The sequence below is a fragment of the Paramagnetospirillum sp. genome, from assembly GCF_058402745.1.
Genome location: NZ_JBZVFI010000003.1, coordinates 56793 through 112453, shown reverse-complemented (window position 1 = coordinate 112453; position 55661 = coordinate 56793). Strand labels below are relative to the sequence as shown.

Annotated in this window: 54 protein-coding genes (2 of these 54 cut by a window edge); 24 read left to right on the top strand and 30 right to left on the bottom strand. The window is 67.0% G+C overall.

The window, feature by feature from the left end; translation table 11 throughout:
• Positions 1-65, bottom strand: the start of a protein-coding gene (locus ACV4UZ_RS01430; RefSeq protein WP_491599174.1) for a DUF6898 family protein. The gene continues 136 nt to the left of window position 1, outside the view; the window shows 65 of its 201 coding nt (coding positions 1-65); the start codon lies at positions 63-65; its stop codon lies off the left edge, out of view.
• Positions 66-79: 14 nt separating this feature from the next.
• Positions 80-1138 carry an enoyl-CoA hydratase/isomerase family protein gene (locus ACV4UZ_RS01425; RefSeq protein WP_491599173.1) on the bottom strand — a complete coding sequence of 353 codons (1059 nt, stop codon included), beginning with the start codon at positions 1136-1138 and terminating at the stop codon, positions 80-82.
• 167 nt (positions 1139-1305) lie between these two features.
• Here ACV4UZ_RS01425 and ACV4UZ_RS01420 point away from each other — a divergent pair, with 167 nt between their 5' ends.
• The 3 genes from ACV4UZ_RS01420 to ACV4UZ_RS01410 all read left to right on the top strand — a co-directional run bounded on the left by ACV4UZ_RS01420 (position 1306) and on the right by ACV4UZ_RS01410 (position 5074).
• Positions 1306-2598 (top strand): O-acetylhomoserine aminocarboxypropyltransferase/cysteine synthase family protein, encoded by a 1293-nt coding sequence (locus ACV4UZ_RS01420; protein WP_491599172.1) that lies wholly within the window; start codon positions 1306-1308, stop codon positions 2596-2598.
• A 10-nt stretch (positions 2599-2608) separates the two neighbouring features.
• Positions 2609-3670 (top strand): porphobilinogen synthase, encoded by a 1062-nt coding sequence (gene hemB / locus ACV4UZ_RS01415; RefSeq protein WP_491599171.1) that lies wholly within the window; start codon positions 2609-2611, stop codon positions 3668-3670.
• A 612-nt stretch (positions 3671-4282) separates the two neighbouring features.
• Positions 4283-5074 carry a formylglycine-generating enzyme family protein gene (locus ACV4UZ_RS01410; protein WP_491599170.1) on the top strand — a complete coding sequence of 264 codons (792 nt, stop codon included), beginning with the start codon at positions 4283-4285 and terminating at the stop codon, positions 5072-5074.
• Positions 5075-5198: 124 nt separating this feature from the next.
• On the opposite strand, the gene ACV4UZ_RS01405 is transcribed toward ACV4UZ_RS01410, so the two are convergent.
• From ACV4UZ_RS01405 to mce, 12 genes are all read right to left on the bottom strand, one after another.
• On the bottom strand, positions 5199-6008 hold the full coding sequence (locus ACV4UZ_RS01405) for an FkbM family methyltransferase (protein ID WP_491599169.1): 810 nt from the start codon (positions 6006-6008) through the stop codon (positions 5199-5201).
• A 4-nt stretch (positions 6009-6012) separates the two neighbouring features.
• Positions 6013-7695 carry a glycoside hydrolase family 17 protein gene (locus ACV4UZ_RS01400; protein ID WP_491599168.1) on the bottom strand — a complete coding sequence of 561 codons (1683 nt, stop codon included), beginning with the start codon at positions 7693-7695 and terminating at the stop codon, positions 6013-6015.
• Between the two features lie 95 nt (positions 7696-7790).
• Positions 7791-8261: an LEA/WHy family protein gene (locus ACV4UZ_RS01395; protein ID WP_491599167.1), complete on the bottom strand. Its 471-nt coding sequence runs from the start codon at positions 8259-8261 to the stop codon at positions 7791-7793.
• Entirely contained in the window at positions 8261-11725 is a 3465-nt protein-coding gene (dnaE, locus tag ACV4UZ_RS01390; RefSeq protein WP_491599166.1) for a DNA polymerase III subunit alpha, read from the bottom strand. The genes ACV4UZ_RS01395 and dnaE overlap by 1 nt, the downstream gene beginning before the upstream one ends.
• Positions 11726-11757: 32 nt before the next feature.
• A complete protein-coding gene (locus ACV4UZ_RS01385) occupies positions 11758-12969 on the bottom strand; it encodes an HD-GYP domain-containing protein (RefSeq protein WP_491599165.1) in 1212 nt (403 codons plus the stop codon).
• Positions 12970-13284: 315 nt separating this feature from the next.
• Positions 13285-13803: an REP-associated tyrosine transposase gene (locus tag ACV4UZ_RS01380; RefSeq protein ID WP_491599164.1), complete on the bottom strand. Its 519-nt coding sequence runs from the start codon at positions 13801-13803 to the stop codon at positions 13285-13287.
• A 79-nt stretch (positions 13804-13882) separates the two neighbouring features.
• Complete coding sequence (locus ACV4UZ_RS01375) at positions 13883-14563, bottom strand: ABC transporter ATP-binding protein (RefSeq protein WP_491599163.1); 681 nt, start codon at positions 14561-14563, stop codon at positions 13883-13885.
• Positions 14556-15800 carry a lipoprotein-releasing ABC transporter permease subunit gene (locus tag ACV4UZ_RS01370; RefSeq protein ID WP_491599162.1) on the bottom strand — a complete coding sequence of 415 codons (1245 nt, stop codon included), beginning with the start codon at positions 15798-15800 and terminating at the stop codon, positions 14556-14558. The genes ACV4UZ_RS01375 and ACV4UZ_RS01370 overlap by 8 nt, the downstream gene beginning before the upstream one ends.
• A 67-nt stretch (positions 15801-15867) precedes the next feature.
• Entirely contained in the window at positions 15868-16731 is an 864-nt protein-coding gene (locus ACV4UZ_RS01365; protein ID WP_491599161.1) for a hypothetical protein, read from the bottom strand.
• Positions 16732-17031: 300 nt separating this feature from the next.
• Positions 17032-17835, bottom strand: coding sequence for a hypothetical protein (locus ACV4UZ_RS01360; protein ID WP_491599160.1), 804 nt, complete (start codon positions 17833-17835; stop codon positions 17032-17034).
• A 205-nt stretch (positions 17836-18040) separates the two neighbouring features.
• Positions 18041-18598 carry a DNA-3-methyladenine glycosylase I gene (locus ACV4UZ_RS01355; protein WP_491599159.1) on the bottom strand — a complete coding sequence of 186 codons (558 nt, stop codon included), beginning with the start codon at positions 18596-18598 and terminating at the stop codon, positions 18041-18043.
• A gap of 70 nt (positions 18599-18668) precedes the next feature.
• Positions 18669-19073 (bottom strand): methylmalonyl-CoA epimerase, encoded by a 405-nt coding sequence (gene mce / locus ACV4UZ_RS01350; protein WP_085372801.1) that lies wholly within the window; start codon positions 19071-19073, stop codon positions 18669-18671.
• Positions 19074-19304: 231 nt separating this feature from the next.
• Between mce and ACV4UZ_RS01345 the strand changes: the two genes are divergently transcribed.
• Entirely contained in the window at positions 19305-21629 is a 2325-nt protein-coding gene (locus ACV4UZ_RS01345; RefSeq protein ID WP_491599158.1) for a penicillin acylase family protein, read from the top strand.
• Between the two features lie 71 nt (positions 21630-21700).
• Here ACV4UZ_RS01345 and ACV4UZ_RS01340 read toward each other — a convergent pair whose 3' ends face one another.
• Positions 21701-22204 carry a flavin reductase family protein gene (locus ACV4UZ_RS01340; protein WP_491599157.1) on the bottom strand — a complete coding sequence of 168 codons (504 nt, stop codon included), beginning with the start codon at positions 22202-22204 and terminating at the stop codon, positions 21701-21703.
• Positions 22205-22414: 210 nt separating this feature from the next.
• Between ACV4UZ_RS01340 and motA the strand changes: the two genes are divergently transcribed.
• The 6 genes from motA to ACV4UZ_RS01310 all read left to right on the top strand — a co-directional run bounded on the left by motA (position 22415) and on the right by ACV4UZ_RS01310 (position 27852).
• Positions 22415-23275 carry a flagellar motor stator protein MotA gene (motA, locus tag ACV4UZ_RS01335; protein ID WP_491599156.1) on the top strand — a complete coding sequence of 287 codons (861 nt, stop codon included), beginning with the start codon at positions 22415-22417 and terminating at the stop codon, positions 23273-23275.
• Positions 23276-23294: 19 nt separating this feature from the next.
• The gene (locus ACV4UZ_RS01330; protein ID WP_491599155.1) at positions 23295-24329 is read left to right on the top strand and encodes a flagellar motor protein MotB; all 1035 of its coding nucleotides are present in this window, start codon (positions 23295-23297) and stop codon (positions 24327-24329) included.
• Between the two features lie 10 nt (positions 24330-24339).
• Positions 24340-24861, top strand: a complete 522-nt coding sequence (locus ACV4UZ_RS01325; protein WP_491599154.1) for an RDD family protein — start codon at positions 24340-24342, stop codon at positions 24859-24861.
• 86 nt (positions 24862-24947) lie between these two features.
• Complete coding sequence (locus tag ACV4UZ_RS01320; RefSeq protein ID WP_491599153.1) at positions 24948-25670, top strand: arginyltransferase; 723 nt, start codon at positions 24948-24950, stop codon at positions 25668-25670.
• Positions 25671-25825: 155 nt separating this feature from the next.
• Entirely contained in the window at positions 25826-26389 is a 564-nt protein-coding gene (locus tag ACV4UZ_RS01315) for a TRAP transporter small permease subunit (RefSeq protein ID WP_491599152.1), read from the top strand.
• On the top strand, positions 26386-27852 hold the full coding sequence (locus tag ACV4UZ_RS01310) for a TRAP transporter large permease (protein ID WP_491599151.1): 1467 nt from the start codon (positions 26386-26388) through the stop codon (positions 27850-27852). Before ACV4UZ_RS01315 ends, ACV4UZ_RS01310 begins: the two co-directional genes overlap by 4 nt.
• A 125-nt stretch (positions 27853-27977) precedes the next feature.
• On the opposite strand, the gene ACV4UZ_RS01305 is transcribed toward ACV4UZ_RS01310, so the two are convergent.
• From ACV4UZ_RS01305 to ACV4UZ_RS01250, 12 genes are all read right to left on the bottom strand, one after another.
• The gene (locus ACV4UZ_RS01305; protein ID WP_491599150.1) at positions 27978-29072 is read right to left on the bottom strand and encodes a TRAP transporter substrate-binding protein; all 1095 of its coding nucleotides are present in this window, start codon (positions 29070-29072) and stop codon (positions 27978-27980) included.
• 116 nt (positions 29073-29188) lie between these two features.
• The gene (parC, locus tag ACV4UZ_RS01300) at positions 29189-31411 is read right to left on the bottom strand and encodes a DNA topoisomerase IV subunit A (protein ID WP_491599149.1); all 2223 of its coding nucleotides are present in this window, start codon (positions 31409-31411) and stop codon (positions 29189-29191) included.
• Between the two features lie 52 nt (positions 31412-31463).
• Complete coding sequence (locus tag ACV4UZ_RS01295) at positions 31464-32141, bottom strand: TetR/AcrR family transcriptional regulator (RefSeq protein ID WP_491599148.1); 678 nt, start codon at positions 32139-32141, stop codon at positions 31464-31466.
• A 190-nt stretch (positions 32142-32331) separates the two neighbouring features.
• Positions 32332-33105, bottom strand: a complete 774-nt coding sequence (locus ACV4UZ_RS01290; protein ID WP_491599147.1) for an SDR family NAD(P)-dependent oxidoreductase — start codon at positions 33103-33105, stop codon at positions 32332-32334.
• Complete coding sequence (locus tag ACV4UZ_RS01285; protein ID WP_491599146.1) at positions 33102-34286, bottom strand: acyl-CoA dehydrogenase family protein; 1185 nt, start codon at positions 34284-34286, stop codon at positions 33102-33104. The genes ACV4UZ_RS01290 and ACV4UZ_RS01285 overlap by 4 nt, the downstream gene beginning before the upstream one ends.
• Positions 34287-34413: 127 nt before the next feature.
• Positions 34414-35232: an enoyl-CoA hydratase family protein gene (locus tag ACV4UZ_RS01280; protein WP_491599145.1), complete on the bottom strand. Its 819-nt coding sequence runs from the start codon at positions 35230-35232 to the stop codon at positions 34414-34416.
• A gap of 110 nt (positions 35233-35342) precedes the next feature.
• Positions 35343-36089 carry an SDR family NAD(P)-dependent oxidoreductase gene (locus ACV4UZ_RS01275; protein ID WP_491599144.1) on the bottom strand — a complete coding sequence of 249 codons (747 nt, stop codon included), beginning with the start codon at positions 36087-36089 and terminating at the stop codon, positions 35343-35345.
• A gap of 24 nt (positions 36090-36113) precedes the next feature.
• Entirely contained in the window at positions 36114-36881 is a 768-nt protein-coding gene (locus tag ACV4UZ_RS01270; protein ID WP_491599143.1) for an enoyl-CoA hydratase/isomerase family protein, read from the bottom strand.
• A 92-nt stretch (positions 36882-36973) separates the two neighbouring features.
• Positions 36974-37918 carry an alpha/beta hydrolase gene (locus ACV4UZ_RS01265; RefSeq protein ID WP_491599142.1) on the bottom strand — a complete coding sequence of 315 codons (945 nt, stop codon included), beginning with the start codon at positions 37916-37918 and terminating at the stop codon, positions 36974-36976.
• A gap of 2 nt (positions 37919-37920) precedes the next feature.
• The gene (locus ACV4UZ_RS01260; RefSeq protein ID WP_491599141.1) at positions 37921-39360 is read right to left on the bottom strand and encodes an aldehyde dehydrogenase family protein; all 1440 of its coding nucleotides are present in this window, start codon (positions 39358-39360) and stop codon (positions 37921-37923) included.
• A 71-nt stretch (positions 39361-39431) separates the two neighbouring features.
• A complete protein-coding gene (locus ACV4UZ_RS01255) occupies positions 39432-40949 on the bottom strand; it encodes a 3-hydroxyacyl-CoA dehydrogenase (RefSeq protein ID WP_491599140.1) in 1518 nt (505 codons plus the stop codon).
• 2 nt (positions 40950-40951) lie between these two features.
• On the bottom strand, positions 40952-41722 hold the full coding sequence (locus ACV4UZ_RS01250) for an enoyl-CoA hydratase (protein ID WP_491599139.1): 771 nt from the start codon (positions 41720-41722) through the stop codon (positions 40952-40954).
• 133 nt (positions 41723-41855) lie between these two features.
• Here ACV4UZ_RS01250 and ACV4UZ_RS01245 point away from each other — a divergent pair, with 133 nt between their 5' ends.
• From ACV4UZ_RS01245 to ACV4UZ_RS01180, 14 genes are all read left to right on the top strand, one after another.
• On the top strand, positions 41856-42656 hold the full coding sequence (locus tag ACV4UZ_RS01245; protein ID WP_491599138.1) for an IclR family transcriptional regulator: 801 nt from the start codon (positions 41856-41858) through the stop codon (positions 42654-42656).
• Positions 42657-42672: 16 nt separating this feature from the next.
• Positions 42673-43137: a PaaI family thioesterase gene (locus tag ACV4UZ_RS01240; RefSeq protein WP_491599137.1), complete on the top strand. Its 465-nt coding sequence runs from the start codon at positions 42673-42675 to the stop codon at positions 43135-43137.
• Positions 43134-45104 carry an O-linked N-acetylglucosamine transferase, SPINDLY family protein gene (locus tag ACV4UZ_RS01235; protein ID WP_491599136.1) on the top strand — a complete coding sequence of 657 codons (1971 nt, stop codon included), beginning with the start codon at positions 43134-43136 and terminating at the stop codon, positions 45102-45104. The genes ACV4UZ_RS01240 and ACV4UZ_RS01235 overlap by 4 nt, the downstream gene beginning before the upstream one ends.
• 242 nt (positions 45105-45346) lie before the next feature.
• The gene (locus ACV4UZ_RS01230) at positions 45347-45538 is read left to right on the top strand and encodes a hypothetical protein (protein ID WP_491599135.1); all 192 of its coding nucleotides are present in this window, start codon (positions 45347-45349) and stop codon (positions 45536-45538) included.
• 107 nt (positions 45539-45645) lie between these two features.
• Positions 45646-46644, top strand: a complete 999-nt coding sequence (locus tag ACV4UZ_RS01225) for an FAD:protein FMN transferase (RefSeq protein WP_491599134.1) — start codon at positions 45646-45648, stop codon at positions 46642-46644.
• A 7-nt stretch (positions 46645-46651) separates the two neighbouring features.
• Positions 46652-47173, top strand: a complete 522-nt coding sequence (locus ACV4UZ_RS01220; RefSeq protein ID WP_491599133.1) for a SoxR reducing system RseC family protein — start codon at positions 46652-46654, stop codon at positions 47171-47173.
• A 15-nt stretch (positions 47174-47188) separates the two neighbouring features.
• The gene (rsxA, locus tag ACV4UZ_RS01215) at positions 47189-47770 is read left to right on the top strand and encodes an electron transport complex subunit RsxA (protein WP_491599132.1); all 582 of its coding nucleotides are present in this window, start codon (positions 47189-47191) and stop codon (positions 47768-47770) included.
• 13 nt (positions 47771-47783) lie between these two features.
• Complete coding sequence (locus tag ACV4UZ_RS01210) at positions 47784-48320, top strand: RnfABCDGE type electron transport complex subunit B (RefSeq protein ID WP_491599131.1); 537 nt, start codon at positions 47784-47786, stop codon at positions 48318-48320.
• A 13-nt stretch (positions 48321-48333) separates the two neighbouring features.
• Positions 48334-49830 (top strand): electron transport complex subunit RsxC, encoded by a 1497-nt coding sequence (gene rsxC / locus ACV4UZ_RS01205; RefSeq protein WP_491599130.1) that lies wholly within the window; start codon positions 48334-48336, stop codon positions 49828-49830.
• The gene (locus ACV4UZ_RS01200) at positions 49827-50903 is read left to right on the top strand and encodes an RnfABCDGE type electron transport complex subunit D (RefSeq protein ID WP_491599129.1); all 1077 of its coding nucleotides are present in this window, start codon (positions 49827-49829) and stop codon (positions 50901-50903) included. The genes rsxC and ACV4UZ_RS01200 overlap by 4 nt, the downstream gene beginning before the upstream one ends.
• Entirely contained in the window at positions 50900-51532 is a 633-nt protein-coding gene (gene rsxG / locus ACV4UZ_RS01195) for an electron transport complex subunit RsxG (RefSeq protein ID WP_491599128.1), read from the top strand. Before ACV4UZ_RS01200 ends, rsxG begins: the two co-directional genes overlap by 4 nt.
• Positions 51532-52203 carry an electron transport complex subunit E gene (locus ACV4UZ_RS01190; protein WP_491599127.1) on the top strand — a complete coding sequence of 224 codons (672 nt, stop codon included), beginning with the start codon at positions 51532-51534 and terminating at the stop codon, positions 52201-52203. The genes rsxG and ACV4UZ_RS01190 overlap by 1 nt, the downstream gene beginning before the upstream one ends.
• Positions 52204-52220: 17 nt before the next feature.
• On the top strand, positions 52221-52514 hold the full coding sequence (locus ACV4UZ_RS01185; protein ID WP_491599126.1) for an RnfH family protein: 294 nt from the start codon (positions 52221-52223) through the stop codon (positions 52512-52514).
• Positions 52511-52924, top strand: coding sequence for a hypothetical protein (locus ACV4UZ_RS01180; RefSeq protein WP_491599125.1), 414 nt, complete (start codon positions 52511-52513; stop codon positions 52922-52924). The genes ACV4UZ_RS01185 and ACV4UZ_RS01180 overlap by 4 nt, the downstream gene beginning before the upstream one ends.
• A 362-nt stretch (positions 52925-53286) precedes the next feature.
• Here the strand turns inward: ACV4UZ_RS01180 and ACV4UZ_RS01175 are convergent, their stop codons facing one another.
• The 3 genes from ACV4UZ_RS01175 to ACV4UZ_RS01165 all read right to left on the bottom strand — a co-directional run.
• Positions 53287-54378 (bottom strand): cobalt-precorrin-5B (C(1))-methyltransferase, encoded by a 1092-nt coding sequence (locus ACV4UZ_RS01175; protein ID WP_491599530.1) that lies wholly within the window; start codon positions 54376-54378, stop codon positions 53287-53289.
• Between the two features lie 62 nt (positions 54379-54440).
• Entirely contained in the window at positions 54441-54899 is a 459-nt protein-coding gene (locus ACV4UZ_RS01170; protein WP_491599124.1) for a response regulator, read from the bottom strand.
• Between the two features lie 189 nt (positions 54900-55088).
• On the bottom strand, positions 55089-55661 hold the 3' end of the coding sequence (locus ACV4UZ_RS01165; protein ID WP_491599123.1) for a PAS domain S-box protein. It continues 2013 nt past the right edge of the window; only the last 573 of its 2586 coding nucleotides appear in the window; its start codon lies beyond the right edge, outside the window — the gene reads right to left on this strand; its stop codon occupies positions 55089-55091.

Genomic DNA, 55661 nt, shown 5'->3' with positions numbered 1-55661 from the left:
TTGACGGCGTTGCCAAGGCGGATGAACTCGAACAGCACCTCGCCCACGTGGATATCGCCCTGCATTCCCATCCCATTCCTCAGGGCAACGGCAACTCGTCGTCGCCCAGCGGCTGGAAATACGCCGCCACCGCCAGTTCATCCACCTCGGCCAGGCTGGAGGGAGTCCAGGCCGGCCGCCTGTCCTTATCTACGACCAGAGCGCGGATTCCCTCAAGGAAATCCTGCCCCATCAGGAAATGCCAGGCGAGGCGGAACTCCCGCCGGATGGCGTCGTCGAACGCCAGCCCCCTGCCGTCGCGCAATTGGCGGCTGGTCACCGCCAGGCTGAAGGGCGCGCGGCCCGACAGCTCCCAGATGGTGTCCCAGGCCCATTGGCCGCCATCTCTGCGCAGCGCCTCGACGACGTCGGCCAGCCGGCGCGGGGCGAAGCAGCGCTCCAGCACCTCCAGATGACGGAGCAGCGGCCCGTCGCCCGGCGAGCGGTGAAAGCGCCCCAGGGTGGCCGCCACCGCGTCGCCGGGATCGGCCGCATCCGCCGCCGCCGCCAGGGCGGCACGCAAGTCGTCCAGATTCTCCGCCGGCACGAAATGGGTGGCGACGCCAGCCCATAAGGAATCGGCCGGCCCCAGCGGCTTGCCGGTCAAGCCGAGATAGAGGCCCACATGGCCGGGACAGCGGTTTAGGAAATGGGTGGCCCCCACGTCGGGAAAGAAGCCGATGCCGGTCTCGGGCATGGCGAAGCGGGTACGCTCGGTGGCGACACGGAAACCGCCATTGACCGACAGCCCGGCCCCGCCGCCCATGCAGATGCCGTCCAGCAGCGAGACATAGGGCTTGGGGTAGCGCTGAATGCGGCGGTTCAGCCGGTATTCGGTGCGAAAGACGTCGCGGTTGAAGGCATGGTCGCCGCGCCTTGCCGCATCCCAGACCATGCGGATGTCGCCGCCGGCGCAAAAGGCCCGCTCGCCTTCGCCCTCGATCAGCACGACCGTTACCTCGGGATCGTCTTCCCAGTCGCTCAGGGTTCGCGTGATGTCGTGGTATTGCGCCGCCGCCAAGGCGTTCAGCACCTTGGGCCGGTTGAGCAGAATCCGCCCCAGCCGCCCGTCGCGGCCGATCACAGTCTCGTCCTTCATCGCCGCCCCTTTTAATCTATCAAATAAGTAGATTTATAATTGACAGCACGCAGAATCTGCGTGAAATTTTTTCCATTGCCAAACAGGCATTCGTTGCCGACCCTTGCGCGGTCGAATCTCATGCCACCTCCGCCCCGGCGGCCAACAACCACAGGAATGCGACGCCCATGACCGTCACCAGCAGCAATCCCGAGACGATCGTTCTCCATGCCGGCTATCGCGCCGATCCCGCCACCGGTGCCGTCGCGGTTCCCATCTATCAGACCACCTCGTACCAGTTCCGCGACACGGAGCACGCCGGCAACCTGTTCGCGCTGAAGGAACTGGGCAACATCTATACCCGCATCATGAACCCGACCACCGACGTGCTGGAACAGCGCCTGGCCGCCCTGGAAGGCGGCGTCGCGGCGCTGGCGCTGTCGTCGGGCCAGGCGGCCTCCACCTTCGCCATTCTGAACCTCGCCCAGGCCGGTGACAACTTCGTCACCTCCACCGACCTGTACGGCGGGACCTGGAACCTGTTCGCCAACACCTTCAAGCAGCTGGGCATCGAGGCCCGCTTCGTCGATCCCGCCGATCCGGAAGCCTTCGTGCGTGCCACCGACGACAAGACCCGGGCCTGGTACGCCGAGACCCTGCCCAACCCCAAGCTGCAGGTGTTCCCCATCGCCGAAGTGGCCAAACTGGCCAATCAGGTGGGGGTGCCGCTGATCGTCGACAACACCGCCGCGCCGGTGATCGCCAAGCCGCTGAGCCTGGGCGCCCACATCGTGGTCTATTCCACCACCAAGTATATCGGCGGCCACGGCACCTCCATCGGCGGCGCCATCGTCGATGGCGGCACCTTCGACTGGGAGAAGCACGCCAAGCGCTTCCCGCTGCTCAACGAGCCCGACCCCAGCTATCACGGCGCCGTGTGGACCCAGGCGGTGAAGCCGCTGGGCCCCATCGCCTACATCATCCGCGCCCGCGTCACCCTGCTGCGCGACATCGGCGCCGCCATCAGCCCCTTCAACGCCTTCCAGGCGCTGCAGGGCCTGGAAACCCTGCCGCTGCGCATGCGCGAGCATTGCCGCAACGCCAACGCGGTGGCCGAGTTCCTGGCCGGCCATCACAAGGTGGCCCATGTCATCCATCCGTCGCGGCAGGACGGCGAGTACCGCCGCCGTGCCGACACGGTCCTGAAGGGTGGCTATGGCGCCCTGCTGGGCTTCGAGCTGAAGGGCGGGGCCGAGGCCGGACGTCGCTTCATCGACGCCCTGAAGCTGCTCTACCACGTGGCCAATATCGGCGACGCCCGCTCCTTGGCCATTCATCCGGCCAGCACCACCCATTCCCAGCTGTCGGCCGACGACCAACTGGCGTCTGGCGTGACGCCGGGCTATGTGCGGCTGTCCATCGGCATCGAGCACATCGACGACATCCTGGCCGATCTGAAGCAGGCTCTGGACGCCGCCTGATCGGGGTGCCATGAATGGAGGGGCCGGCCCTTTGGGCCGGCCCCTTGCCGTTTGGAGACTTGCCGTGCCGTCCTTCCTGCCCCATGCCCAATTCCCGTTCACCCGCATGCGCCGCAACCGCCGTGACGACTGGTCCCGCCGGCTGGTGTCGGAGACCAGATTGTCGGTCGATGATCTGATCTGGCCGCTGTTCGTGGTGGAAGGGACCGGCGTGCGCCAGCAAGTGGCCTCCATGCCGGGGGTCGAGCGCCTGTCCATCGATCTTCTGGTCGAGGAAGCGCGCCGCGCCGCCGATCTCGGCATTCCCGCCATCGCCGTGTTCCCCTCGGTGGACGCCAGCCTGAAGACCCCCGACGCCGCGGAAGCCGTCAACCCCGACAATCTGGTCTGCCGGGCGGTGCGCGCCGTCAAGAAGGCGACGCCGAAGATGGGCGTCATCTGCGACGTGGCGCTGGACCCCTACAACAGCGACGGTCATGACGGTCTGGTGGTGGACGGCTACGTGCAGAACGATTCCACCGTCGAGGTGCTGTGCCGCCAGGCGGTGGTGCAGGCCGAGGCCGGCTGCGACGTCAACGCGCCGTCGGACATGATGGACGGCCGTATCGGGGCGATCCGCGAGGCACTGGACGATGCGGGCTGCGACCACGTGCGCCTGCTGTCCTACGCCGCCAAGTACGCCTCGGCCTTCTATGGCCCGTTCCGCGACGCGGTGGGCTCGAAATCGGCGCTGAAGGGCGGCGACAAGAAGACCTACCAGATGGACCCCGCCAATACCGACGAGGCGCTGCGCGAGGTGGCGCTGGACCTGTCGGAAGGCGCCGACATGGTGATGGTCAAGCCCGGCCTGCCCTATCTCGACATCGTCCGCCGCGTCAAGGACGCCTTCGCCGTCCCCACCCTCGCCTATCAGGTGTCGGGCGAATACGCCATGATGAAGGCCGCCGCCCAGAACGGCTGGCTGGACTGGGACAAGGTCATGCTGGAAAGCCTGATGGCCTTCCGCCGCGCCGGGGCCGACGCCATCCTCACCTACACCGCCCCCGAAGCCGCCCGCCTGCTGGCCAAGTAGACTTCCCTGTCATCCTGAGGCGCAGCCCACGGCTGCCCGGTTCAATTGCCTGGGTGCTGGCGGACGGGTTTTTTCACCACCAAGACACCAAGGACACCAAGAGGACATTCCAGGTGCGTCGTGCCCGGACTTGTTCCGGGCATCCACGCCCATCCGCCGGGACTATTGTTTCATGAGGCATTCCAGCGGATCCGCGTGGATGGCCGGGACGATGCCCGGCCATGACGGTGAGGTCGGGCGGGGCGATCCGCTCTGTCCTCTTGGTGTCCTTGGTGTCCTTGGTGTCTTGGTGGTTGAAGAGGCTTTTCCGTATCCCCATTCCGGTGGAGCCATCTCAAACCAAGCCTGGGCAAGGCAAGAGACCAGTGCTGGCCGAAGTAAACCCGGACACCCGTGGGCGCAGCCGAAGGATCTTTCACGAACCGGACATCTCGGCTGAAAGATCCTTCACTTCGTTCAGGATGACAATCTTCGACCGCAAACAACATAAAATTATAGTAGTTAACCAAAGTCAATAACCATACGCAGATTGATGTCGTATTATCAGAAAGCAACACCACATCAAGATGTGTTGAACATCTGAGTTTCCAGACAGCGGGAAGGATCGAGACGATGACCAAGCTCTCCACCACCGGCCTCGTCCTGCTGGCGCTGGCCGTGGCGGCGCCCACCGCCTCCGCCCAGTCGCCCGCGCCGGGCAAGAGCTTCAAGGATTGCGCCTTCTGCCCCGAGATGGTGGTGATTCCCTCCGGTTCGGTGACCGCCGGCAATCCCAAGGATTACGAGGACCCGGAACCCGACGCCCCCAAGCGTCCGACCATCACCATCGCCAAGCCCTACGCCATCGGCAAGTACGAGGTGACCCAGGCCGAATGGGAAGCGGTGATGGGCACCAATCCCAGCGCCAACAAGGGGCCCACCAATCCGGTCGAGCACGTGGACTGGAAGATCATCCAGGAGTTCATCGCCAAGCTGAACGCCAAGTCCGGCCACACCTACCGCCTGCCCACCGAACAGGAATGGGAATACGCCGCCCGCGCCGGTTCGTCGGCCACCTATTCCCATGGCGAGGATGTGAAGAGTCTGGGCGAATATGCCTGGTACACCGCCAATTCCGGCAACGTCACCCACCCGGTGGGCAAACTGAAGCCCAACGCCTTCGGCCTTTACGACATGCAGGGCAACGTCTGGGAATGGACGGCCGACTGCTACATGGAGAAGTTCATCGCCGGGCTGAAGGACCAGAAATTCTCCAAGGACTGGGAGACCGGCTGCTACCGCGTGACGCGCGGCGGCTCGGCGCTGAACCTGCCCATCGCGGTGACCAACTGGCACCGCGCCTCGCTGAAGCAGCCGCTGCACAACGCCAATCTCGGCTTCCGGCTGGCCAAGACCCTGCCGTAGCTCCCCCCTTTTGTCATCCCGAGGACCATCGGGACGAGGGATCTCGTTCTGACCCGACGTTTCAGGACCGGTGCCGCTACGCCAAGCGGAGATCCCTCGCATCCGCTCGGGATGACAATACGGGTCAGATGGGCGGCGGCGCGTCGGGCGACAGGATCTCGATGCCGCCGCTGAAGGCCAGCCCGCTTTCCCGCGGCAGGCAGGCCATGTTGAGCGAGGCGGTCTTGCCGAACAGGTTCTCGGCGTTGCCGCGCGGGTTGTGGGGCGAGTAGAGCGGCACCACGTGCCACCACAGCCGGTAGCCCAGATCGAGGATACGCCTGATCAGCGCCGGCGATCTGTCCCTGCGGTCGTTCTCCACGTAAAGGAGCGGGCGCAGGCGGAGGATGGTGTCGCGGGCGCCGTCGATCACCTCGGATTCGGCGCCTTCCACGTCGATCTTGAGCAGTTTCAGCGCGGTCAGCTCGTAGGAATCCAGGGTGCGGACCGGGCAGTCCTCGCCGTCACCGCCGCCCAGGGACACGCCGCCGAAATTCTCCACCCGGGCGATATCCAGTTCGGGAACCTTGATGGTCCCGGCCTGGGCGCCCAGCGCCACCCGCTCGGCCCAGACATGCCGCAATCCGTTGAGCAGCAGATTGGCGGTGAGGATGGCGTGAATGGAGCGCTGCGCCTCGAAGGCCAGCACCCTTCCCGCCGCTCCCACCAGACCGGCCAGGGGCAGGGTCAGGCCGCCGATATTGGCCCCGGCCTCCACCACGGTGTCGCCGGCCTGGACGAACTGGCGGAACAGGGCGGTCTCGCCCCCGGAATATTCTCCATAATGGGCGATGGAGCGCCCCACCCAGATGTCGCCCGCCGGAAACAGCATGGTACCGAAGGGCGTGGGCGCCACCCCCAGGTAAGGCGGCAGGGACAGGGCCGCGCCGCTCATGGCTTCAGCCCTTCTTCGAACGCAGCCGCCATTCCGCCCAGAACGGCAGGATCATCACCACCACCATGACGGCCCAGACGCACATCTCCCGGTTCTCCCACAGGGCGCGGACCAGCAGGGGGATGCGGTCGGACCAAAGGGGATGCGAGGTGATGAAATCCTCGCCGCGCGACAGGGCCCAGGCCTCGGACAGCGGCGCCGCCAGGGCGGACAGGGCCAGCCCGATGGTGAAGCGCTTGGCCATGCCGAATCCGTCGCCGCCGAACAGCCTTCCGGCGGCGAAGGCCTCTTCCCACGGCTTGCCCTGCACCGCCATGCGGCCCAGGCCGTAGAGGGTGAGGCCGAGGCAGGGCGCCAGGAACTCCACCGGCGGAATGTCGCGGTAGCGGCCGTGCAGCAGCAGGGTGGCTCCCACCACGATGGCGGCGAAGCCGTAAAGCGGCATCAGCTTCTCGGCCCACGGCCAGTACAGCGTCGCCGGCTCCCGCCGGAACTGCCGGGATGCGGCCCAGGCCAGGGTCACGGACAAGGCGGCGTGCAGCCCGATGCGGGCCCAGGCCCAGGCATCCTCCAGCCGGTCATAGGCCATGGCCAGGGCGTTAACCGCCTGCCAGGTGATGAACAGCCCGGCCAGTTGGGCCAGCACCAGCACGACCAGGCCGCCCTTCAGGTCGTAATCCCCCCAGCGCCGCCACAGCAGCGCCAGCGACAGGGCCGAGCCGATCAGCACCGCCGCCGCCGCGTGACGCGGCCAGTCGGGGCTGGGCTCGACGGGGCCGGACATGGCGTACTTGACCCGGCGGTTCTCGTCGATCACCCCCCACTTGGCGCCGACGGTGCCTTCGAGGAAGGCCTTCCACGGCTGGTCGAAGGCTTCCACCACGTTGTAGTCGAAGCCGTTTTCCTTGGAGACCAGGGCGAGCGTGCGCACGAAGCGCGCCGCGTTCTCCATGTCGGCCACCGCCGGCCCGCGCGAACGGCCCCGCGTCGGCCAGCCGGCCTCGCCGATCAGGATGGGCTTGCCGAACTGCTCGGCCATGCGCTTGTAGATGGCGACCAGATGATGGGCGGCCCCCTCGACCCCGACGGGCTCGTCCTCCCAATAGGGCAAGATGTGGATGGTGAGGAAGTCCACCTCCTTGGCCACTTCCGGGTATTTCAGCCAGAAGGCCCAGACGTCGGCATAGGACACCGGCTGCTTGACCGCCGCCTTGACCTTGCGGATGTAGGCGATCAACTGCTCGGGGGGCAGGTCCTGGCGCAGCAGCACCTCGTTGCCGACGATCACCCGCTTGATCACGTCGGGATAGGCATTGGCCGCCTTGATCAGCGCGTCGACCTCGGCATCGTTGATGGCGGTCTTCTTGCCCAGCCAGGCCGAGTGGGTGACCTCGATGCCGTACTTGCGGCCCAGCTCCGGCACCACGTCCAGACCCTCGCGTGAGGTGTAGGTGCGCACGCCCTTGGCGACGCCCACCAGACTCTTCACGTCCTGGGCGATCTGCTCCGAGGTGGGATAGACCTGGGTGATCGGCCCCTGGCCCCGCCGGAACGGCGCGAAGGACACCGAGGGGAACGGCTCGTTGAACGACAGCTCCACCGGCACCGGCCGGTTGAACCACCACCAGCCGGCGGCGTTGAGGGCGGCCAGGACGAGGACGGCGAGAAGGACGAGAAAGCGGTTCATGGGGAACTCACGGCACGTGTGAAGTCAGCGGGCGGGACGCCCGCGCTCCGAAAGCCTTGGAGCGCGGGCATCCTGCCCGCTCTCCCCGGATGGCGTCAATTCCTCCTGCCCGTGCCGCCCAGGGCCGAGGCGAAGTCGAAATCCCCCGATTGGTCGAAGGCGGCCCGGCCGCCATGGGCCAGGAACAGGGCGCCGGACAGCCGGTACTCCACGCCCTTGGCCTCCGACGCGCCCAGCACCTGGCGCATCAGGTCGGTGGTGGAGACATGGGCCACCCCCGCCACCTCGGCCTCGCCCAGGCGGGGCACGGTGACGGCCTTGTCGCTGGTGCCCTTGGCGAAGGTCTTGCCGTTGATGTCGATGGCGAAGCGCATGCCGTCGATGCTCATGGCGGCGTTGTTGGGGTTGCGCACCCGAAGCGTCACGGCGAGGCGCTGCTCCATCAGCGACACGTCCACCGGCACCATGGAGAGCAGCACCACCTCGGGCGGCTCGGCGAATTCGGAAGGGGTGCAGGCGGCGAGGCCCATTGCCACCACCAAGGCGGTCAGCCACTTGAGCGCCATCAGATCTCCTCCACCTCGGTGATACCGGGAATGCTGCGCAGCGTGCCCATGAATTTGGGCGAAAGCGTGATGGTGGATTTGAGGCCCAGTTCCACCTCGCGGTTGCCGGCCCGGGCCACGATGGCGACGCGGTTGCGCCCCCGGGCCTCGCCGTTGATCAGGTCCGAGAGCTGCTTCAGGGCGCTGTCGTCGGAGATGATGACCCGGATGCCGGCGGCGGCCTTGGCGGCTTCCTGATCCAGGGAGGCGATGCGCTGGCAGGTCATGCGCAGCTGGTCTTCCTCCAGCTTGGCGTCCACGTCGATGAGCAGCGGCCCGCCGGCGTCGAGCAATTCCCGCGAGGTGGCGAGGATTTCCGAAAAGCAGGTGACCTCGAACATGCCGGAAGCGTCGGAGAACTGCAAAAAGGCGTAGCGCGAGCCCTTGGCCGAGACGCGCTCCTGCTTGGACAAGAGCGAGCCGGCCAGGCGCACCCTGCCCTTGCCGCCGGCCTGGAGGTGGCGGGGCAATTCGGCGATCTTCAGCACGTTGAGGCGGCGCATGCTCTTGGCATAGGCGTCCAGCGGGTGGGCGGAGAGGTAGAAGCCCACCGCCTCGAATTCCTGGTTGAGCTTCTCGTGCGGCGACCAGTCGGGACCGTTTTCCAGCTTCAGGGTCGGCGCGTTGGAGCCGCCCAGCAGGCTCATCTGGCTGGACTGGCGGTCCTCGGCGGCTTGGGCGGCGTAGCGGCACAGCGTGTCGGCGTTCTTGAACAGCCGCCCCCGATTCTTATCCAGGCTGTCGAACACCCCGGCCTTGACCATGTTCTCCAGCTGGCGGCGGTTGAGCACCTTGGAATCCATGCGCGCGGCGAAATCCCCCATGTCCTTGAAGCGCCCGCCCCTCTCGCGCTCCTCCACCAGGGACTTCATGGCCGCCTCGCCCACGTTCTTCAAGGCCGCCAGGGCGTAGCGCACGGCGGAGCCGCCATCGGGCAGCACCTCCACCGAGAAGGTGGGCTGAGAGGCGTTGATGTCGGGGGGAAGCAGCTTGATGCCGAGGCGGTCCAGCTCCTGGCGGAACGAATTGAGCTTGTCGGTGTTGCTCATTTCGTAGGTCATGGTCGCCGCCATGAACTCGGCCGGGTGGTTGGCCTTCAGCCAGGCGGTCTGGTAGGCGATCAGGGCGTAGGCCGCCGCGTGGCTCTTGTTGAAGCCGTATTCGGCGAACTTGGCCACCTTGTCGAAGATCATCGAGGCCTGGGCACCGTCGACGCCCCTGGCGGTGGCGCCTTCGACGAAGGTCTTGCGCTGGGCCTCCATCTCCTCCTTGATCTTCTTGCCCATGGCGCGGCGCAAGAGGTCCGCGCCGCCGAGCGAATAGCCCGACAGCACCTGGGCGATCTGCATCACCTGCTCCTGGTAGACCATGATCCCGAAGGTCTCCTTCAGGATGGGCTCCAGCAGCGGATGCATGTAGTCCGGCTCTTCCTTGCCGTGCTTGCAGGCGATGTAGCGCGGAATCTGGTCCATGGGGCCGGGACGGTACAGCGCCACCACGGCGATCAGGTCTTCCAGCCGGTTGGGACCCATCTTGCGCAGCACGTCGCGCATGCCCGAACTTTCCAGCTGGAACACGCCGGCCGCGTCGCCCCGCGACAGCAATTCGTAGGATTTGGCATCGTCGAGCGGAATGGCCGACAGGTCGATGTCGATACCCTTGGTCTTCTTGACGTGCTTCACCGCCGTGACCATCACGGTCAGGGTCTTGAGGCCCAGGAAGTCGAACTTCACCAGACCGGCGGATTCCACCCACTTCATGTTGAACTGGGTGACCGGCATGTCGGAGCGCGGGTCTCGATACAGCGGCACCAGCTCGTCCAGGGAGCGGTCGCCGATCACCACGCCGGCGGCGTGGGTCGAGGCATGGCGGTACAGCCCTTCCAGCTTCATGGCCAGATCGATCAGGTGGGAGACGGTCTCGTCCCTCTCCTTCTGCTCGGCCAGCAGCGGCTCGCTCTCCAGCGCCTGTTCCAGCGTCATGGGATTGGCGGGATTGTTGGGCACCAGCTTGCAGATGCGGTCCACCTGGCCATAGGGCATCTGCAGCACGCGGCCCACGTCGCGCAGAACGGCGCGGGCCTGCAGCTTTCCGAAGGTGATGATCTGCGCCACCTGGGCATAGCCGTACTTGCCCTGGACGTAGCGGATGGTCTCTTCCCGGCGGTCCTGGCAGAAATCGATATCGAAGTCCGGCATGGAGACGCGCTCGGGATTGAGGAATCGCTCGAACAGCAGCCCCCAGCGCAGCGGGTCCAGATCGGTGATGGTGAGAGCCCAGGCCACCGCCGAACCGGCGCCCGAACCACGGCCCGGCCCGACGGGAATGTCATGGGCCTTGGACCACTGGATGAAGTCGGACACGATCAGGAAGTAGCCGGGAAAGCCCATCTGCTCGATGACGTTCAGTTCGAACTCGACGCGCTCGCGATAGGGCTTGGCGGCGTGCTCCTTCTCGTCGTCGGTCATGCCGGGCTGGAAGACATGCTTGTCCAGCCGCAGATCCAGACCCTCCAGGGTCTTCTTGCGCAGCACCTCGGCCTCGGTCAGACCGTCCATGCGGTAGGGCGGCAGGATGGGCTTGCGCTTGGCCACGCCGAAAGCGCAACGCCTGGCGATCACCAGGGTGTTGTCGCAAGCCTCGGGCAGGTCGGCGAACAATTCCCGCATCTCGGCGGGCGACTTGAAATAATGCTCGGGCGTGAGGCGGCGGCGCTCGTCCTGGGAGATGTAGGCGCCCTCGGCGATGCAGATCAGGGCGTCGTGGGCCTCGTACATGCCCCGGTCGGCGAAGAACGGCTCGTTGGTGGCGACCAGGGGCAAATCGTGCTTGTAGGCGAGCGAGACCAGCGTCGGCTCGATGCGGTCCTCGACCTCCAGGCCATGGCGCTGCAACTCCACGTAACAGCGCCCGGCGAAGGCGCGGGCGAGGCGCGCCAGCACGATCTCGGCCTTCTCCCCCTGCCCGTCGGCCAGCAGGCGGCCCACCGGCCCGGCGGGACCGCCGGTCAGCACGATCAGCCCGTCGGAACGGGTTTCCAGGTCGTGCAGGGTGACCTGCGGCGTCTCGCCCGCATCGGTCTCGAGGAAGGCCTTGGACACCAGCTTCAACAGGTTGAGGTAGCCCGCCTCGCTCTGGCACAGCAGCACCAGGGTATCGGGCTCGGGCTTGCGCCCGTCCTTGGACGGGCCGCCGTCTTCCCGCCTGATGGCGATCTGGGCGCCGACGATGGGCTGGATGCCCGCGTCCGAGCACGAGGTGGAGAATTCCAGCGCGCCGAACAGGTTGCCGGAATCCGCGATGCCCACGGCGGGCATGGCCATCTTCTCGCACAGCTTGATCAGCTGCTTGAGCTTGATGGCCCCTTCCGCCAGGGAATAGGCGGTGTGGACGCGCAGATGGACGAAGTCGGCATGGGACGGCATGGCGGCGAGATTACCCTAGTCGGGACGCCCCGTCATCCGCCCGTCGCCGCGATCCAGCATTCGTCCAGATGCTCCTTGCAGGCGGCCACCAGGTCGTGGTCCAGCTTGCCGGCGAACACCATGCCGTCCATCAGGGCGATGATTTCCTGAGGCGTCAGCGGGGCGCGGTAGGGCCGGTGCTGGGCCAGGGCCTGAAACACGTCGGCCACCGCCACGATGCGGGCCTCCAGGCACAGGTCGCCCTCCTTCAGGTGGAAGGGATAGCCGTTGCCCGACAGGCATTCATGGTGGAAGGCCGCCCAATCGGCGATGGCGCCGGGGCCGAAGGCGTGGGTGAGGATCACCCGCGTGTCGAAGGCGTGCCGGGCCATGCGCAGGCGGTCGGCGGCGTCGAGCGCCCCCTGGCGGTCCAGCAGTTCGTCGGGAATGCGCAGCTTGCCGATGTCGTGGAGATAGCCGGCGATTTCCAGGCCCCGCCGGGTGGCCTCGCCCAGGCCCATGGCCTTGCCCAGCAGCACCGCCACCTTGGCCACGCCGCCGCTGTGGCACTCGGTATAGGGGCTCTTGCGGTCGATGATGCCGCCCACCACCGCCGCCAGACGCACCACCGCGCCCACATCCAGCAATTCGGGCGGCCCCAGGGCGGTCAGGCGGGCCAGGGTTTCCGACAGGACCGGCTCGTCCAGGGCGAACCAGAAGGCCTCGCAGCGGGCCAGCCGGTCGAGCGCCGCCAGCCCCTGAGGGGCGAAATAGCCGCCATGGCCTTTCAGCGCCGCCACCAGATCGCGTCCGGCGGTGGCGCCGCCCTGCAGCAGGGCGTCGGTGCGGTCGGCGAGGCAGATCAGGTTGGCGGCCAGGGCCACCGGCTCGGCGACGCCCCGGTTGCACAGATTGGTCCAGGCGGTGTGGTGCTCGGCCACCAGGGGGGCCAGCGCCGCCAGCACGGGAATGGACGACAGGTACCCGGCGCCGCGCTGGCAATGCTCCACCGAATCCGCCCAGCGCAGCGCCCCCATCAGGTCGTGGTGCTCGCCGGTGGTGGAGACGCCGCAATCATGGAGCAGGGCGGCCCGCAGCAGGGCGCGGATTTCGCCGTTCTCCCAGCCCAGCTCCTCGGCGATTCGCGCCGCGATCAGCCCGACGCGCCGGGCATGCCCGGTCTTGTCCACCCCCACCAGATCGAAGGCGTCGGACAGGGCCAGAACCAGGCGGTCGAGATCGAAAACACTCGGAATCGCACCCATCGGCGCCCCCCCCCCTTCACCATCCGGGAGTATCCTACTCCCCAGTGGCTAGAGACTCCAGCCGCACCGCTGGCCTGCGGGCGGGACGCCCGCGCTCCGACAAGGGGCCTGCGGGCGGGACGCCCGCGCTCCATAGACACGCCCTCGACCTGGAGCGCGGGCGTCCCGCCCGCATCACCATCGGAAAGCGCCCCTGACGGAGCGCGGGCGTCCCGCCCGCATCACCATCGGAAAGCGCCCCTGACGGAGCGCGGGCGTCCCGCCCGCATCACCATCGGAAAGCGCCCCTGACGGAGCGCGGGCGTCCCGCCCGCATCACCCATCCCGCCAATAGGCGCTTCCCCATCGCCACTCCTCCGCCTTCGAACACAATCCCGCCTTCACCGGGTTGTTCTCCACATAGGCGATGGCCGCGGCCAGATGGGACTCGTCACGGACGAAACGGTCGTAATAATCCGGCTGCCAGACGGTCCCCCGCTCGCCGAGCAGACGGTTGACGGCCTTGCCGGTAAAGGACTTCCAGGTATGGAGAAGCTCGGCCAGCGGAACACCCGGCTGCACGACGACATGAACATGATTGGGCATCACGGCCCAAGCCAGGAGGCGATAGCGGTCGGCGTCGAAGTGAAGCAGAGCCCGCTCGACCAGATCGGCGATCTCGGGGCGTCGCAGCAGGCATCGCCCGTGTCCGGTATCGAGGACGGAATCCACCTCGGCATCCAGGATTCCGGCCGGCAGGCTGTCGGCAAGGCGGAAGGTGACGGACTGAACCACCTCGGGCGTGTCGAAATGAGGAAGGTAGCCGCGAGAGACCCAACCTTTGAAAGCGGTCATGACGGACGCTTCCTTCCTGCGGGCGGGACGCCCGCGCTCCGACACATTGATGGAGCGCGGGCATCTTGCCCGCATTCCCCTACCCCTCGACCAGCAGTCCCTCGCTCATCTTCACCACCCGATCCATGCGCGCGGCCAGTTCGGGGTTGTGGGTGGCGATCAGGGCGGCGACGCCCGAGCCCTTGACCAGGCGGATCAGTTCGTCGAACACGCCGTCGGCGGTGTGGGGATCGAGGTTGCCGGTGGGCTCGTCGGCCAGCAGGACCCTGGGAGCGTTGGCCAGCGCCCGGCAGATGGCGACGCGCTGCTGCTCGCCGCCCGACAGCTGGCCGGGGCGGTGCTCGGCCCGCTCGGCCAGCTTCATGCGGCCCAGCAGGTCCATGGCCCGTTCGCGGGCCTGGGCCTGGGAAACCCCGGCGATCATCTGGGGCAGGATGACGTTCTCGACGGCCGAGAATTCCGGCAGCAGGTGGTGGTACTGGTAGACGAAGCCCAGATGCAGGCGGCGCAGTTGGGTGCGCTCCCTCTCCCCCAGGGCGCCGGCGGGATTGCCGGCCAGATGGACCTCGCCGCCATCGGGGCGCTCCAGCAGGCCGGCGATGTGCAGCAGGGTCGACTTGCCCGCCCCCGAGGGGCCGACCAGGGCGACGATCTCGCCGGCCCGGATCTCCAGGTTGGCGCCTTTCAGCACCTCCAGGTCTTCCTTGCCCTGGTGGAAGACGCGGCGGATGTTTTCCAGCTTGAGGCCCAGGTCACTCATAACGCAGGGCCTCCACCGGATCGAGCTTGGCGGCGCGCCAGGCCGGGTAGATGGTGGCGGCGAAGGACAGGCCCAGCGCCATCAGCACCACGGTCACCACTTCGCGCGTTTCCACCCGGGCGGGCAGCTGGGTCAGGAAGTAGATCTCGGCGGCGAACAGCTCGCGGCCGATGATGGACTGGATGAACTGGCGGATGTTCTCGATGTTGGTGGCGAAGGCCACCCCCAGGACGGTGCCCGCCACCGTCCCCACCACGCCCACCGAGGCGCCGGCCAGGAAGAAGATGCGGAGAATCATGCCGCGCGTCGCCCCCATGGTGCGCAGGATGGCGATGTCGCGCCCCTTGTCCTTCACCAGCATGATCAGGCTGGAGATGATGTTGAACGCCGCCACCAGGATGATCAGGGTGAGGATCAGGAACATGACGTTCCGCTCCACCTGGATGGCGTTGAAGAAGTTGGCGTTGGCCTGCTGCCAGTCGTAGACGTTGGCGCTGCTGCCGGTGATGTCCCAGATGGCCTTGCGGGTCTCGGGCACCATGTCGGGATTGTCCAGGAACACCTCGATCTGGGTGACCGCGTCGGGCAGGCGGAAATAGGTCTGGGCGGCTTCCAGCGGCATGAAGATGAAGCCGGAATCGTATTCGAACATGCCCACGTCGAAGGTACCGACCACCTTGTAGCCGCGCACGCGCGGCACGGTGCCGAAGGCGGTGACGTTGCCCTTGGCCGAGATCAGCGAGACGGAATCGCCGATGCGCACCCCCAGCTTCTCGGCCAGGCGCTTGCCGATCACCACCGCGTCGTCGCCGGCGAAATCGGCCGGGTTGCCGCGGTACTTCTTCTGGAAGATGGGCCGGGTCAGCAGGTCGGAGGCCCGCACGCCGCGCACGATGGCCCCGGTCCCCGCTCCGGGAGAGGTGGCGAAGACCTGGCCCTCGGCGGTGGGGATCACCCGGGTGACGCCGGGCAGCTTGCGGATGGTTTCGGCCAGGGGGTCGAAACCGGCCAGCGGCGCCCCCGAACCGTAGACGCCGATATGGCCGTTGATGCCGAGAATACGGCCCAGCAATTCGTGGCGGAAGCCGTTCATCACCGCCATCACCACGATCAGGGTGGCGACGCCGAGGCCGATTCCGGCCAGCGAGAACCCGGCGATGACCGAGATGAAGCCTTCCTTGCGCCGGGCCCGCAGATAGCGGAACGCCACCATGCGCTCGAACGAGTTGAAGATCATGAAACCCCGCGGATCAATCCTGGACCGGGACAATAGGCAAAGGCGGCCGGCTTGGCAATCGGGCTGCCTAGCGGACGCCCCGCTTGGCGCAGGCCTCGGCCAGGGCGCGCTGGTCCTCGCTCATCAGGGGTTCGTCGTTGAAGGTGAAGATGTTGCGGGCGATGTCGTACTTCACGGTGCCCACCTTCATGGTGGTCGAATCCAGTCCCTTGGCCGACAGGTCGGCCAGCGTCCCCTCGGTGGCCATGTTGGTGTCGGTGTACTGGTTCCTGAGCGTCGTGTCGTTGGCCTGCAGGGTGGCGATGGTGGCGGTGTTGGTGGCGATGGAGGAATTCACCGAGGCGATCTGGGAATTGATGGTCGAGAGCTTGCTGTTGTAGGTGTTGTCGATGGCCTGCTGCCGGGCCGCCCGTACCGCCAGCAGGCCGGGATCGGTGGCCCCCGCGCCCCCCGTGATGGCGACGATCGCCGCCGTGTCGGAATTATAGGTGTTGGTCAGCGCCGTCTTCTGACTGTTGAGGGTGGTAAGCTGGCCGCTGAGCGTCGTTCCCTGGGCCTGGGCCGCCGTGATGGCGCTGGTGTTGGATGCCACGGCCGAAGCCGCCGCCGCCTTGTTCTTGTTGGCGGTCTTGGCCTTGTTGTAGGTGAGCGGGTTGATGGTGAGGGGAATCTCCAGCACCTCGGGCAGCACCTTCCGGGCGAACTCGGCCTGCTTGGGATCGGCGTCGGCCGAGACCACCGGCTTTCCACGCACATCGACACCGGGCTTGTAGGCCACGTCGGCGGAGGGCGTATGGCTGATCACCCGCGAGCAGTCGAGCTTGGAAATGGTGATGACCATGGGCCCCGCCGACCCCGATGCCCCCTGGGCCAGGGCGGCGGCGGGAACGGCGAGGCCGGCAACGGCGGACAGGATCAGGATGCGGCGCATGGCCAGACTCCGAAGGCGGCACGGCGATGCCTTCCACGATGCGCGCCTCGGCCTCGGACATCAACCCTTTCGCATGGCGCGCCATTTACGAAAGGTTCACAAAGAAATGGGGTGACGGCAGTCAGATTATTTCGTAAAGTGGGGCCAAGCTCGGAGAACGGGCAAGACATCCGATAACGGTTGCGCCAAAGCGGCTTGAGTGTCGGGAGGAACGTGTCCCAGGTCCGCCGAAAGGCCGAGGCCAGGAACGTAGGATGCGGCAGGATCGCCACGGCGGTCCTGCCGTTTCCTTTTTTGAAGTCACACCGCCAGACGGGCCCGCAAGCGCGCCAGCTCCAGCAAGAGCGGCCCGAACACCGCCTCCGGCGCCACCTGCCAGCGCGACAGGAAGTCCTTGCGGTCCGTCTCGGTCATGGCCTGGGGATCACAGGAGGCGAACAGGGCCTCGAACATCTTCAGGAACCTGACCTCGTCGAAATCGTCGGTGCAGCGCTTGCCCGCCTTGGCCGTCACGAAGGCGCCGCCGCCCAGCGAGCGGCCGCCCGGCGACGAGTTCATGACGATCAGCAGCCAGTCCTTGCGCGCCTCGAAGCGGCGGAAGGTCCGGGCGATGGAGACCAGGATCCGTTCGCGGATCAGCAAGGCCTCGGGATGGGCGTAGAAGGCTTCCCAGCGGGTGACGCCGCCGCTTCCCGCCGACACCTCGGCGGCGATGGTGGCGCAGCGCCCCTGAATCTCGTCGTGGGCCTCCTCGCCCAGGATCATGCGCAGCGCCGTGAAAAGACGGCCGAGATGGGCGCGGGTGAGCCCCGAGGCACGGTCGTCGAGCACATGGGCGAAGGTCTTGGTGACGATTCGGCCGATATAGTTGACGCGCTGGCCGTCCACTTGCCGCAGGGCGAACAAATCCTGGCAGGAGCGCTCGCTGCCGGCATAAAGGTCGTCCAGCATGTCGCCGGCTCCGCCGACCACCGAGCAGGTCCGCCGAATGGCTTCCACCGAGACCTGACCGCCGACCGCCTGCTCCTCCAGCAAGCCGGCAAAGGCCCTGACAACGATTCCGGCCGTGTTCCGGCATCGAGATCCCAAGTCGTTCTCAGACATCGTCCATTCCACCAGGAAAACGCCCTCTCCCCGGCGAAAAATATAAGACAAGGCAAGGGAACGCTCAATACTAATTCCAGACCGAGCGGTGATCCGGCCATGCAGCCGATTGACACCCACATTGCCATCTGTGCATACAAAGGGAGCGAATGCGTTTATTTACAATAACGCCAGCGACACACTTTGTTTACACACAGGCGAAATCCTATTCGGAATAAAACCCGTCCCCCACCCTTGCCCAGGGGACGTCGAGAGCATCCAGGCGCTGGCGCACCGGGCAATCGTCGCGGTGGGCGCCGGGGAGATAGCCGATGCTCATCAGGAACTCGCCCACCACCTCGCCGCCCATGAAGACGAAGTTCGCCTTGAACAGCTTGACCCAGCCCGCCTTGGTCAGCGGGTGGTGGCGCGCGATCCAGGCGGCGAAGCCGCCCTCGCGGCTCCGCAGGGCCTGCAGGCGGCGGGCATTCTCGACGATGGCGGCCAGCTTGCGGCGGTTGCGGATGATGCCGGAGTTGGCCAGCAGGCGTTCCATGTCGGCGTCGCCATAGGCCGCCACCTTGTCCACGTCGAAGCCGTCGAAGGCGGCGAGCATGAAGGGCCGCTTTTTCAGCACGATCAGCCAGGACAGCCCGGCCTGGAAGATCTCCAGGCACAGACGCTCGAACAGCGCCCGCTCGTCGGTGAGCGGAAAGCCGTATTCCTGGTCGTGATAGGGACCGTGAAAGGGATGACCCGGCGCGACGTCGCAATACCAGCTCATGAGACGCCTCTTCAAAACGAGCCCGCGCGATCCGGGGTTGGCGGGGCGGCCGGATCGCGCGGGCTAAAAACTAAGCCTGCTCGAGCTCGACCAGGGTGCCGTTGAAATCCTTGGGATGCAGGAACAGCACCGGCTTGTCGTGGGCGCCGATCTTGGGCTCGCCGTCGCCCAGCACGCGGGCGCCGGTGGCCTTCAGCTTGTCGCGCGCCGCCAGGATGTCCTCGACCTCGTAGCAGATGTGGTGAATGCCGCCCGAGGGATTCTTGTCGAGGAAACCGGCGATGGGCGACTTCTCCCCCAGGGGATGGAGCAGTTCCACCTTGGTGTTGGGCAATTCCACGAACACCACCGTCACGCCGTGGGCCGGCTGCGGCACCGGAGCGGACACCTTGGCGCCCAGCGTGTCGCGGTAGAGCGCGGTGGCGGCGGCCAGATCGGGCACGGCGATGGCGACATGGTTCAACTTACCGATCATCGGATTCCTCGTCCTTGATGAAAAACGCGTGACGTTCACCTATAGCACGCTCCGTCGCGCCCTCCAAAGGCGATGCGCCTTTGACTCGCCGCCCGCTGCGGGTTACGAAGAGGCACGAGCGTTTGAAACGGGATGCGGGGGCTGAACGCCTTGCCTGAACACGCCGCGAAGACCAGGCCCACGACCGGAAGCAAATCCGGCGGTCAGGATTATGCCCATATCGGTGACGTCATGTCCGGCTGGTCCAAGCTGGTCAACGCCGCCGCCCTGGTGCTGATCCTCGGCGCCTCGGCCCTGTTCGTGGTGGTGATGGGCTCGCTGCCGCGCATCGACGGCCGCCATCCGGTCAGCGGCATCCAGTTGAAGACCATCATCACCAGGGACAGCGTCGGCATCCCCAGCATCAGGGCCGAGACCCGCCACGACGCCTATTTCGCCATGGGCTGGGTGCACGCCCAGGACCGCATGTGGCAGATGGAGGCCCAGCGGCGCCTGGGGGCCGGCCGGCTGGCCGAGGTGGTGGGCGAGCCGGGGCTGGCCAGCGACCGCTACATGCGCACCCTGGGCCTCTATCAGGCCGCCGAGCGCTCGCTGGGGGCGCTGTCCGAGCCCACCCGCTCGGCGCTGCAATCCTATGCCGACGGCATCAACGCCTGGATGAGCCACAACATCCATCGCCTGCCGCCCGAGTTCAGCGTCCTCGGCTTCAAGCCGGAGCCCTGGACCCCAGCCGATTCCATGGTCTGGCAGAAGATCATGGCCATGACGCTGACCGGCAACTGGCATGACGACATCCTGCGCGCCCAGCTGGCCCGCACCCTGGAGCCCAAGCGGCTGGCCGAGCTGTTCCCCGCCTATCCCGCCGACGCGCCGGTGACGCTTTCGGCCGAGGGCGGCAAGGCGCTGCTCGACGCCGTTCCGGATGCCATGCGCCCCACCCCGGCCTCCAACGTCTGGGTGGTGGGCGGCGCCCGCACCCGCTCGGGCAAGCCGCTGCTGGCCGGCGATCCCCATCTGGCCTTCCGCGCCCCCATCCTGTGGTACCTGGCCGAGCTGGAGGCCCCCGACCTCAAGCTGGCGGGCGCCACCGTGCCGGGCCTGCCCTTCCACCTGATCGGCCACAACGGCCGCATCGCCTGGAGCTTCACCGCCACCCAGGCAGACACCGTCGATCTGTTCGTGGAAAAGCTGGCCGGCGAGACCCATTACCGCACCCCGGAGGGCAACCGCCCCTTCCTCACCCGCACCGAGACCATCAAGGTCAAGGGGCTGCCGGACGTGGTGATCAACGTGCGCGAAACCCGCCACGGCCCGGTGGTGTCCGACCTTTTGGCCCAGGGCGTGGCCGGCAAGGACGAGGTGGTGTCCATGGCCGCCACCGCGCTGGGGCATGGCGACACCAGCGTCCAGGCCCTCCACCTGCTCAATCAGGCGGGCGATTGGGCCGGCTTCAACAAGGCGGTCCGGGACGTGCAGGCGCCGGTGCTCAACATCGCCTATGCCGACACCACGGGCAATATCGGCTTCTTCACCGCCGGCCGCGTTCCCATCCGCAAATCGGGCAACGGCACGGTGCCGGCGCGCGGCTGGACCAACGAGGGCGACTGGACCGGCTGGGTGCCGGTGGCCAAGCTGCCCCAGAGCCTCAATCCCAAGTCCGGCGTGCTGGTCAACGCCAACAACAAGGTGACGGGGGACAAGTACCCCTACCTGATTTCCGCCACCTGGTCGGAGGGCTACCGGGCGGCCCGCATCCGCGACCTGTTGAGCGAGCGCCGGGGACTGGCCGTCGAGGACATGATGGCCATCCAGGCCGATGCCGTCTCGCTGCAGGCCGTCGAGCTCAAGGAACTGCTGACCGGCGTCGAGTTCAAGGCCCAGCGCCCCCGCGACATCGCCCACCGGCTGGCCGATTGGGACGGCAAGGCCGACCGCGACCGGGCCGAGCCGCTGATCTACGCCGCCTGGATCAACCGCCTGAACCGCGCCATCCTGGCCGACGAGCTGAAGGACTCGTTTGCGGCCTTCGAGCGGGTCCGTCCCCAGGTGCTGATGGACATCCTGACCCGGCGGCGCCACTGGTGCGACGATACCGCCACCCCCGAGGCGGAAAGCTGCGACGACCTGATCGAGCGCAGCCTGGACCAGGCGCTCGCCGACCTGGAGACCACCTGGGGCAAGGACATGAAGGCTTGGCGCTGGGGCGCCGCCCACCCGGCGCGCTTCGACCATCCCTTCCTGGGACGGATTCCCCTGCTGGGCGGCATGGCCGATCTGCAGGTCCCCGCCGATGGCGACGATTTCACCGTGTCGCGCGCCGCCTATCGCGTCGAGGCGGGCGCCACCCGCTTCCCCCAGATTCACGGAGCCGGGCTGCGGGCGGTGTTCGATCTGTCCGATCTGGCCGACAGCCGCTTCGTCATCGCCACCGGCCAGTCGGGCAACCCGCTGTCGCGCCACTACGCCGACATGCTGCCGGCATGGAGCGTCAACCGCCTCTACCGCCTGGGCGTGGACGGCAAGCGTTCGGTCCTGACCCTGGAACGGGGCCGGTAAGGAGGAGATGCGGCCGGGACGGCCGCGTTCCAGTGTTTCCCTGAAGCGCGGGCATCTTGCCCGCCATTGGATCACACCACGGGGGTGAGGGACGGCGCCGCCGGGTCCATGTAGCTGCCGCGGAAATAGACCAGCGGGTTGCCGCCTTCCTGGTGCTTCAGCTTCTCCACCTTGCCAATGAAGATCTGGTGGTCGCCGCCGTCGACGACGTTGACCAGCGAGCATTCCAGGCTGGCCAGGCATCCGGACAGGATGGGCACGCCGCTGTTCCAGGTGGTGGAGGCCACCCCCTGCCACTTGTCGTCGGAGCGGCTGGCGAAGCGGATGGACAGGTCGCGCTGGCGCTCGGACAGGATGTTGACGGCGAAATGTCCGAAGCCCTTGAACGCCTCCAGGCTGGAGGTGGAATTGCCCAGGCAGAACAGCACCAGGGGCGGATCCAGCGACAGGGACGAGAAGGCGCTGACCGTGACCCCCACCGGTTCCCTGGACCCGGGGGTCAGCGTGGTGACCACCGTGACGCCGGAGGCGAAACAGCCCAAAGTCTTGCGAAAGGAACGGGGATCAAGGGACATGAATGGCTCGGCTTTAACGGGAGCGGGATTCGAATTTAAAAGCCTTCGGTGCCCCAGGTCAAATGCGCCATTACCCTTCTTGCGGAAAAAGAGACGCTTTTCATCACCACAAGGCAGTTGACTCAAGACATGGAGGAGGAATTATAGCATTCTCCGTGGTAAGGAGATGATCTGCCCATCCCCCCTCGGGATGGCGTCCAGGGGAAGTGAATGTTCGCAATCATCGGCATCGTCGTGACATTCGTCAGCGTCATCGGCGGATATGCCGCACCCGGCGGCCATCTCAGCGTTCTGTTCCAGCCCTTCGAATGGTTGATCATCATCGGCGCGGCGGTCGGCTCGCTCCTGCTCGGCAACCCCAAATCCATCATCATCGGCATCAGCAAGAATCTGGGCCTGGTGTTCAAGGGCGCCCATCACGGCAAGGATGATTACATCGAATTGCTGTCGGTGTTGTACGCAGTGTTCAAGCTGGCCAAGACCAAGGGCGACCTGGCGCTGGAAAGCCACGTGGAAAAGCCGGACGAGAGCCCGCTGTTCGGCAAGTTCCCCAAGTTCAGCTCGGACCATCACACGCGGACGTTCTTCTGCGACTATCTGCGCCTGCTGACACTGGGCACCAGCAACGCCCACGAGCTGGAATCCATCATCGACGGCGAACTGGAAGCCCACCACAAGCACTATCACGAGATCGCCCACGCGGTGAACCTGATGGGCGACGCCATGCCGGCGCTGGGCATCGTGGCGGCGGTGCTGGGCGTCATTCACACCATGGGCTCCATCACCGAACCGCCGGAGGTGCTGGGCCATCTGATCGGCGCGGCGCTGGTGGGCACCTTCTCGGGCGTGCTGATCTCCTATGCCTTCATCGCGCCCATCGCCCGCAACATGCAGCTGTGTTTCGATTCCGACCATTACTACTTCCTGGCCATCAAGGCCGGCCTGCTCGGCCACATGCAGGGCTACGCCCCCCAGGTGTCCATCGAGTTCGCCCGCAAGATCCTGCCCGACGAGCTGCGCCCGACCTTCCAGGAACTGGAAGAGACCGTCACCAACCTGCCTCCCGACTGAGATGTAGGAGCGGCCGGACATGGCGGAAGGCGGTCAGCAGATCATCATCAAGCGGGTCAAGAAGGTGGCCGGCGGCGCCCATGGCGGCGCCTGGAAGGTGGCCTATGCCGACTTCGTGACCGCCATGATGGCCTTCTTCCTGCTGCTGTGGCTGCTCAACGCCGTCACCGAGGAGCAGCTGACCGGCGTGTCCAACTACTTCGCCCCCACCATGGCGTCCAAGAGCGCGTCCGGCGCCGGCGGCCTGCTGGGCGGCAAGGTGATCGGCGAGGGCGCCCAGGTCTCCAACACCTCGTCCCCCACCCTGGTGCAGCACCTGCCCCCCGCCTCCATCGGCCCGGGCGGCGAGGACCTGACCGGGTCAAAGGAATTCGAGCCCGAGAATCCCGGTGAAAGCAATCTCGGCCCCGGCCAGGGGGCGGGACAGGGCGAGGGACAGGGGCCGGGACAGGGCAAGGACCGCTCCGGCATGTCCGAGCAGGAATTCAAGGAAGCCCAGGCCCAGCGCGAGCAGCAGAAATTCGACAAGGCCAAGGAAATCCTGGAAGGCGCCATGAAGGGCATTCCGGAGATGAAGCAGTTCCAGGGCTCCATGCTGGTGGACAACACGCCGGAAGGCCTGCGCATCCAGATCACCGACCAGGAAGGCCTGGCCATGTTCCCGTCGGGCTCCAGCGCGCCCTACGGCCACACCAGGGCCATGCTCGACCTGGTCTCGCGGGTGGTGCGCCAGTTGCCCGACAACCGCATCGCCATTTCCGGCCACACCGATTCCGTGCCCTTCCGCGACCCGTCCGGCTACACCAACTGGGAATTGTCCGCCGACCGCGCCCTGGCCAGCCGCCGCGCGCTGATCGCGTCGGGCGTGCCGGAAAGCCGCATCGACCGCATCGTCGGCCGCGCCGACCAGGAGCCGCTGGACAAGAACGACCCCAAGGGCCTGCGCAACCGTCGCATCAGCATCATCCTGCTGCGCGAGAACGACCTGGGGCCGGTGGATTCCCAGTCGCTGTCCGTTCCCATGAAGGGCGCCGCGCCCCCGGCCCGGCGCTAGAGCGGCCGCCATGGCGAGCCCCCCCACCCCATTCTCGCGCATCATCGACCACGCCCCGGAATGGAACGATCCCTGGGGCCAGCCCCGCTATTACATGGGCATCACCATCCGGCGCATCTACGCCTATTGCATCGACCTGGTGGTGGTCGGCCTGCTGATCGGCATGATGTGGATGGCGGCGATCATCCTGGGGGCGCTGACGCTGGGCCTGTTGTGGCCGGTGATGATGCTGGCCATGGCGCTGGCGCCGCTGGCCTATCATACCCTGACCATCGCCGGGCCGCGGGCCGCCACGCTGGGCATGCGGGCGGCCAATATCCGGGTGATGTCGGTGGGCGCCAACGCCTTCCACGACAACGGGCGCCCCAGCCTGCTGCAGGCGGCCATCCAGACGGCCTGCTTCTACGGCTCGGTGGCGGTGACGGGGTCGCTGATCCTGCTGGTGGCCCTGTTCAACCCCCGGCGGCGCACCGTGCACGACATGCTGGCCGGTACGGTGGTGGTCAACGATCCGGCGCAGTGGAACGGGTGACCCGGGGGTCTGGTGGCGGCGGGCGCCGCCTCCTATATGTGAGATGCCGGACCGTTCGGCCGAAAAGTGACGGATAGCGGATTTCCATGGATCATTTTCCTCTCAAGCGGCCACACTTCTTCTTCACCACGGCGCCCCTGCCCTGTCCGTACGTGTCCGGCCGCCTCGAGCGCAAGATCGTCACCGAGCTGAACGGCACCGATGCCGACACCCTGCACGAGGCGCTGTCGCGCGCCGGTTTCCGCCGCAGCCACTCCATCGCCTATACCCCGGCCTGTCCCGGCTGCAGCGCCTGCGTGCCGGTGCGCATCGTGGCCGAGCGGTTCCAGCCCGACCGCACCATGCGCCGGGTGGTCCGGGCCAATGGCGGCCTCGTGGCCCGCATCGTGCCGGCGCGGGCCACCGCCGACCAGTTCCGCCTGTTCGCCCGCTACCAGGAATCCCGGCATTCGGGCGGCGACATGGCGCTGATGGGCTTTTACGACTACCGCTCCATGGTCGAGGACAGCCCCATCGACACCTTCATCGTCGAGTTCCGCGACACCGAGGACAATCTGGTGGCCGCCTGCCTGTCGGACCGCATGAGCGACGGCCTGTCGGCGGTCTATTCCTTCTTCGATCCCGACCTGTCGGCCCGCAGCCTGGGCACCTTCATGGTGCTGTGGCTGGTGGAGGAGGCGCGGCGCCTCGCCCTGCACTACGTCTATCTCGGCTACTGGATCGCCGAAAGCCGCAAGATGTCCTACAAGACCCGCTACCAGCCGCTGGAGGCCTTCGGCCCCGACGGATGGAAGCGGCTGGAAGCCTGAGCGATTCCAGGTTCGGATGTCCACAATTGGCCCTCCGAAGGGCCTATGCCATCATTATCGGGGGAATCGGCGCCATAAGCCGAGCCCCGGTCATCGTCCACGAATAAAGCCTCGGTCAGGGGGCCGGGTCATAGGGGTAACGGGAGGAATCCACGTTGAAACCACTTCTGGCACTCAGCTCGTTCATTGACGGCATCAATGAGCGGGTCGGGCGGAGCGTCTACTGGCTGATCCTCATCATGGTGATCGTCAGTTCCGGCAACGCCACCATCCGTTACGTCTTCTCCACCAGTTCCAACGCCTGGCTCGAGGTGCAGTGGTACCTGTTCTCGGCGGTGTTCCTGCTGTGCTCCGGCTACACCCTGCTCCGGAACGAACACATCCGCATCGACGTGGTCTGCGGCCGCCTGCCCCGCCGGGCGCAGATCTGGATCGACATCCTGGGAACGCTGTTCTTCCTGCTGCCCATGGTGATCCTGATCCTGAAGCTGTCCATTCCCATGTTCATGCAGTCCTTCACCATGATGGAGATGTCGGGCGATGCCGGCGGCCTGATCCGCTGGCCGGTCAAGCTGATGATCCCCGTGGGCTTCTCGCTGCTGCTGGCCCAGGGCATTTCCGAACTGATCAAGAAGATCGCCATCCTCACCGGCGACCTGCCCGATCCCGGCGATCACGGCCACCACCACCACACCGCGGCGGACGGAGAGGCGGCATGACCCAGTTCCTGATCGCCAACATGGCGCCGCTGATGTTCGCGGCGCTGGTGTTCTTCCTGCTGCTCGGCTACCCGGTGGCGTTCGCGCTGGCCGCCAACGGCATCGTCTTCGGCCTGCTGGGCATGGAGCTGGGGCTGCTGAACGCCAGCCTGTTCCAGGCCCTGCCCGAGCGCATCTTCGGCATCATGCGCAACGACACCCTGCTGGCCATTCCGTTCTTCACCTTCATGGGCCTGATTCTCGAACGATCAGGCATGGCGGAGGACCTGCTGGACACCATCGGCCAGCTGTTCGGCCCCATCCGGGGCGGCCTGGCCTATGCGGTGATCTTCGTCGGCGCCCTGCTGGCGGCCACCACCGGCGTGGTGGCGGCCTCGGTGATCTCCATGGGCCTGATCTCCCTGCCCATCATGCTGCGCTACGGTTATGACCGCCGCGTCGCCACCGGCGTCATCGCCGCTTCGGGCACCCTGGCCCAGATCATCCCGCCGTCGCTGGTGCTGATCATCATGGCCGACCAGCTGGGCCGCTCGGTGGGCGACATGTATGCCGGCGCCTTCCTGCCCGGCCTGGTGCTCACCGCCCTTTACGCCGGCTACATCTTCCTGGTCACCATGATCAAGCCCAGCTATGCCCCGGCCCTGCCGCTGGAGGCCAGGACCCTCAGGGGCATGGCGCTGATCATCCGGTCGGTGACCTGCCTGCTGCCGCCGCTGGTCCTGATCTTCCTGGTGCTGGGCACCATCTTCCTGGGCATCGCCACCCCCACCGAGGGCGGTGCCATGGGCGCCTCCGGCGCCCTGATCCTGGCCCTGGCCAAGCGCAAGCTGAGTTGGAGCCTGATGCGCCAGGCCATGGACACCACCGCCAAGCTGTCGTGCTTCGTGCTGTTCATCCTGGTGGGCTCGACGGTGTTCGGCCTGGTGTTCCGCGGCGTCAACGGCGACCTGTGGGTCGAGCACCTGATGACCGGCCTGCCGGGCGGCACCCTGGGCTTCCTCATCGTCGTCAACGTGCTGATGTTCGTGCTGGCCTTCTTCCTCGACTTCTTCGAGCTGGCCTTCATCCTGGTGCCGCTGCTGGGGCCGGTGGCCGAGAAGATGGGCATCGACCTGATCTGGTTCGGCGTGCTGCTGGGCATCAACATGCAGACCTCGTTCATGCACCCGCCCTTCGGCTTCGCGCTGTTCTACCTGCGCAGCGTGGCGCCCAAGTCCGATTACGTGGACAAGCTGACCGGCAAGCTGACCCCCAGGATCACCACCGGCCAGATCTACTGGGGCGCCGTGCCCTTCGTGATCATCCAGATCATCATGGTCGGCATCGTCATCGCCTTCCCCGAGCTGGTTTCGGGCGGCCTGGACAGCAAGGCGGCGGTGGATACCAGCACCATCAAGATCGAGGTGCCGGAGGGCGGCTATGGCGGCGGAGGCGGCCTGTACGGCGGCTCCGAGGAAAAATAGCGGGGCGCGCCCGCGCTCCGGTCCTGCCGGACGCGCGGGCCTCCTGCCCGCCTGGGCCACACCCGATGAAAAAAGCCCCGCACCGTCCGGTGCGGGGCTTTCCCTTGCCTGGGCGGCGCCAGGGGCTACTTCTTGGGGATGCCGTGCAGCATGAAGCTGTCGAACCCGGCCTCGGCGACGCGGAACCACTGGTGCTGGTCGCCCTGGAAGGCCTTCCACTGGTCGAAGATCTTCTTGAAGGCGGGATTCTTGGCCGCCTCCTCGGCATAGGTCTCCTGCGCCGCGTTGTAGCAGGCGACCATGATGTCCTTGGAGAAGGGGCGCAGCTTGGTGCCGCCGGCGATCAGCTTCTTCAGCGCGGTGGGATTGTAGACGTCGTACTTGGCGACCATGTCCACGTTGGCCTCGGCGCAGGCCGCCTGCAGCACGGCCTGATAGGCCTTGGGCAGCTTGTTCCACTGGTCGAGGTTGATCAGGAACGAGACGTTGGGGCCGCCTTCCCACCAGCCGGGATAGTAGTAGAAGGGCGCCACCTTGTTGAAGCCCAGCTTCTCGTCGTCATAGGGGCCGACCCATTCGGCGGCGTCGATGGTACCCTTTTCCAGGGCGGGGTAGATGTCGCCGCCGGCGATCTGCTGCGGGACCACGCCCAGCTTGCTCATCACCTTGCCGGCATAGCCGCCGATGCGGTACTTGAGGCCCTGCAGGTCCGCGACGGTATTGATTTCCTTGCGGAACCAGCCGCCCATCTGGGTGCCGGTATTGCCGCCGGGGAAGCTGATGCAGTTGTAGGCCTTGAGGAACTCATGGATCAGCTGCAGGCCGCCGCCGTGATAGAGCCAGGCATTCTGCTGGCGGGCATTGAGACCGAACGGCATCGCCGCGTCGAAGCCGAAGGTGGCGTCCTTGCCGATGTAGTAATAGCTGACCGTATGGCCGCATTCCACGGTGCCGTTCTGCACGGCGTCGAGCACCTGCAGGCCGGGGACGATCTCGCCGCCCGCGAAGACGCGGATCTGGAACTTGCCGTCGGTGGCCTCGGCGACCCTTTTCGCCATCACCTCGCCGCCGCCATAGATGGTGTCCAGGCTCTTGGGGAAGCTGGACGCCAGGCGCCACTTGATCTCGGGCATGCTCTGCGCGATGGCCGGGGCCGCAATCGTGGTCGAAGCGGCGGCGGCGCCAACGGCCGCCCCGGTCAAGAATTTACGTCGCTGCATCAAAGTCTCCTCCCAGAAAACTTATGCCGGTTGATCCGGATCAGGTGGAAATTATCCTACACCAATGCAAGGGAGACGCAACGCGACGGCCATTACGGAAAACCGTAATATCCCCCTTAACTGAAACGGTTATTGCGGGGGAATCCGGTGGGTGGCAGGCGGCCGACCGAGGCGCGCTTGCCCAGCCAGGGGGTGAGGTCCATCTCGGTGCGGGTGCGCTCGCCCAGCGACCAGCTGAGCCCCTCGGCCAGGGTGAAGACCTTGATGTCGGCCATGCCGCCATCGCGGTATTTCTGCAAGATGACGCCCCTGCCCCGGCTCATCACCGGGATCTCCTCGGCCATGAACACCAGCAGCTTGCGATTGTCGCCGATGACGGCAACGGCGTCGCCCTCGAAGGGCAGGCAGAACCTGGCCTTCTCCCCATCGGCGCAGTTGAGGATCATCTTGCCCGCCCGGGTCTGGGCCAGGACTTCGTTCTCCTCGACCACGAAGCCGCGATCGGAATTGGTGGCCACCAGCAGCTTGCGGCCCGGCTTGTGGACCAGCACGGCGGCGATATCGACATCGCCGGCCAGGTCGATCATCAGGCGCAAGGGCTCGCCATGGCCGCGCCCCGACGGCAGCTTGTCGCCGCCGATGGTGTAGAAGCGCCCGTCGGTGGCGAACACCAGGATCTTGTCGGTGGTCCACGCCTTGAGCAGGAAGCCCAGCTGGTCGCCTTCCTTGAACTTGAGGGTGTCGGGATTGTCGGAATGGCCCTTGAGCGCCCTGATCCAGCCCTTCTCGGACAGGACCATGGTGATGGCTTCGCGCTCCACATAGGCCTCGATGGGCACCACCACCGCCGAGGGAGCCTCGCCCAGCTCGGTGCGGCGCTTGCCCAGCGCCGTGGCGCCGCCGAAGGCCTTGCGGGTCTCGGCCACCTGGGCGGCGATGGCGGCCCAGCGCTTGCCCTCATCGGCAAGGAGCGACTCGAGATCGGCCTTTTCCGCCGACAGCTCGGCGTGCTCGGTCTTGATCTCCAGTTCCTGCAGCTTGTTCAAGCTCCGCAGGCGCATGTTGAGGATGGCCTCGGCCTGGACCTCGGACAGCTTGAAGTTCTTGATCAGCTCGGCCTTGGGCTCGTCGGCGAAGCGGATGATCTTGATGACCTTGTCCAGGTCGGCATAGACCTTGAGGAAGCCTTCCAGCACCTCCAGGCGCTTGGCGATCTTTTCCAGCCGGTGGCGGGCGCGGCGTTCGAGCACCACCATGCGGTGGTCGAGGAAGGCGCGCAGCACCTCCTTGAGGTTCATGACGCGCGGCACCGAACTGGCGTCCAGCACGTTCATGTTGAGCGAGAAGCGCGATTCCAGGTCGGTCTGGCGGAACAGCTGCTCCATCACCAGCTCGGCCTCGACGGTGCGGTTCCTGGGCTCCAGCACCAGCCGGATGTCCTCGGCGGATTCGTCCCGGATATCGGCCAGCAGCGGCAGCTTCTTCTCGGACAGAAGCTCGGCGATCTTCTCGATCAGCTTGGCCTTCTGCACCTGATAGGGAATCTCGGTGATGACGATCTGGTACAGCCCGTGGGACAGCTTTTCCACCGCCCATTTGGCCCGCACCCGGAAGGCGCCCTTGCCGGTGCGGTAGGCCTCGGTGATGGCGGCGCTGGTCTCCACCAGCACGCCGCCGGTGGGGAAGTCGGGACCGGGCATGTGGGCGATCAGCTCGTCCACGTCGCATTCGGGCTTGGCGATCAGATGGTCCAGCGCGTCGCAGATCTCGCCCAGATTGTGGGGCGGAATGGACGTGGCCATGCCCACCGCGATGCCCGCCGCGCCATTGGCCAGCAGGTTGGGAAAGGCCGCCGGCATGACCACCGGCTCTTCCTCGGTGCCGTCATAGGTGGGGCGGAAATCGACGCAATCCTCGTCGAGGCCCTCCATCAGGGCGGCGGCCACCTCGGTCAGCTTGGCCTCGGTGTAACGCATGGCGGCGGCGTTATCGCCGTCGATATTGCCGAAATTGCCCTGGCCTTCCACCAGGGGATAGCGCACGGCGAAATCCTGGGCCAGACGCACCAGGGTGTCGTAGACCGCCACGTCGCCATGGGGGTGGTACTTACCGATGACGTCGCCGACCACGCGGGCGCACTTCTTGAAGCCGCCGCCGGGGTCCAGCTTCAGCTGGCGCATGGCGAACAGCAGGCGACGATGCACCGGCTTCAACCCGTCGCGCACATCGGGCAGCGAGCGCGACACGATGGTGGACATGGCGTAGGCGAGATAGCGCTCGCCCAAGGCCTCGGCAAGCGGCGTCTCGCGGATTTCGCCGGTCACGGCGGGCTGGGTCATAGCATTCCTCTGGCTTGAACAGCCAGATATAGTACTCGATGCGCAGAAAGCGTCAACCGGTCGTGGCGTCAGCCATCTTCTTCCATTGACGCCAGCCCTTCTGGGTCAGCAGGGCATGGGCGAAGAAATCCAGGCCCTCGGCCACGTATTCCTCCAGCCCGCACTGCTCCTTGAGCCGCCAGTGCTTCAAGGCCCAGGAATGGGCGAAAGTCACCAGCTGGTAGGTCACCAGCTCGACGTTGACGTCGCGCATCAGCCCGGCCCTGATGCAATCGGCGAGGCAGGCGGCGATCATGCCGTTGGTCTCGATCTCGCAATCCTTGATCAATTGCCGGCGGTCGTCGGGCAGCGACTTGGTGGAGCGATAGGCCAGCACGGTGGCTTCCCGCCGCTGGTCCACCACCCGGCAATAGGCGCGGATGGCCGCCTGGAAACGCTCCAGCGGGTCGGAAAGCCCTTCCAGCGCCGCCGGAATCTCGTGCTTGTAGGATTCCAGCACCGACAGCAGGGCCAGCAGCAGCACGTCCTCCTTATCGCTGACATACTGGTAGATCAGCCCGGCGGAGACGCCCGCCTTCCTGGCCACGTCCTGAATGGTGGTGCGGTAGAAGCCCTGGTGCGAGAACAGCTCCACCGCCGCCGCGATGATCTGGCCGCGCCTTCTCGCGACCAGCGCCTCGTCGCTGACCTGGGCCTTCACATCGTGAACCGCACCCGGCTTGTTATCCATTCGGCGTCCCGCCCTTCCTGTATTTCCGCCCCGTGACCAGCATACCGAACGCGTCATGCCCGGACTTGTTCCGGGCATCCACGCCGCGCCGTCCGCACCATTACAGCAAACGGCGTTCGATCGGAACCGCGTGGATCACCGGGACAAGCCCGGCGATGACGGTGAATGGGGATGACCCCACCGTCAACCTCTACATCAACTCTCCACCCGCCACCGCGATGCTTTGGCCGGTGATGGAGGCGGAGCCGGGCAGGCACAGCCAGGCCACCGCCTCGGCCACTTCCTCGGGCTTGATCAGGCGTTTTTGCGGGTTGGAGGCCACCAGCTGAGCCAGGGCCTCCTCGCGAGAGCGGCCCGTCTTGGCGACGATGTTGGCGACGGTCTCCTCGACGATGTCGGTCTCGGTATAGCCGGGACAGACGGCGTTGACCGTCACCGGCTTGGACGCCAGTTCAATCGCCAGGGCGCGGGTCATGCCGATCAGGCCGTGCTTGGCGGCGCAATAGGCGGCGCAATAGGCCATGCCGGTCAGTCCGGCGGTGGAGGCCACGTTGACCACCCTGCCCCACCCGCCCTTCAGCATGTCGGGCAGCGCCGCCTGGGTGCACAGGAAGGCGCCGGTCAGATCGGTGTTCAGGATGTCGTTCCACAGGGCGAGATCGGTCCGGGCGAAGGGCGCCGCCTTGGCGATGCCGGCGTTGTTGACCAGGATGGCGATGGGGCCGAGCTGTGCGGCCGCCTGGGCGAAGCCGCTTTGAATGGCCACCGGATCGGTGACGTCCACGGCCAGCCCCTGGCAGCCCATGGCGGCGGCCGCCTCGTCCAGACGCTTCCGGTCGCGCCCGGTGATGGTCACGTCGGCCCCCAGCACCAGCAATTGCCGCGCGATGGCGGCGCCGATGCCGCGACCGCCGCCGGTGACCAGGGCATGACGGCCGACAAGCGGCCTCGCATCACCCATCATGGGGTCAGTCCTTCGTAGACCTTGGAGGCGATCACCAGTTTCTGGATCTCGCTGGTGCCTTCATAGATACGAAGCGCGCGGATTTCGCGATAGAGCTGTTCCACCATCATGCCGCTGATCACGCCCAGGCCGCCGAAGATCTGCACCGCCTGGTCGATGACCATCTGGGCCTGCTCGGTGGCCCACAGCTTGGCCATGGAGGCTTCCCGCGTCACCCGCCCGCCCCTGGTGTCCTTGGTCCAGGCCGAGCGGTAGATCAGCAGCGCCGAGGTGTCCACCGCCACCGCCATGTCGGCGATCTTGGCCTGGATCAGCTGGAAATCGGCCAACCGCGAGCCGAAGGCCTTGCGCTTGACCGAACGGGCCAGCGCCTCGTCCATGGCGCGCCGGGCGAAGCCCAGGGCGGCGGCGCCCACCGTGGTGCGGAACACGTCCAGCACGCTCATGGCCACCTTGAAGCCGTCGCCGGGCTTGCCCAGCATGTTGGCGGCGGGCACCCGCATGTTGTCAAAGCGCAACGAACCCAGGGGATGGGGCGCTATGACATCGATTCGTTCGGACACCGAAAGCCCAGGCGTATTCGCGTCAACCACGAATGCAGCGAGTCCCCTGGCCCCCTCCTCGTCGCCGATTCGGGCGAAGACGGTGTAGAAATCGGCCAGCCCGGCGTTGGAGATCCAGGTCTTGGCGCCGTCGATGACGTAGTGGTCGCCGTCCAGGACCGCCCTGGTGGTCATGGCACCCACGTCGGAACCGGCATCGGCCTCTGAGATGGCGAAGGCGGCGATGTATTCCCCCGTCCCCACCTTGGGCAGGTAGCGGGCCTGTTGTTCCTGATTACCGAACAGGGTGATGGCGGCGCTGCCCAGGCCCTGCATGGCGAAGGCGAAATCGGCCAGACCGGCATGGCGGGCCAGGATCTCGCGCCCCAGGCAAAGCGCCCGGACGTCGAAATCCTTTGCCCGCCCGCCGTGGGCGGCCGGAATGGCCGCCTTCAGGAACCCCGCCTGTCCCAGAGCCGTTACCAGGCGTCGGGCGGTCTGGTCCATGGCGGGGCCGTGCGCCTCGTCCTCGGGGCACACCTCTGGGAGGGTGGTGTTGGCCCAGGCCTCGAGCGACGCGGCGAACGCGCGGTGGGACTCGTCGAGAAAGGGCCAGTCGAGGAACGTGGCGTCACTCATGTTGTTTTTCCTTACCATTGAAAACCATGTCACCCTGAGCCGGAGGCGAAGGGTCTTTCACGCATGAACGGCAACCGCCTCAGGCTGAAAGATCCCTCGGCTCCGCCTCGGGATGACAAGCAAGGACTCAGTTGCCTTCGAACACCGGCGCCTGCTTGTTGGCGAAGGCGATGTAGGCGCGCTCGAAATCCTTGGTCTGCATGCAGATGGCCTGAGCCTGGGCCTCGGCCTCGATGCACTCGCCCAGGCCGTGGTTCCATTCCTGCCACAGCATCTTCTTGGTCATGGCGTGACCGAAGGTCGGGCCATTGGCCAAAGAGTGGGCCAGCTTGTTGGCGGCGTCCAGCAGCTCTTCCGGGGCGTGCAGCGAGTTGTAGTAGCCGACGCGCTCGGATTCCTCGCCGCCCATGGCGCGGCCGGTGTAAAGCAGCTCGGCGGCACGGCTCAGCCCGATCAGGCGGGGCAGCAGGGTGCAGGCGCCCATGTCGGCGCCGGCCAGGCCGACGCGCACGAACAGGAAGGCCACCTTGGACCGCGCGGTGCCCAGACGGATGTCGGCGGCACAGCCCAGCATGGTGCCGGCGCCGGCGCAGACGCCGTCGATGGCGGCGATGATCGGCTGGGGCGCATTGCGCATGGCGCGCACCGCGTCGCCGGTCATGCGGGTGAATTCCAGCAGCTCTGGCATGTCCATCTTGGTCAGCGGGCCGATGATCTCGTGCACGTCGCCGCCCGAGCAGAAATTGCCGCCCGAACCGGTGACGATCACCGCCTTGACGTCGTCGGCATAGACCAGGTTCTCGAACAGGTCACGCAGCTCGCCATAGGAGTCGAAGGTCAGCGGGTTCTTCTTGTCGGGACGGTTGAGGGTGAGCGTCGCCACCTTGCCGTCCACCTTCCAGTCGAAATGAACGGCCTTGTATTCGGCAGCCTTGAACTTGCGCATGATCAAACTCTCCGTTTCTTCTGTCTGTTCACGTCACCCCCGGACTTGATCCGGGGGTCCATGGATGGCCGGGTCAAGCCCGGCCATGACGAACTGATTGAGGATGGGCTTCAGCCCACCATGGTGATGCCGCCGTTGACCGACAGGACCTGACCGGTGATGTAGTCGGCGCGGTTGGACGCCATGAAGACGATGGCATCGGCCACTTCCTCGGGCTTGCCGAAGCGGCGCATGGGAATGACCTTGAGGAAGGCTTCCAGGAACTTCTCCGGCTCGGACTTCAGCAAGGGCGTGTCGGTGGGGCCGGGGCAGATGGCATTGACGTTGATGTTGTAGCGCGCACCCTCGCGGGCCAGGGCCTTGGAGAAGGCGATCAGGCCGCCCTTGGCCGCCGAGTAGACGCTTTCGCCCAAGGACCCGACGCGGCCGGCGTCGGAGGCGACGTTGACGATCTTGCCCGACTTCTTCTCGATCATCATGGGGAAGAAGGCGCGGATCAGCTCGATGGGGCCGGTGAGGTTCAGGCTCATCACACGCGCGATGAAGGCGTCGTCATTATCCACGAACGGCTGGATATGGCCCCAGCCCGCCACGTTGGCGAGGATGTCGAGGCGGCCGCGGGTGGCGACCACGTGTTCCTTGACACGCGCGATATTGGCCTTGTCGGTGACGTCGAGGCGCACGAACTCGGCCTTGAAGCCCCGGGCCTTCAGTTCGGCCGCCGCCTTCTCGCCGGCTTCGGCGTTGATGTCGGCGATCAGCACGTCGGCGCCCAGCTCGGCCATGGACTTCACGGTGCAATAGCCGATGCCCGACGCACCGCCGGTGATCAGGGCGACTTTATCCTCGAACTTCATTTCCTTGCTCCTTGGATGGAAGAATTACTTGGACAGGAAGGCCTCGACCCGGTGACGGGTCTCGGGCTCGTGCAACAGCAGCTCGCGGGTGGCCAGAAGCTCTTCCTCGTAGCCGTCGCGGCTGGGATCGAGGGAGGCCGCGATGCAGGATTTCGAGGCCGCCACGGCGGCACGCGGCAGGGTGGCGATGCGATCGGCCAGCGTCGCCGCCTTGTCGGCCAGCTCGGCGCGGGGCGCCGACCAGTGGACGATGCCCATGGCGCAGGCGCTCCGGCCGTCCAGGATTTCGGCGCCCAGGATCAGCCGCTTGGCGATGGCCGGACCACACAGCCGGGTCAGGCGCTGCGTCCCCCCCGCCCCCGGGATCAGCCCCAGATTGACCTCGGGCAGGGCCAGCTTGGCCTCGTCGGCGGCGATGCGGAAGTCGCAGGCCAGCGCCAGTTCCAGCCCGCCGCCCATGGCCGCGCCCCCCACCTCGGCGATGGTGGCCAAGGCCAAGGTCTCGATGCGCTTCAAGACGTTCTGCAGGTCGCGGACGAAGGCGATCTGGGCATCCACCAGATCGGGATTGGCGAGGTTTTCCCGCATTTCCGCCAGATCGGCGCCGGCGCAGAACGCCTTGCAGTCGGAACGCACGTGCAGGACGCGGATGGTCTTGTCCGCCTCCACCATGTCCATGGCGGCATGCAGATCGCGGATCAGGGCGCGGCTGAGCGCATTGACCGGCGGGCTGGCCAGGGTGACCACGAAGACGGCGCCCCGACGGGCGGTATTCAGCACGGAGAAGGACATTCACGCCTCGAACTGACTGACCATTCAATCTGACTGAATGTTCATTCATTCAATGGCGGGAGTCAAGGGCGATTGAATGGCCGTTCAACGAATCAGGAGAGGACGGAAGTCCAGGCCCGGCAGGCCTCGGCCAGCGCCGCCTTGCCCGAGGAGACATAGCCCGCCAGTCCCAGGCAGCCGTGGACGGAGCCTTCGAGCCGGACATGGCGCACCGGCACGTCCGCCCTCCGCAGCTTTTCCACATAGGCCTCGCCTTCGTCCACCAGCGGATCGAAGCCGCAGGTCATCACCAGCGCCGGCGCAAGGCCGGCATGGGAGGCTGCATGCAGCGGCGCGGCCCCGGTTTCGCGCAAAGGCGCCCTGCCCGCCCCGAAATACTGGTCATTGAACCAGGCGATGTCGTCGCGGGTCAGGATGTAGCCCTCGCCGAGCCGCTGCCGGGACGGAAAGTCGCCCATCTGGTCCACCGCCGGATAGATCAATATCTGAAGGGCCAGGGGAAGGCCCTCATCACGGGCGTGAAGGGCCAGAACGGCGGCGATGGTGCCGCCCGCGCTGTCGCCGGCGACACCCAGGCGCCAGCCGGGATATTCCGCCGCCAGCCAGGCCAGGGCCGCCTTGGCGTCCTGAATCGCGGCGGGATAAGGATGCTCGGGCGCCCGGCGATAATGCAGCGACACCACCACCGAGCCGCTTTCGGCGGCCAGGATGCGGCAATGGGGATCATGGGTCTCCAGGTCCCCCACCACGAAGCCGCCGCCATGGGCGTAGAGCAAGGCGCCCTTCACCTTCGCCCCACCGGGTGGAAGGTAGCGGCGGGCGGGAATGCCCGCCACCAGGATGTCCTCGGCCTCGACGCCGTCGGGGGCCGGGGGATTGGTGCGCGACAGTCGCCGGGCGAACTCGTCGCGGGCGCCTTGGGGCCCCAGCGTGGTGATCTTGGGCAGGTTCAACTCGGCGGCCTTGGCCAGGATGAAGGCCACGTCGTCGTCCAGCCGCCCGGGCGTGCCGACGGAAACGGTTCCGGTCTCCAGCATGATCACTCCTTGGGTTCCGAGCCGAACAGGGTCTTGGATTCGAGGAATTCCTCGAACCCCGCCTCGCCCCACTCGCGCCCCACCCCCGACTGGCGGATGCCGCCGAACGGGCCGCCGGGATGGGACAGGGCGCCATTGAGATGGACCATGCCGGTGCGCAGGCGCCGCGCCACGGCGCGCGCCTCGTCCAGGTCGGCGGCATAGACGTAGCCCGACAGACCGTAGAGGCAGTCGTTGGCGCCATTCACCGCGTCGTCCAGGTCCTTGTAGCCGCGCATGGACAGCACCGGGCCGAAGATCTCCTCGCGCATGATGGTCATGGAATCCTGGACCCGGCTGAACACGGTGGGACGGACGAAGAAGCCCTTGTCCAGGCCATCGGGACGCTCGGGGCCGCCGCACACCAGCCTGGCGCCCTCGTCGATGCCGGTGCGGATCATGCGCCGCACCTTGTCGAACTGGCGGGCATTGGCGATGGGTCCCATCACCGTCTCGGGGTCCATGGGATCACCCACCTTGATCTGGGCGCACAATTCGGCGGCCAGGCCTTCCGCCTCCTCCAGCCGGTGGGCGGGGACGAACAGCCGGGACGGGGCGTTGCAGCTCTGGCCCGAATTGCCCATCATCGCCTTGACCGCGTGCCCCATGGCCTTTTTGAAATCGGCGCTGTCGCAGATGATGTTGGCCGACTTGCCGCCCAGTTCGAGGGACACCTTCTTGATGGTCGCCGCCCCCTCGCGCATCACCGACGAGCCGGCGGCGTTGGAGCCGGTCAGCGACACCATGTCCACCAGCGGGTGCGACGACAGCACCGGGCCGATCTCGGCTCCGTCGCCGAACACCATGTTGAACACGCCCTTGGGCACGCCGGCCTCGTGGATGATCTCGGCCAGGATGCGGGCGGAATAGGGCGCGAACTCGCTGGGCTTCAACACCATGGCGCAGCCCGCCGCCAAAGCGGGCGCCACCTTGCAGGCGATCTGGTTCATGGGCCAGTTCCACGGCGTGATCAGGGAGGCGACCCCCACCGGTTCCTTGACCACCAGGGTGGTGCCCTGCCGGCGCTCGAAGGCGTAGGTCCTGGCCAGCGCCAGCGCCGTCTTGAAATGCCCCAGCCCGGCGCGGGCCTGGGCCGGCTTGGCCAGGCGCTCCAAGGGCGCGCCCATCTCCAGGCTGATGGCCTGGGCGATGTCGTCGAGACGGCTTTCGTAGAGCGCCGTCACCCGGGCAAGGATCTCCAGACGCTCGGCCAAGGGAGTCGCCGCCCAGGCGGGAAAAGCGCGGGCCGCCGCCTCGATGGCAAGGACGGCATCGTCGGCGGAGCCCAACGCCACCCGGCCGGAAGCCTGCTCGGTGGCGGGGTTGATCACGTCGAGCAGACGCGAGCCCTTGGCGGGCTTCACCCAGGCGCCGTCGATGTAGAAATCCAGGCAATCGGGCATGGTCGTTCTCCAGGCAAGAGGGGGCGGCGGATTGTTGCCCCATCCGCCGCCCTGCGTCGAATGAAACATCCTCAATGTGAGTGGAGCAGCGATACCCCCAGCGCGGCGCGGCGCCTGAGCCACGGCGAGGCGCGGTAGCGGGGGTCGCCGGTGATGGCCAGCATGGCGTCGAGGATGGCCACCACCTTGTCGGGGCCGATGCGGTCGCCCCAGGACAGCGGCCCGGCGGGGTAGCCGAGGCCGAGCGTCACCGCCTTGTCGATGTCTTCCGGAGTGGCGATGCGCTGCTGGGCGATGTCGCAACCGATGTTGACGATGGTCGCCACCACCCGCTGCGCCACCAGTCCGGGGCTGTCGTCGATCACCGAGACGGGGACGTCGCCGCCGGCCAGCAATCCGTGGGCGCCGTCGCGGATGTCCGCCGCCGTCACCGGATTGGTCATGATGGTACGGTGGGTCTCCAGACCGAACAGCGGATCGATGGCGACGGCGCGGCCGGCGTCGAGGCCGAGGCGGACGCAGGCGGCGGTGCAGTCCTCGCCCAGCACGGGAACCAGGATCAGCGCCGCCTCGGTCGGCGTCTCGCCCTTCTCCAGATTGGCGCCCAGGCTGGTGACCAGGGCGGAAACCGCCAGCGAGCCCTCGCCGGGCGCCACCCACACCGGGCCATCCCAGGCGGCGGGAACGGGAGGGGCCGGCGGCACCACCTGCCTGTCGCCGTCATAGGCGTAGAAGCCGCGGCCCACCTTGCGTCCCAGCAGCCCGGCGGCGAGGCGCGACCGGGTGATGGGCGAGGGGCGGAAGCGCGGTTCCTGATAATACTGGTCGTAGATGCTCTCCATCACCGGGTGGGAGACGTCCAGCGCGGTGAGGTCGAGCAGCTCGAACGGCCCCATGCGGAAACCGGCGGCGCCCTTCAGGATGCGGTCGGCGGTGAACACATCGGTCACCCCCTCGCCCACCAGCTTCAGCGCCTCGGTGCCATAGCCGCGCCCGGCGTGGTTGACGATGAAGCCGGGAGTGTCCTTGGCCCGGACCGGCACATGCCCCATGCGCCGGGCGAGCGCGGTCAGCGCCTCCGCGACCCACGGCGCCGTCATGACGCCGTCGATCACCTCCACCACCTTCATCAGGGGGACGGGATTGAAGAAGTGGAAGCCTCCCACCCGCTCGGGATGCTTGCAGGCGGCGGCGATGGAGGTCACCGACAGCGACGAGGTGTTGCTGGCGATCAGGCAATCGGCGGAGACGATGGCCTCCAGATCGTTCATCAGGGCCTGCTTGACCTTGATGTCCTCGACGATGGCCTCCACCACCACATGGGCCGGGGCGAGGTCGGCGAGGCTTTCGCCCAGCTTGAGACGATTGGTCGCGGCGGCGCAGGCTTCGGGTGTCAACTTGCCCTTGTCAGCCAGCTTGGCCAGCATGGCGGCGACGGAATCCCTGGCCTTGGCGGCGGCTCCCGGCTGCGCGTCAACCAGGATGACGGTCACCCCGGAGACCACGGCGATCTGGGCGATGCCGCGCCCCATGGTGCCGGTGCCCACGAGACCAAGGATGAGATCGGAACGATTGGCGTCGAGGCTCATGGTCACTTCCCCTCATAGGCGGGCTTGCGCTTCTCGATGAAGGCCTTCATGCCTTCCTTCTGGTCGCGGCTGGCGAACAGCAGCTGGAAGGCCTTGCGCTCCAGCATCAGGGCGGTTTCCAGCGAGGCGTCCTGGCCGGCCAGCATCACTTCCTTGATCTGGGCGATGGCGACGGGCGGCATGCGCGAGATGGTCCTGGCGATGTCCAGCGCCTTGTCCAGAACCTCGGCATCGGGCACCACCAGACTGGCCAGGCCCATCTGCCCCGCCTCGATGCCGCTGATGGGCTGGCCGGTCATCACCATCAGCATGGCCTTGTACTTGCCCACCGCCCGGGTCAGGCGCTGGGTGCCGCCGGCGCCCGGCATGATGCCCACCTTGACCTCGGGCTGGGAGAAACTGGCGGTCTCGCCCGCCACGATGATGTCGGCGTGCATCACCAGTTCGCAGCCACCGCCCCAGGCATAGCCGTTCACCGCGGCGATCACCGGCTTGGGACAATTGGCGATGGCCCGCCACAGCAGGTGATTGTTGCGCTGCATCAGCTCGATGGCGCCCACCTCGGCCATGTCCTTGATGTCGGCCCCGGCGGCGAAGGCCTCCTGGTTGCCGGTCAGCACGATGGCGCGGACGGAGGGATCGGCGCCCAGCGCCGTCATGTGCTCGGCCAGCTGCCGCCGCACTTCGCCGTTGAGCGCGTTCTTGGCCTCGGGCCGGTTGATCCGCAGCAGAGCCACGGACTCAAGGGGTCTTTCCAGCAGCACTTCCGTCATCACCACCCTCGATTTCGCTATGCGGAATTTAGTTTCACATTTTGTTGACGCCAGAGCCTAAGTCGTGATTTGGTCCCTTGGCAAACAAAAACATCCCCTCTCCATCGCAAGAGAGGGACCGGGAGATGAAGCCTTGAACGATTCGCGCCAGGACGGAGGCGAGGAGACGCACGACCGCCAGTTCGTGGTGGCGCTGTCGCGCGGACTCGACGTGCTGCGCTGCTTCCGCGCCGGCGATTCCATGCTGGGCAACCAGGAGATCGCGGCGCGCACCGGGCTGCCCAAGCCGACGGTGTCGCGCCTGACCCACACCCTCACCCGGCTGGGCTATCTCGCCTATGCCGAGCGCTATGGGAAATACGCGCTGGGCACCGCCGTGCTGTCGCTGGGCTATACGGCGCTGGCCAGCATGGACATCCGCCACGTGGCCCGCCCCATGATGCAGGAGCTGGCCGAGTATTCCGACGTGGCGGTCTCGCTGGGCAGTTTCGACCACACCAGCATGATCTACATCGAATCCTGCCGGGGCAAAGGGGCGCTGACCATCCGCCTCTCGGTGGGCTCGCGCATTCCGGTGGCGACCACCGCCATGGGCCGCGCCTATCTCGCCGCCATTCCCGAGGCCGAGCGCCAAACCATCCTGGACGAGGTCCGCCGCCGCCACCCCGAGGACTGGCCGCGCATCCGCCTGGGCGTGGAACAGGCCTTGGACGACTACGCCCGGCGCGGCTTCACCATCTCGGTGGGCGACTGGCAGAGCGACGTCCACGCGGTGGGCGTGACGCTGACCAATCCCGCCACCGGCGCGGTGATGGGGCTGAATTGCGGCGGCGCCGCCTTCCTCTTGCCGTGCGAGCGGCTGGAGGACGATCTCGGCCCCCGGCTGGTGGAACTGGCCCGCCGCATCCATGCGGCGCTGGGACACCGGACATGACGAGCGGAGCCCCCTGATGAGCATCGACCTGCTGGACGGCGAGCCCCGGTCGGGCTTCCAGGATTTGCTGGACTACCATCTGGTGGAATGGTCCGAGGACCGCGCCGTCCTGGAGCTGACCGTGCAGCCCAAGCACTGCAACCGCGCCGGCCTGATCCATGGCGGCGTGCTGGCCACCCTGATCGACACCTCGTGCGGCTTCGCCGCCACCTATTGCCCCCATCCTGGCCGGGTGCGGCGCTGTGTCACCCTGCAGTTGACAACCAGCTTCACCGGGCAGGTCCGCCACGGCCTGATTCGCGCCATCGGCCGCAAGAAGGCGGGCGGCAGCCGCATCGTGTTCTGCTCCTCGGAAATCCTCGACGCCAACGGCAGGCTGATCGCCATGGGGGAAGGCACCTTCCGCTACCGCACCGGCAGCGAGTCGCCGGAAGGCGTGAGCTTGACGGGACCGGAGGCCGCCGCGATAAATCGGAGATGACCTCCGATCCCGCCCAATGGCTCCGACAGGCCGAAGCGCTGCACAACCAGGGCCGCCTGGACGAGGCGGACTCCCTTTACCGCCGCATCGATGCCCCCCCGCCCCTCGCCGCCAAGGCCCTGACCAACCGCGGCGTGATCGCCCAGCAGCGGGGGCGGGCCGACGAGGCCCTGGCGCTGCACGCAAGCGCCCTTGGCCTCGCCCCCGATCTGGCGGAAGCCTGGTGCAACCGGGGCGACCTGCTGTCGGATCTCGGCCGGCTGGAGGAGGCCGAGGCGGATTTCACCCGCGCCACCGAACTGTCGTCCGGCCTGGCGCCCGCCTGGTTCAACCTGGGCAACACCCGGATGCGCCGGGGCCGCGTGGCGGAGGCCGAGCCCTGCTACCGCCGGGCGGCGGAGTTGCTGCCCCATCTGCCGGTGGTCCACGCCCAGCTGGCCCGCTGCCTGGACGCCCTGGGCCGCGCGCCCGAGGCCGCCGACGCCATGGAGGAGGCAGCCGGCCTCGCCCCCGACGACTGGCGCATGCTGACCGATCTCGGCGCGATGCAGCAGCAGGCGGGGCGCATGCGGGCGGCCCAGGACTCGCTGCGCGCCGCCATTTCGCTCCGCCCCGGCCATTCCGCCGCCCATTACAATCTGGGCAACGCCTTCTATGGCGAGGGCCGCGCCGCCGAGGCCGCCGCCTGCTACCACGCCGCCTGGAGCATGAATCCCCGCCTGACCCAGGCGGCTTCCAACCACCTCAACTGCCTGCACTACCTTCCCGAGCCCAGCGGCGCCGAGATCGGGCTGGCCCATCGCCGGATCATGGAGCGCCGCCGCGCCCCCATTCCGGCGCGATACGCCAACCCGCCCGAGCCCGAGCGGGTACTGCGGATCGGCTACGTCTCCGCCGATTTTCGCCGCCATCCCCTGGGCCAGCTGATGCGCCCGGTGCTGAAGGGCCATGACCGCGCCCGCTTCCGCGCCATCTGCTACGCCACCCGCCCCGCCGACGACGACATCGCCCGGGAGCTGCGCCAAAGCGCCGATCTGTGGCGCGACGCCGCCTCCCTGGACGACGAGGCTTGCGCCCGGCTGATCCGCGACGACGGCATCGACATCCTGGTGGATCTGGACGGCCACACGGCGGGCAACCGGCTGGGTCTGTTCGCCGCCAAGCCCGCCCCACTGCAGGTGAGCTGGCTGGGCTATCCCTTCACCACCGGGCTGGCCGCCATGGACTACGTCCTGATGGACCGCGCCACCGTGCCGCCCGAGGCGGAAGCCTGGTTCCGCGAGAAAGTAGCGTTCCTGCCCGGCTCGCGCCTGTGCTACCAGGGGCCGGCGACGCCGGAACCGGCCGACCCGCCCGTGCTGGCGCGGGGCCGCGTCACCTTCGGCAGCTTCAACAACATCGCCAAGCTGAACGAGACGGTGATCGGGTCCTGGTCGCGCATCCTGGCCCGGGTACCCGGCTCGCGCCTGCTGCTCAAATGGCCCCACCTGGCCTATCCGGAGGTGGCCGGACGGCTGCGCGACGCCTTCGCCGCCCACGGAATCGCCCCCGAGCGGCTGGAGCTGCGCGGCAATTCACCGCCGGCGCAAGTGCTGGCCGAGTATGCCGAGGTGGATATCGGCCTCGACCCCTTCCCCTATTGCGGCGCCTTCACCTCGTGCGAGGCGCTGTGGATGGGGGTGCCGGTGGTCACCCTGCCGGGACCGCGCCCCTTCTCGCGCCAGACCCTGGCCCTGCTGGCCGCCATGGGCATGGCGGACGAGCTGGCCCGTCCCGACCTGGAGGGCTACGAGAACCTGGCCGTCGCCCTGGCGACCGATCCGGCCCGCCTGTCGGACCTGCGCCATCGCCTGCGCCCCGCCATGGGCCGGGGAGCGGGCGACGCCGCCGCCCATCTGGCGGCGGTGGAAGGCTTCTTCCGCATGGCGTGGCAAGAGTGGTGCGCAAAGATAAAGGGGGAGGCCTGAATTCGGGCCTCCCCCTTTACCGCTCTCCCCTACCCCCCCGGGTCGGAAGCTCGGCGGCGATCGTCTCGCCAAAAAAAATGACCCGGCCCCATGGGCTCAGGTCGCTGCGGGTTTTTACTTACCATCGTTTGCCGCCGACGCCAAGCACAAAAGAGTAATCCCCCTCCCATACCTAAGGTCATGACGGCTCATTGGCGGCAAATCCCCCGTCCATGTCGGACATGCGACAGGCGGAAGCGGAGATGCGACACGGATTTTTTCTGCCGCCCAAAGGCCATGGCAAACCTGTTACAGCCCGGCATTTTACCGCGTATCGCTTAAAAATCGGCTTATTTCCGCCATTTTTGAAATTTGGTATTGCAATGCGTATTTCAAAACACGCACTCTTGATGTGGGCGTTGTCCTCGCATACCATCTATGTGACGTTTTTTTGAGCAATTATACTTTTGTGGCGCGGGTCTTGCTAAGTGAGTTGGGCAGGACCACGGGAACAGGCCCCCGAGGTGCCCGGAAGTTTCACCCGAAGGAGGGCTCAGGCTCGATGACCGTTCGTATCACCCGCCGTCGCGCCATCACCGTACTGGCCGCCGCCGCCGGACTGCCGCTGCTGATGAAGGCCAATGCCGCCCAGGCCCGCCTGGTGCGCTGGGAAGGCACGACGCTCGGCGCGCCGTCCACCATCCAGCTCTATGCCGCCGACGAAGGCAAGGCCAAGGCCGCCCTGGCCGCCGCGCAAGGAGAGCTCGCCCGCCTGGAGGCCATGTTCAGCGTCTACCGCGCCGATTCGGCCCTGTCGGCCCTGAATCGCGACGGCAAGCTGGACAACGCCCCGGCCGAGTTCGTGGAACTGGTCGCCCACGCCAAGGCCCTGGCCGAGATCAGCGGCGGCGCCTTCGACCCGACCATCCAGCCGGTGTGGCAGCTGTATTTCAGCCACTTCACCGGCGCCAGCCCCGATGCCGCCGGCCCCGCCGCCAAGGACATCGAGGCCGCCCTGGCCCTGGTGGACTGGAAGGGCATCGAGATCGACGCCGCCAATTCCCGCATCTCCCTGGCCCGGCCCGGCATGGCGCTGACGCTGAACGCCCGCGCCCAAGGCTACATCACCGACAAGGTGTCCGAGGTGCTGCGCGCCCACGGCTTCACCCAGTTGCTGGTGGACATGGGCGAGCCCCGCGCCATGGACGCCAAGCCGGACGGTTCCGCCTGGCGCATCGGCATCGCCAACCCGGCCGACAATTCCAAGGCCGTCACCTCGGTTGACGTGGTCAACAAGTGCGTGTCCACCTCGGGCGGCTACGGCACCATCTTCGACGAGGCCGGCAAGTTCACCCACATCATCGACCCGCGCACCGGCCGCACCGCGCCGGCCGACCTGGGGGTGACGGTGATCGCCGACAACGCCACCATCGCCGACGGCCTGGCCACCGCCCTGATCCTGGCGCCGGAATCCGACCGCCAGCGCATCCTGCGGGCGGCCGGAGCGTTGCAGGCCTTCTTCGTCACGCCCCAGGGCGTCGTCTCGACGGTGACGGCCTGATCCTGCGATGAGCAACCCCGAGTCCACTTTTCCCGATGCCGATGACCGCGACATGGTCGAGGGCGTGGCCCGCATCGTCGCCGTCAGCGGCGGCCAGGCGTGGGCCGAGCCCGAGCCCGTGGCCGGGTGCGGCACCTGCCATTCGGCGGGGCTGTGCAGCATCGGCAAGCAATTGGGCGACCCCAACGCCCGCCAGCTGGCCAAGCGCTTCGCCCTGCCGGGCGATCTGGGCCTGCGGGTGGGCGAGCGGGTGGTGGTGGGCGTGCGCGAGGATACGCTCACCAAGGGCGCGCTCATCGCCTACGGCCTGCCGCTGGCCACCCTGCTGGTGGGGGGAATCACCGGGCAGGAGATCGGGCATTCCGACGGCTACGCCGCGCTCGGCGCCGCCCTCGGCCTGCTGGCGGGGCTGCTCGGGACCCGGATCATCTCGGGACGTCTTTCGGCACGGGGGGTGCTGTCCCCCCGCTTCCTGCGCCGCGCCTTCGAGCCGCCGGCCAGCGGGAACTGCCACTCGGAACATGGGTAAAGGGGGAAGCACCCGATGGAACATTACCTTCTGCTGATCATCAGCGCCGCCCTGGTCAGCAACGTCGTGCTGATGCGGTTCCTGGGCCTGTGCTCCTTCATGGGAGTCACCACCCGGGTGGACACCGCCATCGGCATGGGCGCCGCCACCACCTTCTGCATCACCGTCTCGGCCATGCTGGACTGGGGGCTGGAAACCTATCTGCTGGAGCCCTACCAGCTGGGCTATCTGCGCACCGTGGTGTTCATCCTGGTCATCGCGGCGGCCGTGCAGTTCACCGAGGCGACGGTGCGCAAGGTCTCTCCCGCCATGTTCCAGATGCTGGGCATCTACCTGCCGCTGATCACCACCAACTGCGCCGTGCTGGGCGTCAACCTGCTGCTGGTCGAAGGCAAGATGAACTTCATCGAGAGCACCGTCTTCGCCCTGGCCTCGTCGCTGGGCTACTCGCTGGTCATGGTGCTGTTCGCCGGCCTGCGCGAACGCATCGCCTTGAACGCGGTGCCGCGCCTGTTCGCCGGCCCGCCCATCGGCTTCATCACCGCCAGCCTGCTGGCGCTCGCCTTCATGGGCTTTTCCGGTATGAGCACGAACTAGGAGGTCACCTGTCATGTTGTTGGATGTCGGAAGTCTGGCGGTGATGGGTGTGACGCTGGGCGCGGTTCTCGGAACCGCCGCCAAGCTGCTGGCCGTGCCCACCAATCCCATCGAGGAAGAACTGCAGGAATTGCTGCCCGGCTCGCAATGCGGCCAGTGCGGCTTCGTCGGCTGCGCCCAGTACGCCGCCGCGCTGGCCAAGGGCGACACGCCCATCACGCTGTGCGCCCCGGGCGGCAAGGCCACCATCGAGGCCCTGGCCAAGAAGCTGGGCGTGCATGCCGACGCGGATGCCCACGAGGAGGTCGGCCCCCGTGTCGCCTTCATCAACGAGGATCTGTGCATCGGCTGCCTGCGCTGCATCGGCGAGTGCGGCTCGGACGCCATCGTCGGCGCGCCCAAGCAGCTGCATACGGTGATCGCCGACGCCTGCCACGCCTGTTCCAAGTGCTTCAAGATCTGCCCCACCGAGGCCATCGAGATGCGCCCCATTCCGCAAACCATCGCAGGCTGGCACTGGCAAAAGCCGGGCGAGCATTCGGCGCATTGAGGAGAGACGGTCGATGAAACTGTTTCCCATCCTGGGCGGCATCCACCCGGAATACCGCAAGGAGCTGACGAGCGAGAAGGCCATCGTCGCCTTGCCCGTTCCCAAGACCCTGTACCTGCCCCTGCAGCAGCACATGGGCGCGCCCGCCAACACCACGGTCAACGCCGGTGATCTGGTCAAGAAGGGCCAGGTGCTCGCCAAGGCGCAGGGCGCCATCTCGGCCGCCGTGCATGCCCCCACCTCGGGCCGCATCGTCGCCATCACCGAGATGACCGCGCCGCACCCCTCGGGCCTGCCGGTGCTGACCATCATGCTCGATGCCGACGGCAAGGACGAATGGGCCGAGCCCATGGCCCCCATCGCCGATCCCTTCGCCGCCTCGGCGGGCGAGATCAAGGCCCGGGTCGCCGAGGCCGGCATCGTCGGCATGGGCGGCGCCACCTTCCCCTCGGCGGTGAAGCTGGGCCTCGGCAACCAGCACAAGCTGGAAATCCTGCTGTTGAACGGCGCCGAGTGCGAGCCCTACCTCACCTGCGACGACCGCGTCATGCGCGAATACGCCGAACAGGTGGTGGACGGCGCCCGCATCATGGCCCACGCCCTGGGCGCTCCCAAGGTGATCATCGCCGTCGAGGACAACAAGCCCCAGGCCATCGCCTCGCTTTCGGCCGAAGCCGCCAAGACCTCCAATGTGGAGGTGGTGGGCGTGCCCGTGCAGTATCCCATGGGCGCCGAACGCCACCTGACCCAGGCGGTGACGGGCCGCGAGACCCCGGCCCGCAAGCTGACCGCCGACGTGGGCGTGGTGGTCCACAACGTCGCCACCGCGCGCGCCGTGCACCAGGCGGTGCGCCTGGGCCGTCCGCTGGTGTCGCGGGTGGTCACGGTCAGCGGCGGCGCCGTCGCCGAGCCGAAGAACATCGAGGTGCCGCTGGGCACGAGGGTGTCCGAGCTGCTCGACTTCTGCGGCGGCGTGTCCAAGGCGGCGAAGCGCATCATCTCGGGCGGTCCCATGATGGGCCAGCCCCTGCCGTCGCTGGACGTGGCGGTGGTCAAGGGCACCTCGGGCATCCTGGCGCTGACCCAGGCAGAGACCAACGAGCACGCCCCCAGCCCCTGCATCCGCTGCGGCTCCTGCGTCACCTACTGCCCCTGCGGGCTGGTGCCGGTGGAGATGGCCAGCTACATCAGGAACGACAAGCTGGACATGGCCGCCAAGATCGGCGTGCAGGATTGCGTGTCGTGCGGATCGTGCTCCTACATCTGCCCGTCGCACATTCCGCTGGTCCACTATTTCAATTACGCCAAGGGCAAGATCGCCGCGCTGGACCGCGAGCGGCGCAAGAACGAGCAGACCAAGGCGCTGGTCGAAGCCCACAACGCGCGGCTCGAGCGTCAGGCCCAGGCCAAGCGCGAAGCCGCCGCCAAGGCCAAGGCCGCCAAGGAAGCCGCCGAAGCGGCCCTGGCCGCCCAGGCTCAACCCACCACCGAAGGCGGGGCCCAAGCATGAGTTTCGTGATCGACAAGAGCGGACCGTTCACCCACGGCCCCAACAGCGTGTCCAAGACCATGTTCACGGTCCTGGCGGCGCTGGTTCCCGCCACGCTCTATAATCTCTGGCTGTTCGGCTGGCCCGCCATCTTCCTGTTCATCGTCACCATGCTGGCTTGCGTGGCGTTCGAGGCGGGCTGCGTGCGCTGGGGCGGCGGCAACGCCGACAAGGCCATCGGCGACGGCTCGGTGCTGATCACCGGCTGGCTGCTGGCCCTGTCGCTTCCCCCCTGGGCGCCCTGGTGGGTGGCCGTGGTTGCCTCGTTCTTCGCCGTCTGCCTGGCCAAGCACGTCTTCGGCGGCCTGGGCCAGAACGTGTTCAACCCGGCCATGGTCGGCCGCGTGGTGGTGCTGGTTTCCTTCCCGGTCCAGATGACCGCCTTCACCGCGCCCAAGCCGCTGTTCACCCCCGGTTCGCCCTCGTTCTCCGAGGCGCTGCACTTCACCTTCGGGCGCGGCGTGTCGCTGGACGGCATCAGCACCGCCTCGCCGCTGGGGCTGGTCAAGACCGAGCTCTCCAAGGGCACGCCGGTCTCGGAATCCCTGCTGCAGGTGCCGACCATCGGCGACATGATGATCGGCTTTCATCCCGGCTCCATGGGCGAGACCGCCATTCCGCTGATCCTGCTGGGCGGCCTGTTCCTGATGTGGCGCAAGATCATCTCCTGGCACATCCCGGTCTCCATGCTGGGCACCCTGTTCGTCATGGGAGCGCTGTTCAACCTGATCAATCCCGACCGCTTCGCCGGCGGCACCTTCCACCTGCTGTCGGGCGCGTCGTTCCTGGGCGCCTTCTTCATCGCCACCGACTACGTCACCTCGCCGGTGTCGAAGAAGGGCCAGCTGGTGTTCGGCGCGGGAATCGGCCTGCTGACCTGGATCATCCGCACCTTCGCCGGCTATCCCGAGGGCGTGGCCTTCGCGGTGCTGCTGATGAACGCCCTGACACCCATCATCGACCAACATTTCCGGCCGCGCGTCTTTGGCCGCACCAATAAGGGCGAGCCGCTGCCGGCCAGGGGGGACAAATGAGCCACGCGATCAAGCCCACCTGGGTCCACGCCACCATCCTGGGCATCTTCTGCGCCGGCTTCGGCGTGGCCCTGGCGCTGACCGACAGCATCACCAAGGAGCCGATCAAGGAGCGCGCCCTCGAGGACAAGATGAACTCGCTGGGTCAGGTGATTCCGCGGTCCATCCACGACAACAACCCGGTCACCGACACCGTCAAGGTGATGCGTCCGGTGGGCGCCGGCGCCCATGGCGCCTCGCCCGAGATCGAGGTCTACCGCGCCACCAAGGACGGCAAGATCACCGGCATCGCCTATGAATACATCGCCAATGGCGGCTATGGCGGCCCCATCCGCCTGATGCTGGGCATCGCGCCCGACGGCAAGCTGCTGGGCGTGCGGGTCATCTCCCACAAGGAGACCCCCGGCCTGGGCGACAAGATCGAGGCCGCCAAGAACGAGTGGATCACCCGCTTCACCGGCCTCAGCCTGGGCAATCCGCCGGTGGAGAAGTGGAAGGTCAAGAAGGACGGCGGCCAGTTCGACCAGTTCTCGGGCGCCACCATCACGCCGCGCGCCGTGGTGGGCGGCATCCGCCAGGGTCTGGAATTCTTCGCCGCCAATTCGTCTCGCATGATGGAGAAGAAGTGATGTCTGCCAGCTACGGACGGATCGTCAAGGACGGCCTGTGGGAGAACAACGGCGTGCTGTGCATGCTGCTCGGCATGTGCCCGACCATGGCCATGACCGGCACCGGCACCAACGGCTTCGGCATGGGCATCGCCACCGCCGTGGTGATGGCCGCCTCCAACCTGATGGTGGCCATGTTCCGCAACTACGTCACCCACGAGGTGCGCATCCCGGTCTACATCCTGATCGTGGCGGCCAACGTCACCTTCGTGGATCTGGCCATGAACGCCTGGATGCACGAGCTTTACAAGGTGCTGGGCCTGTTCATCCCGCTGATCGTGTCCAACTGCCTGCCGCTGGCCCGCCTGGAGGCCTTCGCCGCCAAGGAGCCGGTTCTGCCCTCGCTGGTGGACGGCACCTTCATGGGCCTGGGCTTCACCTTCGCGCTGACCGCCATCGGCCTGGTGCGCGAAGCCATCGGCCAGGGCACCCTGTTCGCCGACGCCGCCCTGCTGCTCGGCCCCTGGGCCAAGGTGCTGGAGATGCGCATCATGCCCGCCGACTGGGGCATCCTGATGCTGATCCTGCCACCCGGCGGCTTCCTGATCGCCGGCATGCTGGTGGTGGCCAAGCGCAAGATCGACCTCGCCATGGGCAAGGAGATCAAGATGGCCGGCGCCCACAGCGTCTGAGGAAAGGGAAGCGCACCATGAAGATCGGAGTCGTCTACGCCCTTCCCTCCCGCCAGTCCTGGCTGTCCATCGACGTGCCGGAGGGAACCACGGTCAAGCAGGCCATCGAGAAGTCGGGCATCCTCCACCAGTTCCCCGAGATCGACCTGGAGACCCAGAAGGTCGGCATCTTCGGCAAGGCCACCACGCTGGACACCGTGCTGGAGGAAGGGGCGCGCATCGAGATCTATCGCCCCATCACCGCCGACCCCAAGACCGTCAAGCGCCGCGCCGCCCCCGAAGCGGGCGCCGCCGGAGGAACCGAGTCATGAGCACCGAGGATCTGACCGTCACCCAGGCGGTGGCCTATTCCGTCCTCTACGCCCTGGACATCGAGGCCTCCGCCCCCTGGAAGGCCTGGGCCCACATCTGGCTGAAGGGCGACGACCGCACCGCGGCGTCGGCCCAGATGGCGGCGGCCGGGGCCTCGACCCCCACCGCCAAGTCGGCCTCCAACGCCGCCCGCCTGCTGGCCGAGGCCACCCAGCTGCAGACCGAGGCGGCCATGCTGATGAGCGAAAACCGCAACGCCAGCTGGCAGCTGGACCAGTACGAGCTCAGGAACGAGCAATGCCTGGGCGCGGTGGCCGAGTCCATCCGCATGGGCAGCAGCGACGGCACCCTGGATACGCAAAGTCCCCGCTCGGCGGAACTGCGCGCCAAGGTGCAGAAGGAGTTTTAGAGCGTCGTGCGTTTAATCAGAAACAGTCTGTCACCCTGAGGCATGGCCGAAGGGTCTTTCACCAACACCGGCGACCAATTGCGGTTGAAAGATCCTTCGCTGCGCTCAGGATGACACTGTGTTTCAGGTATGAGGCTCGCCGCTCTAGAGCGGGCCACGGAAAAACTCGTCCCAAGACGTCGTCATTCCCGCGAAAGCGGGACCGAAGGGAACGCGGAGCGGACAATCCATGCATCAGCAAACTATATCTTGTGTTGATGCCGCCAAATTGCGTCAACATGGACCCCCGCCTTCGCGGGGGTGACGGATAAACAGAGTGGTAGGCGAGTTTTTCCGCACCCTGTTAGAGCGGGGGGACGGCATCAGCCTGGACGGCCGCTGTCGCCGATCACCCGGCCCTGGCGGTCCACCACCAGCACGTCCAGCGTGACCTCGTCGTTGTCGAGCACCGCCCGGGCCGCCGCTTCGGCCTGGGCGGCGATGGCTTGGCCCAGCGGCAGGGAACCGGCCATTTCCAGCACCTGGAGGGCGGTGTTGGCCCCGGCGGCGGCGGCCACCAGGGCCGCGTCCGCCCCCAGCCGCTCCATCTGCCCGGCCAGCCAGGCCATGTTCACCTGCGAGCGGCTGGAATGGAGGTCCATCTCGCCCTTGGCCAGCTTGCACATCTTGGCGAAGCCGCCGGCGACGGTGACGCGGGGCAGCGGGTGGCGGCGCAGGTATTTCAGCATGCCGCCGGCGAAATCGCCCATGTCGATGATCGCCTCCACGCTCAGCCCGCGTACCCGCCGGACCGCCTTTTCCGAGGTCGAGCCGACACAGCCGGCCACGTGGGACAGGCCGCAGGCCCGCGCCACGTCGATGCCCCGCTGGATGGAGTGGATCCAGGCGGAACAGGAATAGGGAACCACCACGCCGGTGGTGCCCAGGATGGAAATGCCGCCCAGGATGCCCAGGCGGGGATTCCAGGTGCGAAGCGCCAGATCCTCGCCGCCGGGCACCGCGATCTCAACCTGGAAATCGCAGGCCGCGTGATGGCGGGCGGCGATGGCGGCCAGCGCCTCGCCCATCAGCCGGCGGGGCAACGGATTGATGGCCGGCTCGCCGACGGCGAGCGGCAGGCCGGGCCGGGTGACGGTGCCGACCCCCTTCCCGGCCTTGAAGACCACTCCCGATCCGGCCGCGCCATGCCGGACGGTGGCGATGATGGTCGCGCCGTGGGTGACGTCGGGGTCGTCGCCGGCATCCTTGACCACGCCGGCCCGCGCCCAGCCGAGGCCGCTTTCGCTCAGCGCCAGGGAAAAGGCGGGGGTCTGGCCGCCGGGCAGCGTGATGCTCACCGGGTCGGGGAAACCCTGCCCCAGCAGGGCCGAACAGGCGGCTGACGCCGCCGCCGTGGCGCAGGCCCCCGTCGTCCAGCCCGGCCGCAAGGCCCGCCCGTGATCATCCTCGGCCATCATCACCCGCCGCCAGAAACGTTCCGGCACGACTTATAGCAGATCGCGCGGCGAAATAGGGATCAGGCGGCGCCGTTGAGGCTGGGCTTGCGCACCACGCCGAACCAGTAATCCTGAATCCCGTGGATGGCGTTGAACAGCTGCTCGATGTCCACCGGCTTGGTGACGAAGCCCGAGGCGCCGAGATCGTAGGCCTGCAGCACGTCGCGCTCCACGTCCGAGGTGGTCAGCACCACCACGGGAATGCGGGCCAGATGGTCGGTGGACTGCATGGCGGCCAGAACCTCGCGGCCGGTCATGCGGGGCATGTTGAGATCGAGCAGCACCAGATCGGGAGTGACCGCCCCGCTGTAGGCCGGGGCTTCCTTGCGCATGAAAGCCATGGCTTCGACCCCGTCCTGGGCCACGTGGGTACGACAGATGAAGCGGCCCTCGACGATGGCCGAGCGGATCAACTCCACGTCGCCGGGCTCGTCATCGACGATCAGAACCTCGAAAGGCGCGACCTGATTCTGCTGCATATGCCAGCCCCAATCATTATCCAATATGACCCGATTGCAACACCACGAACCGCAGAAACACAAAAAACGCCGCCCTCACGGAATGCGACGCTCGGGAACTACCCTATCTCCGACGGCAGCCGATTTCAACCATGCCTTGAAGACGAATTGTTGCACTCCCGCGCCCCCATGCGCCTGCCCCGGGAATTCTCACGCCACGGTGACGGCCGGTCCCCGGACCGGCAGCGCCACCCGGAAGACCGAGCCCTCGCCCGGCACAGATTCCACCCAGATTCGTCCGCCGTGATGCTCGGCGATCTTGCGGCACGATGCAAGGCCGATGCCCGTGCCGGGATACTGCTCCTGGCCGACCAGCCGCTGGAAGATCTGGAACAGGCGGGCCTGCCCGGCCGGATCGATGCCGATGCCGTTGTCGCGGACCGAGACAATCCATTCCTCGCCGTCCAGGGCGCACGAGACGTCCACCATGGGCGGCCGGTCCTCGGCCCGGAACTTGACGGCGTTGGCGATCAGGTTCTGGAACAGGCGTTCCAGTTCGACGGCGTTGCCGTGAACCGACGGCAGGTCATCCGCCACCTTGACCGTGGCGCCGCTTTCCTGGATCAGCGCGCTCAGGTTGATCAGGGCCAATTGCAGGACCTCGTCCAGACGGACGGATTCGTCATCATGGCCGCTGCGTCCGATCCGCGAATACTCCAGGAGATCGGTGATCAGGCGATCCATGCGCTTGGCCCCGTCCACGGCGAAGCCGATGAATTCCCG

Coding starts and splice junctions, on each gene's coding strand:
- ACV4UZ_RS01280 (WP_491599145.1), bottom strand. CDS start 35,232: ATGCGCAAGTTCAAGGCTGCCGAATACAAGGCCGTTCATTTCGACTGG.
- hemB (WP_491599171.1), top strand. CDS start 2,609: ATGAATGGAGGGGCCGGCCCTTTGGGCCGGCCCCTTGCCGTTTGGAGA.
- ACV4UZ_RS01375 (WP_491599163.1), bottom strand. CDS start 14,563: ATGAGTGACCTGGGCCTCAAGCTGGAAAACATCCGCCGCGTCTTCCAC.
- ACV4UZ_RS01295 (WP_491599148.1), bottom strand. CDS start 32,141: ATGGATAACAAGCCGGGTGCGGTTCACGATGTGAAGGCCCAGGTCAGC.
- ACV4UZ_RS01395 (WP_491599167.1), bottom strand. CDS start 8,261: ATGGCGCTCAAGTGGCTGACCGCCTTGGTGGTGGCAATGGGCCTCGCC.
- ACV4UZ_RS01210 (WP_491599131.1), top strand. CDS start 47,784: ATGTTGTTGGATGTCGGAAGTCTGGCGGTGATGGGTGTGACGCTGGGC.
- ACV4UZ_RS01320 (WP_491599153.1), top strand. CDS start 24,948: ATGGATCATTTTCCTCTCAAGCGGCCACACTTCTTCTTCACCACGGCG.
- ACV4UZ_RS01425 (WP_491599173.1), bottom strand. CDS start 1,138: ATGAAGGACGAGACTGTGATCGGCCGCGACGGGCGGCTGGGGCGGATT.
- ACV4UZ_RS01410 (WP_491599170.1), top strand. CDS start 4,283: ATGACCAAGCTCTCCACCACCGGCCTCGTCCTGCTGGCGCTGGCCGTG.
- ACV4UZ_RS01220 (WP_491599133.1), top strand. CDS start 46,652: ATGAGCAACCCCGAGTCCACTTTTCCCGATGCCGATGACCGCGACATG.
- motA (WP_491599156.1), top strand. CDS start 22,415: ATGTTCGCAATCATCGGCATCGTCGTGACATTCGTCAGCGTCATCGGC.
- ACV4UZ_RS01190 (WP_491599127.1), top strand. CDS start 51,532: ATGTCTGCCAGCTACGGACGGATCGTCAAGGACGGCCTGTGGGAGAAC.
- ACV4UZ_RS01325 (WP_491599154.1), top strand. CDS start 24,340: ATGGCGAGCCCCCCCACCCCATTCTCGCGCATCATCGACCACGCCCCG.
- ACV4UZ_RS01305 (WP_491599150.1), bottom strand. CDS start 29,072: ATGCAGCGACGTAAATTCTTGACCGGGGCGGCCGTTGGCGCCGCCGCC.
- ACV4UZ_RS01180 (WP_491599125.1), top strand. CDS start 52,511: ATGAGCACCGAGGATCTGACCGTCACCCAGGCGGTGGCCTATTCCGTC.
- ACV4UZ_RS01275 (WP_491599144.1), bottom strand. CDS start 36,089: ATGAAGTTCGAGGATAAAGTCGCCCTGATCACCGGCGGTGCGTCGGGC.
- ACV4UZ_RS01405 (WP_491599169.1), bottom strand. CDS start 6,008: ATGAGCGGCGCGGCCCTGTCCCTGCCGCCTTACCTGGGGGTGGCGCCC.
- ACV4UZ_RS01225 (WP_491599134.1), top strand. CDS start 45,646: ATGACCGTTCGTATCACCCGCCGTCGCGCCATCACCGTACTGGCCGCC.
- ACV4UZ_RS01235 (WP_491599136.1), top strand. CDS start 43,134: ATGACCTCCGATCCCGCCCAATGGCTCCGACAGGCCGAAGCGCTGCAC.
- ACV4UZ_RS01255 (WP_491599140.1), bottom strand. CDS start 40,949: ATGAGCCTCGACGCCAATCGTTCCGATCTCATCCTTGGTCTCGTGGGC.
- ACV4UZ_RS01240 (WP_491599137.1), top strand. CDS start 42,673: ATGAGCATCGACCTGCTGGACGGCGAGCCCCGGTCGGGCTTCCAGGAT.
- rsxC (WP_491599130.1), top strand. CDS start 48,334: ATGAAACTGTTTCCCATCCTGGGCGGCATCCACCCGGAATACCGCAAG.
- ACV4UZ_RS01230 (WP_491599135.1), top strand. CDS start 45,347: ATGCGACACGGATTTTTTCTGCCGCCCAAAGGCCATGGCAAACCTGTT.
- ACV4UZ_RS01360 (WP_491599160.1), bottom strand. CDS start 17,835: ATGTCTGAGAACGACTTGGGATCTCGATGCCGGAACACGGCCGGAATC.
- ACV4UZ_RS01330 (WP_491599155.1), top strand. CDS start 23,295: ATGGCGGAAGGCGGTCAGCAGATCATCATCAAGCGGGTCAAGAAGGTG.
- ACV4UZ_RS01175 (WP_491599530.1), bottom strand. CDS start 54,378: ATGGCCGAGGATGATCACGGGCGGGCCTTGCGGCCGGGCTGGACGACG.
- ACV4UZ_RS01285 (WP_491599146.1), bottom strand. CDS start 34,286: ATGAGTGACGCCACGTTCCTCGACTGGCCCTTTCTCGACGAGTCCCAC.
- ACV4UZ_RS01185 (WP_491599126.1), top strand. CDS start 52,221: ATGAAGATCGGAGTCGTCTACGCCCTTCCCTCCCGCCAGTCCTGGCTG.
- ACV4UZ_RS01420 (WP_491599172.1), top strand. CDS start 1,306: ATGACCGTCACCAGCAGCAATCCCGAGACGATCGTTCTCCATGCCGGC.
- ACV4UZ_RS01400 (WP_491599168.1), bottom strand. CDS start 7,695: ATGAACCGCTTTCTCGTCCTTCTCGCCGTCCTCGTCCTGGCCGCCCTC.
- ACV4UZ_RS01270 (WP_491599143.1), bottom strand. CDS start 36,881: ATGTCCTTCTCCGTGCTGAATACCGCCCGTCGGGGCGCCGTCTTCGTG.
- ACV4UZ_RS01170 (WP_491599124.1), bottom strand. CDS start 54,899: ATGCAGCAGAATCAGGTCGCGCCTTTCGAGGTTCTGATCGTCGATGAC.
- ACV4UZ_RS01265 (WP_491599142.1), bottom strand. CDS start 37,918: ATGCTGGAGACCGGAACCGTTTCCGTCGGCACGCCCGGGCGGCTGGAC.
- ACV4UZ_RS01355 (WP_491599159.1), bottom strand. CDS start 18,598: ATGAGCTGGTATTGCGACGTCGCGCCGGGTCATCCCTTTCACGGTCCC.
- ACV4UZ_RS01345 (WP_491599158.1), top strand. CDS start 19,305: ATGTCCGGCTGGTCCAAGCTGGTCAACGCCGCCGCCCTGGTGCTGATC.
- ACV4UZ_RS01380 (WP_491599164.1), bottom strand. CDS start 13,803: ATGACCGCTTTCAAAGGTTGGGTCTCTCGCGGCTACCTTCCTCATTTC.
- ACV4UZ_RS01310 (WP_491599151.1), top strand. CDS start 26,386: ATGACCCAGTTCCTGATCGCCAACATGGCGCCGCTGATGTTCGCGGCG.
- mce (WP_085372801.1), bottom strand. CDS start 19,073: ATGATCGGTAAGTTGAACCATGTCGCCATCGCCGTGCCCGATCTGGCC.
- rsxA (WP_491599132.1), top strand. CDS start 47,189: ATGGAACATTACCTTCTGCTGATCATCAGCGCCGCCCTGGTCAGCAAC.
- ACV4UZ_RS01365 (WP_491599161.1), bottom strand. CDS start 16,731: ATGCGCCGCATCCTGATCCTGTCCGCCGTTGCCGGCCTCGCCGTTCCC.
- rsxG (WP_491599128.1), top strand. CDS start 50,900: ATGAGCCACGCGATCAAGCCCACCTGGGTCCACGCCACCATCCTGGGC.
- ACV4UZ_RS01250 (WP_491599139.1), bottom strand. CDS start 41,722: ATGACGGAAGTGCTGCTGGAAAGACCCCTTGAGTCCGTGGCTCTGCTG.
- dnaE (WP_491599166.1), bottom strand. CDS start 11,725: ATGCCGTCCCATGCCGACTTCGTCCATCTGCGCGTCCACACCGCCTAT.
- parC (WP_491599149.1), bottom strand. CDS start 31,411: ATGACCCAGCCCGCCGTGACCGGCGAAATCCGCGAGACGCCGCTTGCC.
- ACV4UZ_RS01260 (WP_491599141.1), bottom strand. CDS start 39,360: ATGCCCGATTGCCTGGATTTCTACATCGACGGCGCCTGGGTGAAGCCC.
- ACV4UZ_RS01200 (WP_491599129.1), top strand. CDS start 49,827: ATGAGTTTCGTGATCGACAAGAGCGGACCGTTCACCCACGGCCCCAAC.
- ACV4UZ_RS01385 (WP_491599165.1), bottom strand. CDS start 12,969: ATGGGTGCGATTCCGAGTGTTTTCGATCTCGACCGCCTGGTTCTGGCC.
- ACV4UZ_RS01340 (WP_491599157.1), bottom strand. CDS start 22,204: ATGTCCCTTGATCCCCGTTCCTTTCGCAAGACTTTGGGCTGTTTCGCC.
- ACV4UZ_RS01370 (WP_491599162.1), bottom strand. CDS start 15,800: ATGATCTTCAACTCGTTCGAGCGCATGGTGGCGTTCCGCTATCTGCGG.
- ACV4UZ_RS01290 (WP_491599147.1), bottom strand. CDS start 33,105: ATGATGGGTGATGCGAGGCCGCTTGTCGGCCGTCATGCCCTGGTCACC.